Here is a 56796-nt window from a genome sequence, read left to right as displayed (position 1 = left end):
CCACCTTCACCCTGCCGGGGGATCCGTACATGACCGACCGTCCGTTTCCGGCGCGCGCGTCCCGCGACCGGCCGGTCGATGTGCGCCGGAACCTGACACGGGCCATGGCCGAGGGGGTGCGTGCATTGACATGGCTCCGCCATAGTGGCGGGGCGCGGTCCCGGTGAAAAGAGGGACGCCCGGCCATGTCCGCCGGCGCCGGGACGGTGGCCGTTCACCGGCCGACCGCAGGGCAGGGGCAAGCGGTCCCCCATGTGGGACCTGAGCACCTCAGCGGGCGCTGCCGAGCTGCCTCCTGGGACCGCGCGGGGCGGACTGCCGCGCCTTCTCCTGCGCACCCTCTGCCCAGAGCGAACGCACATGTCCGAGGTGGCGGGCCATGCACTTCTCGGCGCCCCTCGCGTCACCCGCCACCATCAGGTCGAGCAGCTCGATGTGCTCCTCGGCGGACGGGATCAGCTGGTCGCGCTGGTCCAGTGCGGTCAGCCCGTACAGCCGCGAACGCTTGCGCAGATCGCCGACGGTCTCGACGAGCCGGTCGTTGCCGGCGAGCGCGAGCAGGGAGAGATGGAACCGGCGGTCGGCCTCGAGGTAGCCGATGAGGTCGTGCTCGCGCGCGGCGCGCACGATCTCCTCGGCCACCGGCCGCAGCGCTTCCAGCTCTTCGCGGGAGGCGCTACGGGTGATCCTGCGGACCATGGGAACCTCGATCAGGAGGCGGATCTCGGTGTACTGGTCGAGATCGCGCTCGTTGACCTCGGTGACGCGGAAGCCCTTGTTGCGGACCGGCTCGACGAGGCCCTCCCGGGCCAGGTCGAGCATCGCCTCGCGCACCGGTGTCGCGGAGATCCCGAAGTCCTCGGCGAGGCCGGGCGCCGAGTAGACCTCGCCGGGACGCAGTTCGCCGGAGATGAGCGCGGCGCGCAGGGCGTGGGCGACCTGGTCACGCAGCCGCTCCCTGGTGGTGATGAGGTTGCGCTGCTTCAGGTGGCCCATGGTGGTGGTGTTCCCTTCGCCCTGTGCCCTCGTGGCCGAGAGAGGATCACCAGCGTACAATGTCACGTTGTTTTCGCAGGTGGCTATGGGTGGGCGGCCCGTGAGCGGGCACCGGTGCGACGCAAAAGGGGGTGTTGACGGACAGGCCGGTGCCGAGACCGTCGAGCAGCCGCACGAGGACGTCGGATGGGGGACCGGGTCGCGTGGGGTCGACCGGGCCGGCGCGGTGGTCACAGGAGGAACCCCGCGGGGAAGGGGTCGTCCGGGTCGAGGAAGTACTGCGCGGTTCCCGTGACCCAGGCGCGTCCGGTGATACGGGGTACGACTGCCGGCACCCCGCCGACCTCGGTCTCCGCCACGAGACGGCCGGTGAACTCGGTACCGATGAAGGACTCGTTGACGAAGTCGGAGTGCAGCCGCAAAGCACCACGAGCGTGCAGCTGCGCCATTCGCGCGGAGGTGCCGGTGCCGCACGGTGAGCGGTCGAACCAGCCGGGGTGGATGGCCATGGCATGGCGTGAGCGGTGCGCGTCCGAGCCGGGGGCGGCGAGATACACGTGCTTGACCCCCGCGATCTCTGGTTGCTCCGGGTGGACGGGGCGGTCCGGGGACGCGTTGATCGCCTCCATCAAGGCGAGTCCGGCCGCGAGCAGTTCGTCCTTGCGGGACCGGTCGAACGGCAGCCCCAGGGAGTCCAGTTCGACAAAGGCGTAGAAGTTCCCGCCGAACGCGAGGTCGTACGTCACCGTCCCGTGGCCCGGCACGTCCACCTTGCGGTCCAGGCCGACGCAGAAGGCGGGGACGTTGGTGAGCGTGACCGCCTTGGCCGCGCCGTCCTCGACCTGCACGTCGACGGAGACGAGCCCGGCGGGGGTGTCGAGGCGGACGGTGGTGACGGGTTCGGTGACCGTGACCATACCGGTCTCGACGAGGACGGTGGCCACGCCGATGGTGCCGTGCCCGCACATCGGCAGCAGGCCGGAGACCTCGATGTACAGCACGCCGTAGTCGGCGTCGGGGCGGGTCGGCGGCTGGAGTATCGCGCCGCTCATCGAGGCGTGACCGCGCGGCTCGTACATCAGGAGCGTGCGCAGATGGTCCAGGTGCTCGATGAAGTGGAGCCTGCGCTCGGCCATCGTGGCGCCGGGGACCACCCCGACGCCTCCGGTGATCACGCGCGTGGGCATGCCCTCGGTGTGTGAGTCGACGGCGTGGAAGACATGACGGGTCCGCACGAACGTCCCTTCCTACGAGGCGGATCGGGTCAGTGGTGGCCGTCGGCGACGGCCTTCTCGGTCGCCGCGCGCACTGCGGCCCCCACCGCGGCCGGCAGCGGCATGCGCGGCGGACGGGTGGGGCCGCCGCGACGGCCGACGACGTCCATGGACACCTTGATGGCCTGGACGAACTCGGTCCTGGAGTCCCAGCGCAGCAGCGGATGCAGAGACTTGTAGAGGGGCACCGCGGTGTCCAGTTGACCGGCGACGGCGGCGTGGTAGAGCTCGGCGCAGGTGGCGGGGAAGGCATTCGGGTAGCCGGCGATCCAGCCGACCGCACCCGCGAGGGCGAGTTCGAGCAGCACGTCGTCCGCGCCGATCAGCAGATCGAGGTCCGGTGCGAGTTCACCGATCTCGTAGGCCCTGCGTACATCGCCGCTGAACTCCTTGACGGCCACGATGCTGCCGTCGCCGTGCAGCCGGGCCAGGAGGTCGGGGGTGAGGTCGACCCTGGTGTCGACGGGATTGTTGTAGCCCACCACGGGCAGCCCCACGCGGGCGACCTCCGCGTAGTGGGCGCGCACCGCCTGCTCGTCGGCGCGATAGGCGTTCGGCGGCAGTAGCAGCACGCTTCCGCAGCCCTCCTCTGCGGCCTGTTCCGCCCAGTGGCGGGACTCCGCGCTGCCGTAGGCGGCGACACCGGGCATCACGCGGGCGCCGTCGCCCGCGGCCTCGACGGCGGTGCGGACCACACGGGCGCGCTCGTCGTCGGTGAGGGTCTGGTACTCGCCGAGCGAGCCGTTGGGCACGACGCCGTCGCAGCCATCGTCGATGAGCCGGCGAACGTGCTCGGCGTAGGCGTCGAGGTCGACGGAGAGGTCGTCGCGCAGGGGGAGAGCGGTGGCGACCATGATGCCGCGCCATGGGCGGTCGGTGGTCCAGGTGGGGGTGGCTCGGGTGGCGGTCATGCGGGGACCTCATTTTGTAGGGGTGTCATGTCGTGGAGCCGTGCCGGGACGCACGAGGGGCGGGTCCCTCAGTCGCGGGGTCCGGCGTTGCCGTCCGGACGGTCGGTGTCGGGCTGTTCGGCCGGGCCGGCGGGTGCGGCGGACGGCTCGCTGGGGTCGAGGGCTCCGAGCACGCCCAGCGGCACGGGCCCCGCGAGCGGCCGGCGCTCGGGAGAAGGCGGCGGGGACATGTGGCCTTCTCCCGCCGCGAGGCAGGCCACGGCCGCCCCGCACGTCCGGCCCTGGCACCAGCCCATGCCCGCGCGGGTGAGGAGCTTGACCGTGCGGGCGTCACGGGCGCCGTAGGCGTCGACCGCCTCGCGGACGGCGCCCGCCGTCACCTCCTCGCAGCGGCACACTTCCGTCGCGTCGTCCAGCCAGTCGGCCCAGCCTCTCCCGGGCGCGTGCACGGCGGCCATGGCACCGGCGAAGGCACGTAGACGCTCACGCCTCCGTCGAAGCTCCCGCACCCGCCCGTCACGCGCCGGTCCGGGCTCGCCGCGCACCTGGGCGGCCACCGCGATGCCCGCGATCTCGCCTTCCACCCGGGCGAGTTGGGCGCCGCCGATCCCACCGGTCTCGCCCGCCGCCCACAGGCCCGGCACCGAGGTCCGCTGAAATGCGTCCAGTGCCAGGGCATGCGTCCCGTCCTCCGTCCGCCGCGTGGCGCACCCGAGGCTGGTGGCGAGTTCGATCTGCGGGACGAGACCGTGCCCCACCGCCAGGGCGTCGCAGGCGATCCGGCGGCCCGTCCCCCGTACGGGCCGCCAGTCCCGGTCCACCCGGGAGACGGTGACCGCCTCCACCCGGTCCGTGCCGTGGACCTGGGTCACCGCGCTGCGGGCACGCAGCCGCACGCCGTGCCCCAGCAGGGCCGCACCGTGGACCACGGCCTCGGCGAGCTTCTGCGGGTCGGCGGCGAGGACGGCCGGCCGGCGCGCGTATCCGAGGTAGCCGGCTGCCTCCACCACCGCGGGCACGCGCGCCCCGGCGGTGGCGAGCGAGGCGGCGACGGCGAGCAGCAGCGGGCCGCTGCCCGCGACGACGACGCGTCTGCCGGGCAGGACGAGTCCGGCCTTCAGCATCGCCTGCGCCCCTGCCGCGCCCACGACGCCCGGCAGCGTCCAGCCGGGGAAGGGCAGTTGGCGTTCGTACGCGCCGGTCGCGAGCAGGACGGCGCGGGCCTGTACGCGCACAGGGTGCTCGCCGTCGCCGTCCGCTCCGGTGACCGCGTGCACCGTCCACCGCGTGTCCGCCCCGTCCTGCCGCTCCACGGTCCAGACGTGGTGACCGGCGAGATGGACGACGTCACCGGCCTCGAGGCGGCGGCGCAGACCGGCGAAGGCGGACCAGTCGTGGTGCAAGGCCTCCGGGCGCACCGCGCCGACGGCCGGGTCGGGGTGGCGGTAGAACTGGCCGCCGATCCGGCCCGCCGTGTCCAGCAGGGCGACCGAGAGCCCCCGTTCGGACGCGGTGACGGCGCCCGCGAGGCCCGCGCAGCCCGCTCCGATCACCGCGAGGTCGTACACCCTGCCGTACGGGTCGCCGGCCGCCCGGTCAGACGGCGATTTCGGCATGGCCGTGTCCTTCCTGAGTGGTGATCGTGTCCCCGGGACGGGCGGGCACCAGACAGGCCCGCCTGTTGGGTCGCCCGTTGATGGTGGCGAGGCAGTCGTAGCAGTGACCGATGCCGCAGAAGGCTCCGCGCGGGCGGCCGCCCTGGCGCGTGGTGCGCCAGGCGAGGACGCCGGCCGACCAGAGGGCGGCGGCGACGGACTGTCCGGGGAGGGTGGTGATCGGGCGCCCGTCGAAGGTGATCTCGATCGAGGGCTGTTCGGGTGCCGCGCCGACGAGTTCGGCGGGGGTGCGGTCACGCGCCATGGTGCGTCTCCTTCCTGGGTGTCCCGGGGGTGTCAAGGTGTCCGGGGCGTTCCGGGCGAGGCCTGCTTGAAGCGGTCCGGTCTGAACGGCGCGATGTCCATGGGGAGTTCGCCGCCGGACAGGATCCGGGCGACGATCATGCCGGTGGCCGGGGCGAGTCCTATCCCCGCGCCTTCGTGCCCGCAGGCGTGCAGCAGGCCGGGGACACGCGCGTCGGGTCCGATCGCGGGCAGATGGTCCGGCAGGTAGGGGCGGAATCCCGCGTACGTCCGTATCACCCGTACCCGGGAGAGCACCGGGAAAAGGCGGGTCGCCTGGGCCGCGAGGCGGCGCAGTGCCTCCACCGACAGGGTGCGGTCGAAGCCGACCCGTTCCCGGCTCGCGCCGATCAGGACGGGGCCTGCCGGGGTGCCCTCGACGACGGCGGAGGTCTGGAGCGCCGCCGAGCCGCTGGCGACATCGGCGACGTAGTCCGCCGTGTAGACCTTGTGCCGCACCACGCGCGGCAGCGGCTCGGTGACGAGGACGAATCCCCGGCGGGGAAGCACCGGCAGGTCCACTCCCGCGAGCCCGGCGAGCCGCCCGCCCCAGGTGCCGGCGGCGTTCACCACAAAGGGGGCGTGCAGATCACCGCTCGCCGTCCGTACGCCCCGTACCTCGCCGCTCCGGCTCTTGAGCACGCCGGTGACCTCCTCCCCCAGCCGCAGGAGGACCCGGCCGGAGTCCTGCCCGGCGCGCAGCAGGTGCGCCGCGGCGAGTGCGGGCTGCACCTGGGCGTCCTGCGGATAGTGGAAGCCGCCCGCCAGGTCCGGGGACAGGTGGGGCTCCAGGTCGCGGAGCCCGTCGCCGGCGACCTCCTGGTTCTTCACGCCCGCCCGCTCCTGCCGGGCGGCGAGGTCACGCAGGACCGTCAGGGACGCCTCGCCGGAGGCGACGACCAGGCCGCCCTTCGCCTCGTACTCGACACGGGGTGGCAGCACGCCGGCCAGCTCGTGCCACAACCGTGTGGACAGCAGGGCCAGTTCGAGTTCAGGGCCGGGCTCCTTGTCGGAGACCAGGAGGTTGCCCTCTCCGGCTCCCGTGGTGCCGCCCGCGACGGGGCCGCTGTCGATCACGGTGACGGAGAGGCCGGAGCGGGCCGCGTAGTAGGCACAGGCGGCACCGACCACACCCGCTCCGACGACGATGAGATCCGGTGAGTTCCTCGGGGGCACGGCTGTAATATTTCACATTGCACTGCGGGTGGGAAGAGGTCCGTCGTCGCCGGACCTCGGACCCTGACGATTGATCAGCGCCCCTCCATCAGCGCCCCCATCCACGCCTCGACGGCGTCCGGGGTGCGCGGCAGCGCATCGGACATCAGCCGCGCCCCCTCGGCAGTGATGACGAGGTCGTCCTCGATGCGCACGCCGATCCCCCGCAGTTCGGCCGGGAGCGTCCCGTCGTCGGGCTGGAGGTAGAGGCCGGGCTCGACCGTGAGCACCTGCCCCTGTTCCAGGACCCCGTCGAGATAGACGTCCGCCCGCGCCTGCGCGCAGTCGTGCACGTCGAGCCCGAGCATGTGGCCGCTGCTGCACAGGGTGTACCGCCGGTGGAAGTCGCCCTCCGGGCTCGAAAGGACACCCCACTCCGTGAGCCCCTCCGCAATCACCCGCATCGCGGCGCGGTGGAAGTCACGGAATCGCGCCCCGGGCCTGAGCGCGGCGATGCCCGCGTCCTGGGCGGCGAGTACGAGTTCGTAGACCTGCCGCTGCACGGGCGAGAACCGCCCGGAGAGCGGGACGGTGCGTGTGATGTCCGCGGTGTACAGGCTGTCCGTCTCCACGCCCGCGTCCAGGAGCAGCAGTTGTCGCGCGTCAAGGGGGCCGTCGTTGCGTGTCCAGTGCAGGACGCAGGCGTGGGCGCCGGCCGCGGCGATGGTCTCGTAGCCGGTGCCGTTGCCCTCGGCGCGGGCACGCAGACCGAAGACGCCCTCGATCCAGCGCTCGCCGCGCGGATGGGCGAGGGCTCGCGGCAGGGAGCGCATGACGTCCTCGAAGCCCGCCGTGGTGTGGTCCACGGCGAGTTGGAGCTGCTGCACCTCCCAGGCGTCCTTCACGAGTCGCAACTCGCTGAGAACCGAGGCGAGTTCTGTGTCCGTCGAGGCCTCCCGGCCCGGCGGCAGTGCCCGCTGCGCCTCCAGATCGACACAGCGGATTCCGGTCATGCGCTCGGCCTCCGCGAGGTCGGGGCGCCGGCCGACCCAGAACTCGCCGTAGCGGCGGTCCCGGTAGAAGCCGGCGTCGGTGCGCGGTGAGCGCGGCCGCACGTACAGCACCGGCTCGTGCCCGTGCGGCCCGTCCGGCTCCATGACCAGCACATGCCCGGCCTGCTCCTCGCCGGTCAGGCCGGTGAGCCAGGCGTACCCACTGTGCGGCCGGAAGCGGTGGTCGCAGTCGTTCGAGCGGACCCTGAGCTCCCCGGCGGGGACGATCAGCCGCTCACCGCGGAAGCGGGCCGACAACCGGCCGCGGCGGGCGGGTGTGAGACGGGCGACGGGAAGCCGCATGGGGCCGGAGGGCCGGGACGCCACCCAGTCCCCCGTCATGAACTGCTCCAACTCCACGGACATCGGCAGGTCGTGACTGACCGTCCGGTGGGCGTCGACCACGGATTCCTTCATGCTTCCTCCCTGATTCGCGCACGCCTCTTGTGCAGTACAATTTCACATTACTATGTTACCGGTCACATCCCAGCCGCTCGGGCTGTCCGACTGTTCACGGAGTGACCACTGATGAACAAGCGCACCTGTACCGCCCTCGCCTCCTCGCTGGTGGCGACCCTGGCCCTCGGCGCAGCGGGCTGCTCCGGCGGCACGTACTCCACGGACGGCAGGGGCCGCGGCAAGAACCCCGTCCTCGCCAACCAGGGCGCCGTCATCGGCGGCACCCCCGTGAAGGGCGGCACCCTCACCGTCCTGTCCAACCAGGACTTCACCCACCTCGACCCCGCCCGCAACTGGGTCATGGGCGACATGGACTTCGGCACCCGGTTGCTCTACCGCACCCTCGTGACGTACCGGGCCGAGCCGGGCGCCGTCGGCGGGAGGCTGGCACCCGACCTGGCGGAGGACCTCGGCATCTCCTCCAACGGAGCCAGGACCTGGACGTTCAGGCTCAAGAAGGGGCTGAAGTACGAGGACGGGTCTCCCATCACCGCCCACGACATCAAGTACAACGTGGAGCGGTCCTTCTCACCCGACCTGCCCGGCGGTCCCGACTACGCGGCCCGCTACCTCGCCGGCGCCGAGGGCTACCAGGGCCCGGCCCAGGGCAAGCACCTCGACTCCGTCAAGGTGCCCGACGACCACACGATCACGTTCGAACTGCGCAAGCCCTTCGCCGAGTTCCCCTACGCCACCGTGCTGCCGACCTTCGCCCCGGTCCCGAAGGCACGGGACAAGGGCCCCCGGTACGACAACCGCCCCTTCTCCTCGGGCCCGTACAGGATCGAGACGTACGCCAGGGACAAGCAGCTGGTGCTGGTCCGCAATCCTCACTGGGACCCGGAATCCGACACCGTGCGCAAGGCGTACCCGGACAGGATCGTCGTGACGATGGGTCTGAAGGGCAACCAGATCGACGACCGCCTCATCGCCTCCTCCGGCGCCGACGCCTCCGCCGTTCCCTGGGAGAAGCTGCGCCCGGAGAGCATCGCCAAGGTGCTCACCGAGACCGACGTCAGAGAACGGCTGCTCGCCGAGTCGACCAACTGCACCGAGATGCTCCAGATGCACACGGGCCGTGCGCCCTTCGATCAGGTGAAGGTGCGTCAGGCCGTGCAGTACGCCCTCGACCGCGAGGCCGTCCTGACCGCGTCGGGCGGTCCGGCGGTGGGCGACCCGGCCACGGCCCTCATGCCGGGCTCCCTCTTCGGCGGCAAGCAGCCCGACACCCTGAAGATCCCCCTCACCGGTGACGTCGCGAGGGCGAAGCAGCTTCTGGAGGAGGCAGGCCACCCGGACGGCTTCGCCACCGCCATCACCGTCTCAGCCGGCGACAAGGGCGTGGGCGAGGCCATCCAGCAGTCGCTCGGCCGGGCCGGGATCAAGGTCACCATCGAGACCGTCGACCCGTCCGCGTTCTACGACAGCATCGGCGACACCGGGAACCGCACCGACCTCGTCTACACGGGCTGGTGCCCGGACTACCCGTCCGGCTCCACCTTCCTGCCCTTCGTCTTCGACGGCCGCTACATCAAGGAGAAGGGCAACTCCGGCAACCACTCGCTCTTCCGCGACCGGGCGACCATGAACCGGATGGACGAGATCGCCGCCATGACCGACGCCCGACAGGCCGCCAAGGCCTGGCAGGACCTGGACGGCCGGATCCTCGCCAAGGCCCCCACCGCACCCGCCGTCATCGAGCGCATGCCGCTGCTGCTCGGCACCAACATCGCCGGCGCCTTCGGCCACACCTCCTTCGGAGGCCAGATCGACTACGCCACCGTCGGCCTCAAGGATCCCTCCCGAAGCGGCCGCTGAGGACCGGCCGCCATGGAAGCCACCGACGCCCGGACCGTGCCCCTGGGCAGCGGCCCCTGGCAGCTCGCCCGTGCGGAACTGCGCCGCCGGACCTCCGTGAAAATCTCCCTCGCCGTGGTGGTCCTCTTCGTCTTCATGGCGGTGGCCGCCCCCCTGCTCAGCGCACTGGGCGGCTGGGGCCCCGAGGAGTTCGACAGGAGCGCCGTCGACCCCTATCTCGGCGGGCAACCCCTCGGACCGCTCGGCGGCGTCTCGGCCGAGCACTGGCTCGGTGTCGAACCCGTCACCGGCCGGGACCTGTTCGCCCGGGTCGTGCACGGTGCGCGGGTCTCGCTGCTCATCGCCTTCGCCGCCACCGCCGCCGTCGTCGTCACGGGTGTCGCGGCCGGCACCGCGGCCGGCTACTTCGGCGGTACCACCGACGCCCTGCTCTCCCGGCTGATGGACCTGACCATGTCCTTCCCGTCCCTCATCTTCATGATCGCGATGATGTCCGTGGCCCGCGACGTCGACCGGATCGTGCTGCTGACCGCGGTCATCGGCCTCTTCGGCTGGCCCGGACTCGCCCGCGTCGTGCGCGGGCAGACGCTCTCGCTCAAGCACCGCGAGTACGTCGACGCCGCCCGCGTCGGCGGCGCCGGACCCTGGCGCATTCTCACCGGCGAGATCCTGCCGGGCGTGGCGGGACCCGTCATCGCGTACACCACCCTGATCATCCCCGGGATGATCGCCACCGAGGCGGCCCTGAGCTATCTGGGCGTCGGCGTCCGCCCGCCCACTCCGTCCTGGGGCCAGATGATCGCCGAAAGTGTCTCCTTCTACGACACGGACCCCATGTACTTCATCGTCCCGAGCACCTGCCTGTTCCTGACCGTGCTGGCGTTCACCCTGCTCGGCGACGCCCTGAGGGACGTCCTCGACCCGAGGAGCGGCCGCGCATGATCCGCTACACGCTGCGGCGGCTGGCCGCCGTCATCGGCGTACTGACCGCCGTGGCCGCCGTCACCTTCACCATCTTCTACGTCCTGCCCTCCGACCCCGCGGCCGCGGCCTGCGGAAAGGCGTGCAGCGCCGAGCGGCTGGCCGCGATCCGCGCCCACATGGGGCTCGATGAACCGTTGTGGCGGCAGTTCTGGGACTTCGTCAGCGGCATCTTCACCGGCCGCACGGTGGGCAGCGGCCAGTACGCCCTGCACTGCCGCTTCCCCTGCCTCGGCTACTCGTACGAGAACAGCGAGGCCGTCTGGGACCTGCTGACGGACCGCCTTCCTGTCTCCGCCTCGCTCGCGGTCGGCGCCGCGGTGCTGTGGCTGACGCTCGGTCTGAGCGCCGGCACGGTCGCGGCCCTGCGCAGGGGCACTCTCACGGACCGCGTCCTGATGGTCGGCGCGGTCGGCGCGGCCTCGTTGCCGGTCTACTTCACGGCGATGATGCTGATCTACGGCGTCGTCCGGGTGGCAGGTCTGCTCCCCTACCCCCAGTACGTACCCTTCGGCGACGACCCGGGACGCTGGGCGTCGAACCTGCTGCTGCCCTGGCTGGCCCTCGCCGTTCTGTACGCGGCCATGTACGCGCGCCAGAGCCGGAGTTCGATGATCGAGACGATGGCGGAGCCGTACATCCGCACCGCCCGCGCCAAGGGCCTGCCGCGCCGCACCGTCGTCGTCAAGCACGGCCTGCGCGCCGGCATGACGCCGGTCCTGACCCTCTTCGGCATGGACCTCGGCGGGCTGCTCGCCGGCGCGGTGATCACCGAGTCCATCTTCGGACTCCCGGGCGTCGGGCGGCTGTTCTACGGGGCCCTGTCCGCCGGCGACCAGCCGGTGATCCTGGGTGTGACCCTGCTCGCGGCCGCCTTCATCGTCGTCGCCAATCTGGCCGTCGACCTGCTCTACGCCGTCGTCGACCCGCGAGTGAGGCTGTGATGGCTGTCGAACCCCTGCTGTCCGTCCGGGACCTGACCGTCACCTTTGCGACCGACGGCGGCCCGGTGCGCGCGGTCGATTCTCTCTCCTTCGACGTCGAACGCGGACGGACCCTCGGCATCGTCGGCGAGTCCGGCTCCGGCAAGTCCGTCACCTCGATGGCCGTGATGGGCCTGCACACCGGCGCCGACGTCAGCGGCTCCATCACCCTGGAGGGCCGAGAACTGGTCGGCCTCGCCGAGCGCGACCTGAACCGGCTGCGCGGCCGGAAGATGGCGATGATCTTCCAGGACCCGCTCTCCAGCCTGCACCCGTACTACACGGTGGGCGAGCAGATAGCCGAGCACCACCGGGTCCACTTCGGGTCCCGCCGCGCGGCCTCCCGGCGGCGCGCCGTCGAGATGCTCGCCGAGGTCGGGATTCCGGAACCGCGGCGCCGGGCCGGGGAGTACCCGCACCGGTTCTCCGGTGGCATGCGCCAGCGGGTGATGATCGCCATGGCGCTGGCCTGCGAGCCGGACCTGCTGATCGCGGACGAGCCGACCACCGCTCTGGACGTCACCGTGCAGGCCCAGATCCTGGAACTGATCGACCGGATCCAGCAGGAGCGCGACCTCGCGGTCGTCCTGATCACCCATGACCTCGGCGTCGTGGCACGCGTCGCCCACGATGTCCTGGTCATGTACGGCGGAAGGGCGGCCGAACAGGCGTCGGTGGAGGCGGTGTTCGCCGCTCCCGCCCACCCCTACACACGAGGCCTGCTCGACTCCCTGCCTCGTCTCGACGACGCCGACGACGCCCCGTTGCGGGCGATCCCCGGCAGCCCGCCGTCGCTCCTCACCCCGGCGCCCGGGTGCGCGTTCGCGCCGCGCTGCGGACGGGCCGCCTCGGCCGGCGCCGAGGCGCGGCAGCGATGCGAGGTCGTCGAACCCGGCCCGGTCGCTGTCGCCGGGCACATGGTTGCCTGCCATCTTCCACTCGGACCGGACGCGGCCCCGTACGCCCCGTCCAGTGAGGCCACTCCATGACGAACGACGACACGACACGTCCGGGCCCCGCACGGCCCGTTCACGGACCTCTGCTGTCCGTACGGGATCTGACCATGACGTTCCCCGGCGGGCGGGGCCGCTCGGCCGGGCCCGTGCGGGCCGTCGACAAAGTCGGCTTCGATGTGGCGAGGGGCGAGACCCTCGGCCTGGTGGGGGAATCCGGCTGCGGAAAGTCCACCACGGGCCGGATGATCGTGCGGCTCCTGGAGCCGACCAGCGGCTCGGTCACGTACGACGGTCGCGACATCAGTCATCTCTCCCAGCGCGAGCTGAGGCCGCTGCGGCAGGAGATCCAGATGGTGTTCCAGGACCCGCACTCCTCCCTCAACCCGCGCCGGACCGTGGCCCGGATCATCGCCGAACCCCTACTCGTGCAGGGCCGTACGGCCGCCGAAGCGCGCCGCAGGGCCGCCGAGCTGATGGAACTCGTCGGGCTCATTCCCGAGCACATCGACCGCTGTCCGCACGAGTTCTCCGGCGGGCAGGCGCAGCGCATCGGCATCGCTCGCGCGCTGGCCACGGGCCCGCGCCTGATCGTCGCGGACGAGCCGGTCTCGGCCCTCGACGTCTCCGTACAGGCGCAGATCGTCAATCTGATGGGCCGTCTGCAGCGGGAGCTCTCTTTCGCCCACCTCTTCATCGCCCACGACCTCTCGGTGGTCAAGCGGGTGTGCGACCGGGTCGCCGTGATGTATCTGGGCCGCATCGTCGAGATCGGCCCCAAGGCGCGGGTGTACGACGCCCCGGCCCACCCCTATACGCGGTCCCTGCTGTCCGCCGTACCGCTGCCCGACCCGGTGCGTGAGCGGGCCCGCGAGCGGATCACGCTGCTCGGCGATCCGCCGAGTCCGGCCTCTCCCCCGCCGGGCTGCGCCTTCCACCCCCGCTGCCCGAAGGCGCGGCAGATCTGCCGGACCGAGACACCGGAGCTCGGGCCTCCGGCCCCCGGCGAGGTCCGTCAGGTGGCCTGCCACTTCCCCGAGACCCCCTGACCGGGGCACGAACCGCGATCCGCGGTGCACAGCTCTTTACAGTGCCATTTCACATTACTACGTTACGCATCACATAGCGCCGCACCTTCAACTGGCGCCCGCGCCACGGCAGTTGACGCCCGAGGCGCCTTCCGCCGCACAGCGCATCTCTTGCCACCTCCCACACAGGAGCCGATGTGTTCCAGCCCAGAAACCCACGCCCACGTCCGCGCCCCGTCGCGCGCAGATCCCTGCGCGCAGGCCTGCTCACCGCCGCGACAGCACTCACGCTCTGCGTGACGGCTGTGCAACCCGCCCCCGCGGCCGAACCCGCCCCCACGACTCCCGTCACGCCCTCTGCGACACGGGCGGCATCCCAGGCGAACCCCACCGACAAGGTGGACCGCCTGGCCGAGGCCCCGGACCCCCGAGCCGCCCGTCCGCTGCCGGCCCCGGGCGGCATCACCGGCGGCCGCGTCCCCGGACCTCGTACCCCGGAACAGAAGGGCAAGGCCGACGTCGGCGCGGCGCATGTGCCCTGCACGCTCGACGGCGTCACGGGCCTCACCCCTGGGCAGTTCGCGGACTTCCTCGCCGACCCCGCCGTCACCGCCGACGGCTGCCTTCGCTCCATCCTGTGGACCTGGGACCAGCGCCTCGTCCCGGTCATGTCGGACGCACACGTCCAGGCCGTCTCCCGCCGCATCACCGGCCTCGCCGACGCCCACGACGGCAGGAACGGCAGCCACCTGCTGGAGATGTTCACGTATCTCCACGCCGTCGCCTACCACGACTTCTCGCGCGACGAGATCGACGTCACGGACACGCCGACCCTGACCACCATGCGCCGTGCCGTCGCCCGCTTCGGCTCGGCGTCCCGCACCTTCGACGCCACCCGAACCAACGCGGAGACCTTGCGCGAAGCTCTCTACGCGGCCTCGGCACCCGGCCTGCGTCAGTACCAACTCGCGCTGGTCAAGCGGGTGCTGGCCACCATGGACTCCCGGCACCCCGACACCGCCCAGGACACCTCGTGGGCCGGGGCCGCCCTCGCCGCGCTCAGCCTGAACTACCTCGGCGTCTACCCCGGCAACCAGGACACCGCCTTCCACGCCGCGGCGAAGGCCTCCCCGTCCTACCGTGCCGCCTTCCGGGCCTTCGCCCGGCACACGCACCTCAAGGACCGGCCCAACGCCTGGGTCGTACGTGACGCGCTGAACGAGTACGGCCGCTTCGGCCAGATCGACGGGCTGCGCACCGGGATCGTCTCGGACCTCGGCACGCTCCTGGGCGTCACGGCACGCACCTTCGGTGACAGCAGTGCCCCCTGGGCGAAGGTCGCCACCTGGCTGGGGGTGTACGAGGCCTGCGCCCGGTACCACGTGTGCGCGTCCGACATCGAGAAGCGCCTCTTCCCGCACTCGTACGTCTACGGCGTCGACGGCACCGACCGCATCAGGGTCCGCACCGGTCTCGCCCGGGCCACCGTCGACCAGTTGTACTACGCGAGCAAGCAGGTCAAGGCACAGTTCCACCGCGTGGTCGGCAGTGAGACGCCCCTCGCGGGCGACCCCAACTCCGCCCTGAACGTCGTGCTGTACTCCTCCCGCAAGGAGTACGAGATCTTCCACCCGCTCCTGACCGGTATGGGCACCGACAACGGCGGCATCTACATCGAGAAGGGGGCGACCTTCTACACGTACCAGCGCCGAGTGCCGCAGGACTCCTCGCTGACCCTGGAGGAGTTGTTCCGCCACGAGTACGGGCACTACCTCAACGGCCGCTGGGCGGTGCCCGGCTTCTTCGGCGAGGGCCCCTGGTACGACGGCGACCGGACCACGGCCATGGACGAGGGAACCGCCGAGTTCTTCGCCGGCGCCAGCCGCAGTGACGGCGTCAAGGTCCGCAAGTCGCTCGTCCAGGGCGTCATCGACGACACGGCGAACGGCGGACCGCGCATGACGGTGGACCAGCTGCTGCACGCCACGTACGACGGCGACGGCTTCCGCTTCTACGACTACGCGGGCACCTTCTTCGAGTTCCTCTGGACCCAGCGCCCCTCCCTGCTGCGGGAGATGTACCGCACCCTCCGCGCCGACGACCCGGCCGCGTTCGACGCCTGGCGCGACCGACTCGGCAGGGACCCGGGGCTGCAGAGCGCGTACGACACCTTCCTCGACGCGCAGATCGCCCATGTCGACGACCTGTTCGTGCCCGACACGGCCTATGTCCCGCTGGACCGGCTGCGCGACGGCTCGGCCGACCAGGTTCGCGCCTCCTTCATCGCGACGACCGGCAGCATCCCCGCATGCCGTGGCAGCGGCACGGCCGAGCGCCCGCGGTTCGTCTGCACCGGCCGCATCACAGCGAACCTGACCGACTCGGGCGACGCCGACCTCGTCTTCAAGGACATGTCGGAGACGGTCGACCACTTCCTCCTCGACCGCGCCGCAGGCGGCGACAACAACCTGATCGACATGAACTGCTCGTTCGACGACGTGGACGTCTGGCCCGGCGGACGCGGGGGCACATCCGACTACAGCTGCGAGGGCCCCCTCCGCGCCTGACGGGCCGAACGGGACCGCCACGACCCCCGCGCGCGCCACCGCCCCGAACGGTGGCGCGCGCGGGCCATTCGGGTTTCCGGACGATCACGATCACGATGGTGATGAGCCGGTCCGGGTCTGTCAGGATCCTCCCGATGAGCGAGAACGAGATCTGTGTCCGGTGCGGCGGAATCGTCGCCCCGGACGGCCACTGCTGGGAATGCGGCCACGCGCAGCCGGCCTTCCGGTCGCACGTCGAGGTCACGGCCGCGGACGGCGCGGCGGGCGTCAGCGACCGCGGCAGGCGGCGCGGCGTCAACGCGGACGCCATGGCCCTGACCCGGTGCGGTGACTGGACGATCGGCGTCGTCTGCGACGGCGTCTCCATGTCGCCCCGTTCGGAGCGCGCCGCACAGGTCGCGGCCGAGGTGGGGGCACGTGTGCTGGGGGCGCGACTGCCGGTGGGCGTGCTGCCGGAGACAGCGCTCCGCGAGGCCGTGGCCCGCGCGGCACAGGCGGTCGCCGCCCTGGCCGGCCCTGGCGACACGGACGTGGCACCGGCCTGCACGTTCGTCGCCGGCGTGGCCGGACCGGCGGGAATCTGGAGTGCGTCGGTCGGCGACAGCCGGGCCTACTGGCTGCCGGACGAGGGCACCGGCATGACGCTCACCGAGGACGACATCGGGGAACACGACGCCCTCACCGCCTGGCTGGGCGCGGACACGGACGATACGGAAGCACGCGTCCGGAGCTACCGACCCTCCGTCCCCGGTCGCCTGCTGCTCTGCACGGACGGGTTGTGGCGCTACCTGCCCGACGCCGAGGGCCTGCGGGACGTGCTCACCCGCCTGCCCCGGGCTTCGACTGAGGGCATCGATCTACTGCCGTACGTACGGGAGTTGGTCCGCTACGCGCTGGGCGCGGGCGGGCACGACAACATCACCGCCGTGCTCGTCCCCGTCGACGCGACCGCTCTCCCGGCCCCCTCCGCACCGTGAACGCCGACGCCGGGCGGCCCGGCCGCCCGAACCGCGCACGGCGGCCGGCCACGACCGCGGCAGAACGGCGGCAAGGGACCGGGCGCACCGGGCTCGGGGCGCCGGATCGGCAGGACGCACCCGCCCGGCGCCTACACCGCGCAACCGCAGTGCGGACAGGCCTTCCATGAGGCCTGTATCGGTTCCCTGCACGATCCGCAGCTCCGCCGGCGCAGCTGGCCGCAGTGCGGGCAGGCCACCCAACTGCTGTCCTCGATCGTTCTGCCGCACCGGGTACAGCGGAGCAGGAGCCGGGGGAGCTCCTGGTGCAGCCACTCGAGGATCTCCACCGTCAGGCCGTACGCGGTCTCGGCGTACTGGACGGCTTCACGTCCGCGATGTGCGGAGTCGTTGCGCAGGTTCCGCAGCCAGTGGGCGGCAGCGGCCACCCTGGTCGGCATGACTCCGAACTTGCTCAGCTCTTCGATGACGCTGCTGATGGCCTTGGGCGGAAGCCGGTCGAAACACCTCTCGTAGAAGTCGGCCAGCTCCTGCTCGATGACCTTCCCGGCCTTCACCACGGCCAGCTCCGGCTCGACGGCCAGGAGGGAGCGGATGCTCCGCAGAGCCTGCCGGTATTCGTCCCCGAGGGCCGCGACCCGTTCGATGATGCGGCTGTCGCTGTCCGTGTCGTCCAGGCCGTTCGCCATGAACAGCCGTGCATGCCTGCCGAGAAGAATGGGCGCGCACATGATCGAATCGGAGTAGCCGAGGCGGAGTGTGGATCTCTCTTCGGCCGAGGCGTCGTCGACCGTCTCGTCGAGGGGTTCGAGTGCTGCCGAGAGGTCGGGCATGTTGCCGGAATACAGTCCGGTGGACACGAGGAAGTCCCATGAGCCGCGCAGCGACTCGGTGATCTCCTCCCGTGTCTCCGCCGTGGAGGCACCGGTGGATTCGACCCACTCGATACCGCTCCGGAATATCCTGTCGCAGTCGGCGACGGACAGCCCGTCGGCGAACACTCCCTGCAGGAAGTGGAGTTCCCGGGAGGAGACGCCGAGACGCAGCTTCCGTGAGACGTCGTCGTGCGTCTTCACGAGAGCCCGCACAGCGGCAGGCTTCTCCCGAGCCGTATCGCTGCTCACGCACAGCAGATTCAGCTGGCTCCCGGAGTCCTCGCCCGTGAAAACACGCCGGCCGCCGAGGCGGACCGCCATGGTCGTGAAGGGTTCCCAGCAGGAGATGGCGTCGATGAATCCCGCTTCGAACGCCATGACCTGGTCGTTCGGGGGGAGGTCGACGTAGACCGGGTTACGGTCGGTGGCCTTCGCCCAGGCGTAGGCGATCTCGTGGCCCGTGCTGCCGGAGACCGTTCCGATGCGGGGGCGGGAGGACACCGTGCCCCTGGTGACCACCGCGTGCCCGCTGCCCAGTCGCTGCGCTATCCCGATGGCCCGGACCGGGAGCCCGTAGGAGTAGCCCAGAAGGAAGGGCGTGGAGCCGAAGTACGCCGCATCCAGCGTGCCCGTGAAGAATTTGAGCATCGACTGCAGACCCGAGGTGGCGAATATGAAGTTGACCGACGTCGGCACGGTTGTACTCCTAGGATCCCCAGAGGGTGTTGTAGGCAGCAAGCAAGACAGAGAAGGCGACAATCGTGCTGTTGATCGTGGTCAGCATTCCGGGCGACGTGACGCGGGAAAGCTTGGTGCCGATGAGGAGCGCCACCAGTTGCATCGGCAGGCAGACCAGCGCCAGAAGCATGGCGTTCGCGATCTGATCACCGACCACCAGGAACGTGAGCACCCGCACCACGGCCGACACGAGCAGGACCCGCGTCACGACGATTCTGAGGTCATGGGGCGTCAGGATGCGCTGCAGGTAGATGACGAGGGGTGGTCCGTTGATTCCGGTGATGCCGCCGATGAATCCCGCCAGCAGGCCGACGACCGCTCCCCCTCGGGAACTGATTTTCTGTGACTGTTCGACCGGTCCCCTGCGTTGGGCGACGACCACTGACGCCAGGCCGATGACGACCGCGAACATGAGGAGCCCGGCAGCGACGGTGCTCGGGATGTGGCTGAGGGCCACGACTCCGGCCGAAGTACCGACGGCCATGGTGGCGCCGACGAGGAAGCCTTCACGGCCCCGGCGGATCTGACGGTCGCTGACCGTCATGGCGGCCCCGGAGGTCGCGTCCAGAACTCCTGACGCGGCTACGGCGAGGGGCTGGTTGAACAGAACGGAAGCCACCGGCACGAACAACAGCGCGGGGCCGAACCCGGTGAGCCCTTTGAGGCCGTAGGCGAGGAGGGAAAGGACGGAAATGATCGCCAGGAGCTCCACACTGAGGGTCATTGGGTCCTTTCAGATCCGGCAGGGGGGCGTACGACCGTGGGGATCAGCGTCCTGGGATCAGGGAGCGGCTGGCAGCGCCGGCCTGTGACCGTCCGGACGGACCACAGCACATACCGATCGAGACACCCGGCAACCCCCCGTTCGTAAGCCTCCCGCGCTCCAAGCCCAGCAGCGCGTGCGACGACTGGTCAAGGCCTTTTCACGGCGAACCGTCCTGCGCGAGCGGGCGGTTGCGTGATCACGATAAGCCATCGCCCAGCCGCGGCCCCGGCGTTCGGCTCTTGCCGGATCAGCGGTCCCGCGACGACAGGAGACGCGGGTCGCACCGCTCGCGGACCGGAGGGGGCGGGTCGCCGCGCGACGGTCAGCCGATCCAGCAGCCGTTGCGCATCAGGGTGCGGCCCCGCAGCTCGTTCGCCTCACGCCAGGCCTGTATGCGCCGCGGCCGGATCAGGAAGTACTGGTACGGCTCGTCGAGCTCGCGCGGATCGAAACCGGTCTTCGTCGCGAACGCGTCCCCCGTGCCCGGTGCGAGGCCGGCGACGTCCACCGGCTCGGCGGCGCCGTCGACGAGGACGACATCGCGGGTCGGCCCGAAGCTGAGACGCACCCGCCCGTCCGCCAGCAGATTGCGGCTCGTGACCGAGGAGCGCGGCGTCGAGATGAGGAACGCGGTCCCGTCCCAGAGGTACGAGAGCGGGATGAGGTGGACGCCGCCCGGGGCGCCCGATGTCGCGACCCAGAGATCGACGTCGCTCTCCAGTCTCGCGCGGGTGTCCCGCAGTCTTTCCTCGAGTCCACGCGGCGGCGCGCCCGTCATGCTTCCTCCGGTCGGTTCGTGGAGAGCCCGCCCGTCAGGGTCGGACTCCGTCGGTCATCACATATCAGGCGGTGGGTGCCGGCGCCGCGGCTTCCCACTCGAATCCGTCGGGGTCGGTGAAGGATTCGCCGTCGCCGCCGATCGCGAGCCGGTGCGATCCCGTGCCGTCGGGCGAGACGCCGGCCACCTTGGCCAGGCCACGGCGCTTGTACAGCGCGAGCTTGACGGGACCGGAACCGGTGGCGAACTCGACGTACTTGCTGCCGAAGCCCTTCGCCACGGCGAGGCCGCGGTCGACGTAGAACTGCTTGGTGGCCTTCACGTCCTCGACGCCCAGCAGCAGCACGACCTCGTCGATCTGCCGGGTGGCCGGGCCGGTGTCCTTCTTCGACGACGACGCGATCTGCCAGATCGTCCCGTCCGGGGCCTGTACGACGCCTCCGTAGCCCCAGAGCGACTTGGTGGCGGGCTTCAGCGTCGCGGCGCCGGCCTCCACGGCGGCGTCGACGAGGGCGTTGACGTCGGCCGGCTGGGACACGACGAGCGACAGCGTGAATCCGCGGAAGCCGGTCGTCGGTGCCTCCGAGGCCCGCAGGCGCAGCTGCGTGCCCAGGCCGAAGGCGGTCGTGTAGAACTTTTCGGCGGACGTGGGGTCGGCCACCTCGAGGGTGACGCATTCGATGTTTTCCATGGTCCTCACGCTAGCTCCGGCTCTGCGACCGGTGCTTCTTCATTCCTGACCGTTCTTGTCGCCTGCTTCGCCACGCGCGGCGGCACGCCCTGAGCGGCGCCCGTCACGCGGCGCCGGTAGGCGCTGGGCGGCATGCCGACGAGCTCGGTGAAGCGGGTGCTGAAGGTCCCCGGCGACGAGCAGCCGACCGCCAGGCAGACCTCGGTGACGCTGAGGTCACCACGACGCAGCAGCACCGTGGCGCGCTCGATGCGGCGTGTCATCAGGTAGGCGTACGGCGACTCGCCGTACGCGATCCGGAACTGGCGGCTGAGGTGGCCGGGGGACATGTCCGCGCCGCGGGCCAGTGCCTCGACGTTCAGCGGCTGCGCGTACTCCCGGTCGATCCGGTCACGGACGCGACGCAGTCGCGCGAACTCGCTCAGGCGGTGCGCCACGGTGAGTGCGCGCGCCCATGCGGGACGACACATGAGACAACCCCTTTGCTTGGAGGAGGGGACGGCGAGGAGCGGACCGCGACGGACGGTCCGCGCCGAGCGACCGCGACGGACGGACCGCGCGGACGACCGCCACGGACGGACCGGTCAGCGGAGCTCCTGGATGCGGATCAGGTTGCCCGCGGGGTCACGGAAGGCACAGTCGCGGATGCCGTACGGCTGCTCGGTCGGCTCCTGGACGACCTCGACGTCGCGTGCCTGCACCTTCTCGAACGTGTCGTCGAGGTCCGGGGTGGCCAGCAGGATCCAGCCGTAGGTGCCCTTGGCCATCATCTCGGTGATGGTGCGGCGCTCGTCCTCGGTGACGCCGGGGTCGGCCGCCGGCGGCGCCAGGAGGATGGACGTGCCGGGCTGACCGACGGGGCCGACGGTGATCCAGCGCATCTTGCCCTGTCCGACGTCGCTGCGGACCTCGAAGCCCAGGGCGTCGCGGTAGAAGGCCAGCGACGCGTCCGGGTCGTTGTGCGGGAGGAAGCTCGTGTGAATGGTGATGTCCATGACGATCATGGTAGGGACGGCTCGGTGACCGTGCTTCTCGATTCCTGACCGATCTGCGACGTGTCCGATCCCGCGCCCGTCCCGCACCCCGCCACCCTCCACCCCGGCCCCCAGCCGGGGCGCGGTGCGCACCGGGCGCGCCGACCGCGAAGGCGACGCTGCGCAGGGGCGGACGACGTCCGGGGCGTACTGGTCATGCTGTGGCGCGTCGTGCCTCGGGGCCGGGTCGGCCACGGGTGACCCCGGACGCTCCCGGCCCGACGACCCCGCGCCGGGCTGTCCGGACGCCGGCCGAGGCGTGGAAGGTGCGGCGGTACGCGGCGGGCGGGACGCCGACGAGTTCTCGCATGTGCTGACGCAGGGAGTTGGCACTCCCGAATCCGGCCCGGTCCGCCACCAGGTCGATGGACAGGTCGCTGGTTTCCAGCAACTGCTTCGCGAACTCGACCCGTTGGGCCGTGAGCCACTGGCCGGGAGTGAGGCCGGCCTCGTCACGGAACCGCCGGGTGAAGGTCCGCACGCTCATCCCGGCGTGTCCCGCCAGCTCCCCCAGGGTCAGCGGGCGGTGCAGCCGTTCGAGCGCCCAGGCGCGGGTGGGCGCGGTCGTGGCGGCCGTGGGGGCCGGCACCGGACGCTCGATGTACTGGGCCTGGCCGCCGTCCCGCCACGGTGGGACGATGCAGCGCCGGGCCACCTGATTGGCGAGCGCGCTGCCGTGGTCACGGCGTACCAGGTGCAGACAGACGTCGACGCCGGCCGCCGCGCCGGCCGAGGTCAGCAGATCGCCGTCGTCGACGAAGAGCACGTCCTCGTCGAACCGGACGCGGGGGAACAGCCGCCGGAAGTGCTCTGCCTCCGCCCAGTGGGTGGTGGCCGGGCGGCCGTCGAGGAGCCCTGCCGCGGCGAGCACGAAGGCGCCGGTGCAGATCGACACGATCCGGGTACCGGGCCGGATCCTGGCCAGGGCTGCCGCCACCGGCTCGGGCAGCACGCCCTGCTCTCCGATGACGCCGAGGCGGTGCGTGGCGGCGACGACCACGGTGTCCGCGCGTTCCAGTGCCTCGGCACCGTGCTGCACGTCGATGGAGAAGCCGGCCTCCGTGCGCACGGAACGGCCGTCGGGAGTGCAGACGTCCACCGCGTACAGCGCCGTGCCGTCCGCACCGCGGGCGGTGCCGAAGATACGGGCGGGAATCCCAAGTTCGAAGGTCATCACGCCGTCGAGGGCGAGCACGGCGACCCGGTGCGGGTCGGATCCGGGTGGCACGACGCAGCCCTCCTCGGGCGTCCATTCCGTGGTCCGGGCGCGCTGCCTTTCGAGGGTCATGGCCAGATTCTGTCACATCATGGCCATCAGGCCAGTTCTGCGGGACTGGCTGAGCGCGGAAGGTGGTCGGGTACATCGGACACGGAAGGACATTGCATGAACGGCACCACGATGCGCGCGATCACCGTCCCCTCCTGGGGAGGCCCCGAGACCCTGACCCTCGCCGACCTTCCCCGGCCCGTGCCGGGCCCGACCGAGATCCTCGTCAGGGTGCACGCCGCCGGGGTGAACCCGGTCGACTGGAAGACCCGGGCCACGGGCGGCTTCGGGATGCACGGCGAGCCGCCGGTGCTGGGACACGACGTGTCGGGTGTCGTCGAACAGGTGGGGCCCGGCGTCACGCTGTACCGGCCGGGCGACGAGGTCTTCGGCATGCCCGAGTTTCCGCGGCAGGCCGGCGGCTACGCCGAGTACGTCACGGGTCCGGCACGGCACTTCGCCCCGAAGCCGGCGGAGCTCACCCACATCGAGGCGGCCGCCCTGCCGCTGGCGGGGCTGACCGCATGGCAGGCACTGGTGGAGACGGCGGGCCTGACCGGCGGGCAGCGGGTCCTGATCCACGCGGCGGCGGGCGGCGTGGGCCACCTCGCCGTGCAGATCGCCTCGGCACGCGGCGCGTACGTCGTCGGCACCGCCCGTGAGCACAAGCACGCGCTGCTCAAGGAACTCGGCGCAGACGAGGTCATCGACTACAGCCGCCAGGATTTCGTGACGGCGCTGGGCAGGACCGTGGACGTGGTGCTGGACTCGGTCGGAGGCGACTACGGGCCGCGGTCGCTCGCGGTGCTGCGGGACGGCGGCACGCTCGTCACTCTGCCGTCGCCCGACGAAGTGCCCGCCGGCGCGGACCGGGGTGTGCGCACCGGCTTCACGCTGGTGGAACCCGACTCCACGGGCATGCGGGCACTGGCCGGACTGGTCGCTGCGGGGCGGCTGCGGCCCGTGGTGGAGACGGTGCTGCCGCTGGAGCGGGCCGCGGACGCCCACCGGCTCGGCGAGGCGGGCCGCACCCGGGGCAAGATCGTCCTCTCGGTCCGCGAGGGCTGACGTTTCCGGCGGTCCGGGGCCTGCCCGGCCCTCTCGGGGTCGGGCGCACCGGGCGTCCGGACCGCCGGGGTCCGGTCACCCGGAACGGTTCGCGCCGGGCGGTCGGCACCACCAGGGTCGCGGCTCGACCCGAGGCGGGCGTCAGCGGTCGTGCCGGACCAGGCTGTGCACGAGGACGGACAGCGCCACCACGATCACCGTCACGTGCAGCCATCCGGAAGCAGCCGCGGCATCCACGGCCGCCGTTGTCATCAGGGCCATCATGTCCTCCGGTTCGATTCACCGAGCGAGCCGAACGGGCCGTGTGCGAGGAACGGCCCGGGGCATCGGTACGGGTCAGGCTCTCAGCGCCGACGGGTCCGGCCGGACCTCCAGGACGTGCCCACGCCTGCGACATGGAGTGCGAGCAGCATCAGGCCCAGGAGCATCACGTTCGTCGACGCGAAGACTTCGTTCGTATCGATCTCGGCGGCGTTGATGAGGAACGCGATGAAGAACATCACCGCGGCGGCAAGACCCAGCATCGGACAACTCCCTCACATCGTGTTCGCTTACGGCTCGTCTGCCCCCGGAGCCCGCGGTCAGACCCTCCCGCCGCCACAACCCGGAGCTGCGGCCGCCGATGCCGCATCCGCGGAAGCCCGGGGGTCGGCCGGAGACCCGAGCGCCCCGGTCGACGGAGGCGCTATTCGCCCCCCGCTGCCCGCGGAAAAGTGCACGCTATTTGGTGTTGTCGTGAAGAAGTATTCACCCGTCAGAAACGGAACCACAGTTGCCGGTTGACCCGTTGGCGTGATCTCATCCTCGGGAACGGGAGTCCTGATCGCGGATGCCCATTCCGGGCGCAAGGCGACGGTTCACGTCGGCCCGTTTCCCTTTGACGCGCGTACGGTCGGCGTCAGTTCAGGAATCCCCCCGTATGGAAAGGGAGAGACAGTGCGTAACGGCTTCACCCCGGTTGAGACCGCCGAAATTTCCGAGAGCGAGCTGGACGGCATTGCCGGCGGTATCGCGAGCGCCCACGTCGGTGTCAACGGCTACGGCGCCGCCGCGAACGTCGGTGACGTCGTCGGCACCGTCCAGTCCGTCGCGGCCGTCGTGCCGGTCGCCGCGGCCACCGGTCTCGTCTCGGTGCAGACCACCGGCATCTGATACCACCGCAGACCGAGAAGGACCGCTTTCGGGCCCTGTCGGTCGTGCGTTGCTCGAGCGGGCCCCGGAACGCTTCCAGTTCCGGGGCCCATTCGCATGCCTTTCGCACTCCGGCACGTTTTCGTGTTCTCTCGCGAATCACCGCGCAGCGGGAATTCCGGTACGGGCGGCGGGCCGTTGAAGCGGGACGATCCTCTCTGCGGGCAGGGCGCCCGAATACGCCGAAGGCGGCGGCCCGGGCAGAGCCCCGGCCACCGCACGGCATTCATCACGGTCCGGCTTTCGGAACGCACGGTGAAGAAACGACCACCGTTCCCTCACAGACGGCCGGACCCGGACACTGTTCGCACCGGCCCGTTCCGCTTCAGAAGAAGACGCCGCAGCGCAGCAGTACGTTCGCGTAGGGCCGCGCCTCCCCCGTCCGCACCACCAGGCCGGCGTCCCGGCTGCGGGCCTTGAGCTCGTCGTGCGTGACGAAGTCCAGCGCCGGGAGCCGTTCCGCCAGCAGGCGGGCCGCGGGCGGATTGGCGTCGTGGACCTCGTGGGCGGCGGTCGCGGACTCGATCACCAGCTCGTCGAGCAGGCCGTCGAGCACGTCGGCGAAGGACGGGATGCCGGCCCGGAAGGCAAGGTCGACCACGCGCGGGCCCGACGGGACCGGCATGCCGACGTCGCAGACCAGGACGGTGTCGCCGTGGCCCAACTCGGCCAGGGCTCCCGCCAGATGGCGGTTGAGGATGCCGTACTTCTTCACCGGGCCCCGGCCTCCTCCACGGACTGCACGGACTCCTCGACGGACGGCACCGACTCCCCCACGGCCGGCAAGGAGTCACCCGCGCTCGGGAACGACTCCTGCGCGCCCCTGCCGGTGACGGCCGCGGCACCGACCCGGACCGCGAAACCGGCCGCCTCCGCCAGGGTCTCGCCGAGTCCGAGCCGCCAGGCGAGGGCCGCCGTGAACGCGTCACCCGCGCCCGTCGTGTCGACCGCGTCGACCTTCGGGCTCGGTACGCGCACGCAGCCGCCCGCCTCCGCGACGAGCGCCCCCTCCGCGCCCAGCGTCACGACGACCGAGCGGGGGCCGAGGGCCAGCAGGTCGCGGGCCCAGTCCTCCGGGCGGTCACCCGTCTCGCCCAGCATGTATCGCGCCTCGTGCTCGTTGACGACCAGCGGGTCGCAAGCGGCGAGCACGTCCGCGGGCAGAGGCGCCGGCGGGGACGGGTTGAGTACGAACCGGGTCCCCGAGGGCAGCGTGCGGGCCACCTCGGCGACCGTGTCGAGGGGGATCTCCAACTGGAGGGAGACCACCCCGGCGCGGGCGATCAGTTCGCCCGCGGCCCGGACGTCACCGGGGGTGAGCCGGCCGTTGGCGCCCGGTGAGACGACGATGCTGTTGTCGCCCGACGGGTCGACGGTGATCAGCGCGACGCCGGTGGGCGCCCCGCCGACCAGGACTCCGCCGGTGTCGACGCCGGCGGCCCGCTGCGAGTCGAGCAGCAGCCGCCCGTGGGCGTCGTCGCCGACCCGGGCCAGCAGGGCGGTCCGGGCGCCGAGGCGAGCGGCGGCGACGGCCTGGTTGGCGCCCTTGCCGCCGGGGTGGACGGCCAGGTCGGAGCCGAGGACCGTCTCGCCCGCGGCGGGCCGGCGTTCGACACCGATGACCAGGTCGGCGTTGGCCGACCCCACGACCAGCAGGTCGTAGTCGTCCCTTCCCTGCCGGACACTTCCCTGCGGGCGCCTCTCCACGCGCTCGTCCATGCGGGGACCCTCTTCCTGCGGCGTCATGAGAGGCCGCCCCCTTCCTGTGCGGTCGTGCGAGCCCGGCCGCTTTCCTGCACGGTCACAACGGGCCGGCCACTCTCCTGCGGCGTCATGAGAAGTCGGCGACGTTCTCGCGGGTGACGACCTTGACCGGGACCTTCACCATGCTCTCCACGCTCTTGCCCTGTGCCGCCAGGACCGCGTTCTGGACGGCGATCTTCCCCAGTTCCGCGGGCTGCTGGGCGATCGACGCGTACAGCGTGCCCGCCTCGACCGCCTTCAGGCCGTCGGGGGTGCCGTCGAAGCCGACGACGGAGACCGAGCTGCCGGCCTTGCTGCCCAGCGCCTTGACCGCGCCCAGCGCCATCTCGTCGTTCTCGGCGAAGACGCCGTTGATGCCGGAGTTGGCCTGGAGCAGGTTGGTCATGACGTCGAGGCCCTTCGTGCGGTCGAAGTCCGCGGGCTGCTTGGCAAGCACCTTGATGCCCGGGTAGTCCTTGAGGCCCTCCGCGAAGCCCGCGCCGCGCTCGCGGCTGGCGGAGGTGCCGGCCGTGCCCTGAAGGATCACGATGCTGCCCTTGCCGCCGAGCCTCTCGGCCAGTGTCTTCGCGGCGAGCTTGCCGCCGGCGACGTTGTCCGAGGCCACCAGGGCGGCGGTCTCGGCCTTGTTCACGCCGCGGTCGGCGGCGATGACCGGGATGTCGGCCTTGTTGGCGCCGCGCACGGCCGGGCCGACGGCGTCGGAGTCCACCGGGTTGACGATGACCGACTTCACTCCGGAGCTGGTGAAGTTCTGCAGCTGGTTGGCCTGCTGGGAGGCGTCGTTCTGGGCGTCGGTGACGGTGAGGTCGATGCCCGCGGCCTCGGCCTCCGCCTGCGCGCCCTCCTTCATCTGCACGAAGAAGGGGTTGTTGAGCGTGGACAGCGACATGCCGATCTTCGTGTTCGTCGACGACGGTCCGGGGTTGAGGAGCGAAACGGCGCCGACGACGGCGGCGACGATCGCCGCGGCGACGGCGAACTTCGCCGCGCTCTTCTTCTTCCCGCCGGAGCTCCCGGTCCCGGCGGCGGCCGCGCCGCCTCCCGTGGCGCCGGCGCGGCGGCGGAGCGTGTCCAGCAGCACCGCGAGGGCGATGACGACACCGATGACGACCTGCTGCCAGAAGGCGGAGACGGACAGCAGGTTGAGGCCGTTGCGCAGCACGGCGAGGATCAGCGCGCCGATCAGGGTGCCGGACGCCTTGCCCACACCGCCGGCGAGGCTGGCGCCGCCGATGACGACGGCGGCGATGGCGTCGAGTTCGTAACCCTGGGCGGCCTGCGGCTGGGCGGAGGCGAGCCGGGAGGCGAGGACGACACCGGCGACGGCGGCGAAGAGGCCGGACAGCGCGTAGATGACGAGCTTCTGCCGCTTGACGCGCAGGCCGGAGAGGCGGGCGGCCTCCTCGTTGCCGCCGATGGCGTACATGGAGCGGCCGATGTAGGTGCGGCCGAGGATCAGCGCGGTGAGCAGGCCCATCGCGATCATCACGAGGACGGGGACGGGGAGCCAGCCGCCGAGCGTGTCGCCGAGCCCGGACACGGAGTCGGGGAACGCGATGGGGCTGCCCTGTGAGATGACCAGGGACAGTCCGCGGCCGATCGACAGCATCGCGAGCGTGGCGATGAACGGCGGCAGCTTGCCGTACGAGACGAGCGCGCCGTTGACGAGGCCGCAGGCCGCGCCGGTCGCGACGGCGAGGACGACGGCCAGCCACACCGGCACTCCCTCGCTGGTCGCCGTCCAGGCCAGCACGGTGGCGGACAGCGCGGCGACGGAGCCGACGGACAGGTCGATGCCGGCGGAGACGATGACGAAGGTGACACCGAACGCGAGGATCGCGGTGACGGCTGCCTGGACGCCGACGTTGAGCAGGTTCTGCGTCGTCAGGAAGTCGCCGGAGAGCAGCGACATCGCGACGAGCAGGACGACGAGAGCGGTCAGGGCACCGTTGTCGAGGAGTATGCGACGGAGCGCGGAGCCGCCCGCCGGGGCGCCGCTCGCGCCCCTGTCGTTCTTCAGCGTGTCAGTGGCCACGGGGGCTCTCCTCTTCGTTCACTGCGGGGTCGTTCGCAGGAGTGGCGGTGGTGACGGCGAGGGCCATCACCGCGTCCTGGGTGGCTTGTTCTGCGTCGAGTTCGCCGGCGATCCGGCCCTGGGCCATGACCAGCACCCGGTCGCTCATACCGAGCACTTCCGGCAGGTCGCTGGAGATCATCAGGACCGCGTGGCCGGAGGCGGTGAGCTCGTTGACGAGCTGGTAGATCTCGACCTTGGCGCCGACGTCGATGCCTCGGGTGGGTTCGTCGAGGATCAGTACGCGGGTGTCGGCGAGCAGCCACTTGCCGATGACGACCTTCTGCTGGTTGCCGCCCGACAGGGTGCGTACATGCTGGCCGAGGCCCGCCATCCGGACACCGAGCTGCTCGGCGATGCGGGCGGCGGCCGTGCGCTGTGCCTTGAGGTCGACGAGTCCGGCGCGCGTCGCCGAACGCAGGGTGACCAGGCCGAGGTTCTCCTGCACGGAGGCGTCGAGGACCAGGCCCTGCCCCTTGCGGTCCTCAGGGACGAGGCCGATGCCGGCGCCCATCGCGGCGCCCACGTCGTGGGTGGGCAGCGTGCGCCCGAGGACCTGGACGCTGCCCCGGTCGTAGGGGTCGGCGCCGAAGACGGCGCGGGCGACCTCGGTGCGGCCGGCGCCGACGAGTCCTGCGAGGCCGACGACCTCACCGGCCCGTACCTCGAAGCTGACGTCGTGGAAGACACCGTCGCGGGTCAGTCCGCGCACGGACAGCAACGGCTCACCGGCCGCCGGCCTTTCGCGCGGGTACTGCTGCTCGATGGAGCGGCCCACCATGAGCCGTACGAGTTCGTCCTCGGGGGTCGAGGCGGGCACCTGGTCGACGGAGCGGCCGTCGCGCAGGACGGTGACGCGGTCGCCGAGGGCGGCGATCTCCTCGAGGTGGTGGGTGATGAAGACGATGCCGACGCCGTCCTCGCGCAGTTGCCGCACGATACGGAAGAGCTTGTCGACCTCCTCCGTGGTCAGCACGGCGGTCGGCTCGTCCATGATCAGGACGCGGGCGTCGAGGCTGAGGGCCTTGGCGATCTCCACCATCTGGAGGCGGGCGATGCCGAGTTCGCGTACGCGTGCCCGCGGGGACACCCGGACGCCGACGCGGTCGAGGAGCTGCTGCGCCCGGGCCTCCATCGTCCTGCGGTCGATCATGCCGAAGCGCCGTGGCTGGCGGCCGAGGAAGATGTTCTCGGCGACCGTCAGGTCGGGCACCAGGTTGAACTCCTGGTAGATGGTGGCGATGCCGAGGCGTTCCGCGTCCTGGGCGCTGTGGATGCGCACCTCCTGCCCTTCGGCGAGGATGCGCCCGCTGTCGGGCCGGTAGGCGCCGGAGAGCATCTTGATGAGGGTGCTCTTGCCGGCTCCGTTCTCGCCGAGGAGGACGTGGACCTCGCCGCGGCGCAGGTCGAAGTCGACGGAGTCGAGGGCGACCACACCGGGGAAGGTCTTGCGGATGCCTTCGATGCGCAGCAACTCGTCCGGGCTGCTCACAAGTTGCTCCTTTGCTGGGACGTGGTGGGGACGGGGGCCGGCGGCTCGCCGCAGGAACGGCGCACGACGAGGGTGGCGGGGAGGGTGACGGACTGCGGGGGTCTGCCTTCGATCAGGTCGACCAGCGCCCGTACGGCGGCTCTGGCCAGGTCGGCGGTCGGCTGGGCGATCGCCGTGATCGGCGGGTCGGTGTGGACGAACCACGGGATGTCGTCGAAGGCGGCGAGTCCGATGTCGTCGGGGACGCGCAGGCCGCGGGCGCGGATCGCGTCGAGCGCGCCGAGGGCCATCAGGTTGTCGGCGGCGAAGACGACTTCGGGCGGCCGGGGCAGGTCGAGGAAGCGCTCGGTGGCGCGGCGTCCGCTGTCGGCCTGGAAGTCGCCCTGGCCGATGTAGTCGTCGGGCAGCGGCAGTCCGTAGGCGTGCAGCGCTTCCCGGAAGGCGTCGACGCGCTCCTGTCCGGTGGTGGTGGCCGCGGGTCCTGCGATGATCGCGAGCCGCCGGTGGCCGAGACGGTGCAGGTGGGCGACGAGGTCACGGACGGCGGCGCGGCCGTCCGCGCGGACGACGGGGACGTCGACGCCGGGGATCCACCGGTCGACGAAGACCATGGGGGTGCCGCCGCCGGCCGCGTCGAGCATCAGCGGGGAACGCCCGTCGGCGGGTGAGACGAGCAGACCGTCGATCCTGCGCTCGAGCAGTGTGCGGACGTGGTGGTCCTGGAGGTCCGGCTGCTCGTTGGCGTTGCCGATGATGACGCTGTAGCCGCGGGTGCGGGCCTCCTCCTCGACGGAGCGGGCCAGCTCGGTGAAGTACGGGTTGAGGACGTCGCTGATGACGAGACCGATGGTGCGGGTCTGGTCCGTGCGCAGCGAGCGGGCGACCGCGTTGGGCCGGTAGCCGAGCGTCTCGACGGCGGCGAGGACGCGGGCCCTGGCCTCGGGGCTGACGGAGGGATGGTTGTTGAGCGCCCGCGAGACCGTCGCGACGGACAGTCCCGCGGCGGCGGCCACATCCTTGATGCCGGCCATGTCCGGACCACCTCCTTGTGGATCCCGAAAGCCTTCGACCCCATGCGGCGCGCCGCATGGAAACGTTTACACGGAGAGATGGAAACGTTTACACGCCAGGCTTGGCAAGTCTCCGGCGCCGGGCGAGATCAGATCGTGACGAGGGCGCTCAGATGAGCGGAGGCGCTCGGGGCGTTCTCTCGACGCCGGGGTCCGGTCCGTGCGCCGCGGCCGGGGCCCGCGCGTTGCGGGCCCCGGCCGGTGTGGACGTGGTTCCTGAACGGGAGGTTTCCGCTCAGGCGCGCCGGACCCAGCCCTGGTCCAGGCGGTCGGCCAGGCCGGCGGCGGCGAAGGCGGCCTCCAACTCGTCACGGCCCTCGGTGAAGTGGGCCCAGCTGTCGTGGTGGACGGGGACGATGCGACGGGCACCGAGTACGCGCGCGGCCTCGGCGGCCTGGGCACTGTCCAGGACGAGCAGCCCGCCGTCGAAGAGCATGGGGAAGCGGGGCGCTCCCGCGAACAGGATGGCGGTGTCCACCGGGCCGAAGCGCTCGGCGATCTCCCTCACCGCGTCGAGCGAGGCGTTGTCACCGCTGACATAGACGGTCGGCAGGCCCTCCCCCGTCAGGACGAAGCCGACGACCTCGCCGGTGAACGGCTCGACCTCCTCGCGCGGGCCGGGACCGTGGACGGCGGGGACACCGGTGACGGTGATCGTGCCGCCACCCGGAAGCTCCAGCTCGATCGACTCCCAGTCGGCCAGGCCCTTGGCCTTCTCCCCCAGACGCTTCCCGCCGCCGGGGGTGGTCAGCGTGAGCGGGACGTCGGCGAGCAGGGCGCGGCCGGAGGTGTCGAGGTTGTCGGCGTGCTCGTCGTGCGAGAGCAGGACCACGTCGACGGGGCCGAGTTCGGCGGGCATGGCCGTGGAGGGCGCGGTCTTGGTCAGGGTCGGGCCGGCCGAGGGGTAGTCGCCGGGGCCGTCGAAGGTCGGGTCGGTCAGGAAGCGCAGGCCGCCGTATTCGAACAGGGCGGTCGGGCCGCCGAAGACGCGGACCGGGAACTGCTGGGCGTCGTGCTGGGACATGCCGTCTCCTCGTTTCTCACGGATAGCTTGCACTTTTTCCGTGATGCCCAGAGTAAGCAAGCATCACGGAAAAAGGCAATCGCTACCATGAGAGATATGGACGAGACCCTGGCCACCGACATCGCGAAGACCGCCCTGCCCCCGGCCCCCGGCGCCGACCGGTACCGCTCCCTGGACTTCGCCGACACCATCGCGACCCTCCCGGCCGGCCAGAGCTACGACCTGCTCGGCGCACCCAAGTCCGCCATGCGCTGGCTCGCCGCCCACGACCTGACCACTCCTGACGTGCGGCTGTACGAGGTGTGCGCCCAGCGGATGCGCACCCTGCGCGGACATGTACGCGCCCTGTTCGCCGCGCGGGTCGACGGCGCCACCCCGCCGGAGGCATCCCTGCGCGCGGTGAACGAGGCCCTGACCGCCGTACCCACCGCACCCCTGCTCACCTGGGACGACGCCCAGGGGCTGCGCCGCGTCCAGGCCCACCCCACCGACCAGGCCGTCAACCACGCGCTCGCGACCCTGGCCGCCGACGCCGCGGACCTGCTCACCGGACCGGACGCAGGCCTCCTCGCGGCCTGCGGTTCCGCCCCCTGCGACCGGTTCCTCCTGCGCACCCACGGCCGGCGCCACTGGTGCTCCACCCGCTGCGGAGACCGTGTACGTGCCGCCCGCGCCTATGCCCGCCGCAGCGGTGCCGCGGACTGAACCCTGCCGCTCGCGCGGCGGCGCGGTCGCCTCCGCCCGTCGCACCCGACGCTTCACGAAGGTGCCCGGGCTCGCGAAGCCGCTGCGCATGCCGACCCCGGCTCCGGGCCCGGGCGATCAACGATCGTGAGGACCACGGCACATGGCAGCCCGTCTCGCAGGGCTTTGCCGACGAGTGCCCGGACTTCCGGGCTGCCTGGGCGAGTTCACCGGTCTCGATGCTGGATACCGGGGTACCGGCCTTCCCTACTTACATGCGGCGGAGACCGGAGTCGACAGCAGGCCTGAACGGCGTGCGAACGAGGCGTGGGCAAGCCATCCCAGGGCGGCGCCAACGGCGTACCAGAGAAGGTCGGGCGGGTTGAAGGTGGATCCGAGGACGAGCCGGGCGACGACGCTCCGCGCGGCCAACTCGGCCGGCAACGGGGTAAGTTGCAGGAACTCGACCGCCCAGCTGAACACCAGCGCCGCCCCGGCGGCCACGAGGGGTCGCGCCCGAGGCGCCACGAGCACGACGAGCGCAAGGATCAGGACGGTGTACAGCGCGTCCCCCGCGTACTTCGCGGCACTCCCCTGCGCCATGGCCCTGACGCCGAGTCCCGCCACGACCGTCAGGACCGCCGCCGCTGCCGCGGCCATCCGGGTGCGCGAGGGGCCACCGAGCCGCTGAGAGGTCATGACGATCACAGTAAGGGCTCCCCGCCGGGCCCCGTCACGCTCTCACGGAAAGCAAAAGGACCCCAGACGAACTGGGGTCCTGCTGGTGTCCGAGGGGGGACTTGAACCCCCACGCCCGATAAAGGGCACTAGCACCTCAAGCTAGCGCGTCTGCCATTCCGCCACCCGGACTCAGGTGATTCGCCCCGGTCTCCCGCGGCGACATGGACAACAATACCAGGGGTTTGCGGTGCCTCTCACCTGCATATTGCGTGGTCAGTGGGGTGCGAGCGGCACTCCGAGAGCTGCGCTACCGCGTGTATCCGAGCAGATGCGCTGCGTTTGGCTACCGTCGGCCGGGTGAGTCAACGTCGCACCTACCGACCGCCCCGAGCCTTGTCCATGCTGCGCGAGCATCTGCGCGAGACGTTCTGGTTCGCCCCCACCGTGGCGCTGATCCTCGTCTTCGTCCTCTGGGCCCTCGCCGACGCTCTCGACATCCTGATCGTCGACACGCTGCGGGACGAAGAGGACTTCCGGAGTCTTCGCGAGCTCATGGCGATCGCGGAGGACGCCAGGACCATCGTCACCACGGTCGCGTCCGCGATGATGACCTTCATCGGAGTGGTTTTCAGCATCTCGCTCGTCGCGGTGCAGATGGCGGCCGGCAACTACAGCCCCCGCGTCGTGCGCATCTTCATCAGGAGCCGCATCAGCAAGCTCACCTTCTCGGTGTTCCTCTCCACGTTCCTGCTGTCGCTGCTGGTGCTGACGGCGTTCGAGAGCGAACGGGACCCCCGGGATGTCACCTCCGTGCCGGTGGTGCAGAGCATTCTGACGCTGCTCATGGTCGCGTTGAGTCTGGTGCTGTTCATCGCCTATGTGACGCAGACGCTCCAGCTGATGAAGGTGGGCCCCGTGGTCGACCGGGTCACGCGGGAGGCGTTCGGGGCGCTGGCGCGTATGCCGAGGTCCGACGCCCCCGGGGAGCCGCCCGGGGACGAGACCGCCCGCATCAGTCACCAGGGACGGTCGGGAGCGCTGCGGGACGTCGAGATCGCCCGGCTGGTACGGGTGGCCCGGCGCCATGACGTGGTGCTGCGGCTCATCCCCCGGGTCGGGGACTTCGTCGTGCCCGGAACGCCCGTCCTCACGGTCCACGGCGGCACGGAACGGCCTCTGCCGTTCACGGCCCGGCGGGCGCTGCAGTCGGCCGTGTCGGTCGGCGTGGAGCGTACGTTCCGACGTGACCTGACCTTCGGGCTGCGGCAGTTGACCGATATCGGGCTGCGGGCCTTGTCGTCGTCCGTGAACGACCCGACCACTGCCGTGCAGTGCCTGGACCGGATCGTGCAGTATCTCGCCGTGGTCGCCCACCGGCCGCTCGACACGGTGTACCACCAGGACGGGAAGGGCCGGGTGCGGCTGATCCAGCCGGTGTCCGGGTGGGAGGACCTGGTGGATCTCGGCTTCGCCGAGCTGCGGGGGTGCGCGGTGGGTAGCCCGCAGGTCACGCGGCGGATGATGGCCGGGTTCGAGGACCTGCTTCAGCTCGTGCCTCCTGAGCGGCGTGCTCCGCTCGAGCGGCACCGGGACATGCTGGTCCGCGCGGTGCGGCAGTCGGTACGGGAGCCGGCCGAAGGCGACTTCGCCCTCGAACCGGACCGCCAGGGCATCGGCTGACCGGCAGTCGCGCTCCGGCCTGGTCGGCCGGCCTTCGGGGGCGGACAGCCGGGCCCGGCCGGCGTTCGGGAGCGGACCCGGTGGACCTTCGGGCGCGGCCCGCCCGGCATCGGCTGACCGCCTGGCGCGGCCCGGCGTGGTCCCTCTGGCCCTCCGGCGCGCCCGGCCTCGTGCGGCTGGCCGTCCGGCGCGGATCGCCGGGGCCCGGTCGACCGGCCTACGCGGAGCGTCGGGGCATCCGGCAGCGCACGGACCGGCTCGCGGGCGGTGCGCGGGTGGCTACTTCACGGCGCTGAGTGTCGCGTAGACGACGACGTTGCCCTCGTAGCCGCCTTTCGAGGACCGGTCGCCGCCGCACGTGATCACCCGCAGCTCGGGCCGGCCGGAATCGCCGTAGACCTTCTCGTCCGGGAAGTCGTTCTTGTCGTGGACCTCCACGGCGTCGACGGTGAAGACGGCTGTGCGCCGGTCCTTGCGCACGACGTCGATGGTGTCGCCCTTGCCGAGCGCCCCGAGCCGGTAGAAGACTCCCCGTCCGGCGGGGGTGTCCACATGTCCGGCGGTCACGGCCGTGCCGTTCTCGCCCGGGGTCGCACCGTCGCCGTACCAGCCGGCGAGGGTGGGCGCGGCGGCCGGCGGCGGCTGCAGCGCGCCCTTTTCGTTCAACTCCAGGCGGGTCAGCGGGGCGTTCACACCGATGGCCGGGATCAGCAGGCGGACGGGATCCGCAGGGGCGAGAGGCCCGACGGCCGGGGGCTGCGGCGCGCGCTCCGGGGCCGGTCGCGCGGCCGGGGACTGCGGCGCACGCTCCGGGGCCGGTCGCGCGGCCGGGGACTGCGGCGCACGCTCCGGGGCCGGTCGCGCGGCCGGGGCCCGCTGTTGCGCCGGCGCCGGCTGCGGTGGGCGGTCCTCGTGCAGCGCGCCGCCCACCAGCACGGCCCCGGTGATCGCGGCGCAGAAGAGCAGCTTGTAAGAGGGGAGACGGGTCGCTTCGGTGGTCCGTGTCGTCGGGGCGTCGTCCATCGGGGCGGGCCTTTGCTCGGCAATGGGCGGGCGTGTGCGTGGGACCCGGCCGGCCCCCGGTCACCGTGGCGGTGACCGGGGGCCGGTGGGCAGAAACGGTGGCGTCAGGTCCGGACGCCGCCGGAGGCGCGGCGCGTCCTTGCCGCTCCGCCGACGACCGCGCCGGCGAGGAGCAGCCCGCCGAGTGCGAGCTGTGCGCTCTTGCCGGTGGCGTCACCGAAGCCCGCCTCGACGCCTCCGCTGGGGCGGTCGCCGATCCGGTGGGTACCGGTGACCTTGGTACGGGGCGGGCACTTCAGGGTCACCGTGTCGGTGCCCGGAGCGGCGTTGTCGGGCACTTGGAACTCGCCGACCAGGACGCCCTTCCGGTCGCCCTCGAAGAGGTGGAACTGCCCGCCCGCCTCCGACTCCCCCTTGCCGTAGGTCTCCTCGCCGCAGGCGGTGGTGGTGACCGTGACCGTGGACCCCGGGGCGTTCCGCGGGCTGATCTCGATGTCGCTGTCCTCGGCCGCGGCGACCGGCGCGGCGAGTGCGAGGGTGCCGACGATCACGGCGACCTTGAGACCGGTACGGGCGATGCGCATGTCTTCCTCCATCGGAGCAGTGTCCGGCCCTCTGCGCGGCTCCTCTGCTGTGCTCCGTGTACGAGGCAACCCACAGTCGGTGATCATCGCAACGCGAGGTCCCGGCACGGGGGTCACCCGGTAGGGCGCAGGATCCGGCCTCCTTCCGGCACTGCCGCAGGTCGCCGCGGGTCGCCGCTTCGGACACGCCGAGGCGAAAACTGACGACGTGACAGGTGCGAACGGGCTAAGGCCCGCACCGTCCCGGGCGCCTCGGGGGGACCGGGACGTGCGGGCGTCCGGCCAGAGGGTCCAGACGACCCGTCAGGCGTTGAGCTGGTAGTCGGGGAAGTTGCCCGGCAGCCGCTCCCCCGCCGGGCCTTCCGTCACGGCCCGCACCAGCAGCTCGCCGCCGACGAACGCGCCGCGCCACGAGGCGCCGAAGCCGCCGAACAGCTCGTCGCGGTCGCCGCGCGAACGGGGCTTGTTGTGGCCGGTCTTGAAGGCGCGGATCTGTGGGGCGAGGCGGCGGAAGGTCGCCGGGTCGTCCGTGGAGAGGGTCGCCACGAGCGCGCCGCCGGAGGCGTTCATCGCGGCGAGCAGTTCCGCCTCCGTGTCGACGAGGACGATGGTGTCGACCGGGCCGAAGGGTTCGGCGTGGTGCAGCGGGGAGGACGGCGGCGGGCCCAGGAGGGTGACGGGCGGGAGGTACGCGGAGGTGTCCTGGCCGGGGAGGAAGCGGCCGTCGGCGAGCGTCCCACGGTGGAGGGGGACGGCTCCGCGGTCGACGGCCTCTGCGACCTGGTCGGCCAGCTCCTTGGCCTTGGCCGCGTTGATGAGCGGCCCGAAGTCGAGGGCGGGCAGCGGGTCGTCGGGGTGTTCGACGGCGAGGGGGTGGCCGGTGCGGACGGAGCGTACGGCGGGCAGGTAGGCGGCGAGGAAGTCGGCGAAGGACTCGCGCTGGACGACGAACCGGGGGTAGGCGGTGCAGCGCTGCTTGCCGTAGTCGAAGAGTTTCGGGATGGCGGCGGTGAGGGCGGAGAAGTCGGTGTAGTTCCAGACGCCCCAGGTGTTGAGCCCCTCCTGCTCCAGGATGTGGCGCTTGCCGAGGTCGGCCACGGCGGTGGCGATGCGGGCGCCGGTGTCGCGTCCTCCGACGAAGGAGACGCAGCCGATCTCCGGGGAGCGGACCAGGGCCTCCGAGAGCTCCCCGCCGCTGCCGCTGACCAGGGTCAGGGGCACGCCTTCGCGAACGGCGAGCGCGCAGGCGAGGGTCAGGCATGCGACGCCGCCGTCGGTCGGGGCCTTGGCGATCACCGCGTTCCCGGCGAGCGCCTGGACGAGCATGGCGTGGACGAGGACGGACATGGGGTAGTTCCAGCTGGCGATGTTGGAGACCGGGCCGGCGAGGGGCGAGCGGCCGTCCAGCATGGTTTCGACGCCGTCGACATACCAGCGGACCCCGTCGATGGCGCGGTCGACGTCGGCCTGGGCGAGCCGCCAGGGCTTGCCGATCTCCCAGACGAGGAGGAGGGCGAGCAGTTCGCGGTGCTCGGCGAGGGCGTCGAGGGTGGCGGCGACGCGGGCGCGGCGTTCCGGCAGGGGGATGTGGCGCCAGGCGCGGTGCTGGTCGAGGGAGGCGCGTACGGCCTGTCGGGCGGCGGCCGTGTCCAGCCGGGGCGGGCCGGCTATGGGGCTCTGGTCGACGGGGCTGGTGGCGGGGAGGGCGCGGCCGTCCGCATGCCAGCGCGCGGCCCAGAGGTTGAGGACACGGTCGTCCCGGAACGCTTCGGGGGCTACGGCTGCGCAGCGCTGCCAGGCGTCTGTCCAGGCCGTGCCCGGCTTGAGGGTGAGGGTGGGTGCCATGAAGGTGAACTCCGCTCGTGACGTGTCGTACGGGGCGGGAGGACGTTCGGCGACGGGGACGGGCGGCCGGCTCGCACACGCCGGCCGCCCGGAGGTCCCGGTCGGTGATCGGGTCGGGCGCAAGCAGCCCGGTTGCCGACGACGGGGCGTGAAGGGTGAGCTCTCAGCCGTCGGACATCGCGAGCCGCTCGCGCACCAGGCGTGATGTCTCGGTCGGTGTGGAGCCGACCCGTACGCCGGCCGCTTCGAGGGCCCGCTTCTTGGCCTCGGCGGTCCCGCTGGAGCCCGACACGATCGCTCCGGCGTGCCCCATGGTCCTGCCCTCGGGGGCGGTGAAGCCGGCGATGTAGCCGACGACGGGTTTGGTGACGTGCTCGGTGATGTAGGCGGCGGCGCGTTCCTCCGCGTCACCGCCGATCTCGCCGATCAGCACGATGAGTTCGGTGTCGGGGTCCTTCTCGAAGGCGGCGAGGCAGTCGATGTGGGTGGTGCCGACCACCGGGTCGCCGCCGATGCCGACGGCCGAGGAGAAGCCGATGTCGCGGAGCTCGTACATGAGTTGGTAGGTGAGTGTGCCGGACTTGGAGACGAGTCCGATGCGGCCGGGCTCGGCGGCGATGTCCGCGGGGATGATGCCGGCGTTCGACTGGCCGGGGCTGATGAGGCCGGGGCAGTTGGGCCCGATGATCCGGGTGCCCCGTTCGGCGGCGTACGCGTGGAAGGCGACGGCGTCATGGACGGGGATGCCTTCGGTGATGACGACCGCGAGCCCGATGCCGGCGTCGGCGGCCTCCATGACGGCGGCCTTGGCGAACGGGGGCGGTACGAAGACCACGGCGACGTCCGCGCCGGTGGCCGCCATCGCCTCGCGGACGCCCCCGAAGACGGGGACGGCACGCTCGTCGAAGTCGACGACCTGGCCCGCCTTGCGCGGGTTGACCCCCGCGACCACGTCGGTGCCGGACGCAAGCATCCGGCGGGTGTGCTTCATGCCCTCGGCGCCGGTCATGCCCTGGACGAGGACCTTGCTCTCCTTGGTGAGGAAGACTGCCATGGTTCCCGGGCCTTTCTGTTGAAGGTCGGTCGGCCTCCGGGGCGCCCTGGTCGGCGTCGACGGTCGGTCGTGCTCGGCTGCTCTCCCCCAGCTGCCGCTGGGAGGTGCCCCCACTCGCAGCCTCCGCGCTCTCCCTGCCTTTCGGCGGGAGGGGACCGCTCCCTACCGACGCCGCCGCGCCCCTTCGGAGCGATCAGATGGCGAGGTCGGCGGCCCGGCGGGCGGCGCCGTCCATGGTGGTGGACTGCTGGACGAGGGGATGGGCGCGTTCCTCGAGGATGGCGCGGCCCCGGGCGGCGTTGTTGCCGTCGAGCCGTACGACGAGGGGTTTGGTCAGGCGTACGGAGTCGAGGGCCTGCACGATGCCTTCGGCGACGGCGTCGCAGGCCGTGATGCCGCCGAAGACGTTGACGAGCACGCTGTTGACGTCCCGGTCGGAGAGGATGACGGAGAGCCCGTCGGCCATCACCGCGGCGGAGGCTCCGCCGCCGATGTCGAGGAAGTTGGCGGGCCTGGCGCCGCAGCCGGCGACGACGTCGAGGGTGGACATGACCAGGCCGGCGCCGTTGCCGATGACGCCGACGGTTCCGTCGAGTTTGACGTAGTTGAGGCCCTTGGCGGCGGCCACCGCCTCCAGCGGGTCCTCGTGCAGGGTGGCGTCGTCGTTGCCCCAGCGGGCCTGCCGGAAGCGGGCGTTGTCGTCGAGGGTGACCTTGCCGTCGAGGGCGAGGATGTCGCCTGCGGTGGTGCGCACGAGCGGGTTGACCTCGACCAGGAGGGCGTCCTCGCGGACCAGGACCTGCCACAGGGACTCGAGGACGGGCGCGGTCTCCCGCGGCAGTCCGGCCGCCGCGGCGATCTCGGCGGCCTTGGCGGCGGTGACGCCCTCCGCGGGGGCGACGGGGATGCGGGCGACCGCTTCCGGCCGGGTGGCGGCGACCTCCTCGATGTCCATGCCGCCCTCGGCGGACGCGATGGCGAGGAAGGCGCCGGCGGCGCGGTCGAGGACGTAGGAGACGTAGAACTCGGCCTCGATGTCGACCGGCTGGGCGAGCATCACCGTGCGCACGGTGTGGCCCTTGATGTCCATGCCGAGGATCTGGCGGGCGGTCACCTCCGCGGCCGCGGCGTCGGCGGCGAGCTTCACCCCGCCGGCCTTGCCCCTGCCTCCGGTCTTCACCTGGGCCTTGACCACGACGCGGCCGCCGAGCCGTTCCGCGGCCGCGCGGGCCTGCGCGGCGGTCTGCGCGGTCTCTGCTTCCGGAACGGGGATGCCGTACTCCCCGAAGAGTTCCCTTGCTTGGTGCTCGTACAGATCCATGCCGGGCTCCCAGTGCTTCGTCCGAAACGAATGAAAGTGCCGCACGCCCCCTGGACACCACCCACCGGATGCGGGATAACAAGCTTCATACAGTATTCGTCGACTGTATGCAATCTACCGCGAAGCACACCGGGGCGGCGCACCGGCGCCCCCTGACCAGCACACCGACTCCCCTACGAAGGGACAGGACTTCGCCATGCCCGACGACAACAGCCAGCAACTCATCTCGGGTGGACACCTGGTGGCCAAGGCGCTCAAAGCCGAGGGCGTGGAGGTCATCTACACCCTCTGCGGCGGCCACATCATCGACATCTACGACGGCTGCGTGGACGAAGGCATCGAAGTCGTCGACGTACGCCACGAACAGGTCGCCGCCCACGCCGCCGACGGCTACGCCCGCATCACCGGCAAGCCGGGATGCGCGGTGGTCACCGCCGGGCCCGGCACCACGGACGCCGTCACCGGCGTCGCCAACGCCTTCCGCGCCGAGTCGCCCATGCTGCTGATCGGCGGTCAGGGAGCGCACACCCAGCACAAGATGGGCTCGCTCCAGGACCTCCCGCACGTCGACATGATGACGCCGATCACCAAGTTCGCCGCCACCGTGCCGGACACGGCGCGGGCCGCCGACATGGTCTCGATGGCGTTCCGCGAGTGCTACCACGGCGCACCCGGCCCCTCCTTCCTGGAGATCCCGCGCGACGTACTCGACGCCAAGGTGCCGGTCGACAAGGCGCGCGTCCCCAAGGCCGGCCACTACCGGGCCTCGACACGCAGCCCCGGCGACCCGGAGGCCGTGGAGAAGCTCGCCGACCTGCTGGTCCACGCCGAGAAGCCGGCGATCCTGCTCGGCAGCCAGGTGTGGACCACCCGCGGCACCGACTCCGCCGTCGAGCTGCTGCGCACCCTGAACATGCCCGCGTACATGAACGGCGCCGGGCGCGGCACGCTGCCGCCGGGCGACCCGCACCACTTCCAGCTCTCGCGCCGCTACGCCTTCTCGAACGCCGACGTCATCGTCATCGTCGGCACCCCGTTCGACTTCCGGATGGGGTACGGCAAGCGGCTGTCGCCGGACGCCACGGTGGTGCAGATCGACCTGGACTACCGGACGGTGGGCAAGAACCGGGACATCGACCTCGGGATCGTCGGTGACGCCGGCCTGATCCTCAGGTCCGTCACGGAAGCGGTCTCCGGACGCCTCAACGGCGGCGCCGTCAAGCGCAAGGCGTGGCTCGAGGAACTGCGCGCCGCCGAGCAGACCGCGCTCGACAAGCGGCTGCCGCAGCTGCGCTCCGACGCCTCGCCCATCCACCCGTACCGGCTGGTCAGCGAGATCAACGACTTCCTCACCGAGGACTCCGTCTACATCGGCGACGGCGGCGACATCGTCACCTTCTCCGGCCAGGTCGTGCAGCCCAAGTCCCCCGGCCACTGGATGGACCCGGGACCGCTCGGCACCCTCGGCGTCGGCGTCCCGTTCGTCCTGGCCGCCAAGCAGGCCCGCCCCGACAAGGAAGTGGTGGCCCTGTTCGGTGACGGCGCGTTCTCGCTGACCGGCTGGGACTTCGAGACGCTCGTCCGCTACAACCTCCCGTTCGTCGGGATCGTCGGCAACAACTCCTCCATGAACCAGATCCGTTACGGCCAGGCGCAGAAGTACGGCCTGGAGCGCGAGCGGGTCGGCAACACCCTCGGCGACGTCCGCTACGACGAGTTCGCCCGGATGCTGGGCGGCTACGGCGAGGAGGTCCGCGACCCCGCCGACATCGCGCCCGCGCTGCGCCGCGCCCGCGAGTCCGGGCTGCCGTCGCTGATCAACGTGTGGGTGGACCCCGACGCGTACGCCCCCGGAACCATGAACCAGACCATGTACAAGTGAGGAGCGCCGGCCATGACCCAGAACACGACCAGGACCATGACCAAGGCTCTTGAGGGCGTCCGCGTCCTCGACATGACGCATGTCCAGTCCGGGCCCTCGGCGACGCAGCTGCTGGGCTGGCTCGGCGCCGACGTGGTGAAGCTGGAGGCCCCGAGCGGCGACATCACGCGCAAGCAGCTGCGCGACATACCGGACGTCGACTCGCTCTACTTCACGATGCTCAACTGCAACAAGCGCAGCATCACCCTCAACACCAAGTCGGAGCGCGGCAAGGAGATCCTCACCGAGCTGATCCGCCGCAGCGACGTCATGGTGGAGAACTTCGGCCCCGGCGCCGTCGACCGGATGGGCTTCACCTGGGAACGGATCCAGGAGATCAACCCCCGGATCGTGTACGCCTCCATCAAGGGGTTCGGGGAGGGCCCGTACACCAACTTCAAGGCGTACGAAGTGGTGGCCCAGGCGATGGGCGGGTCCATGTCGACCACGGGCTTCGAGGACGGGCCGCCGCTGGCGACGGGCGCCCAGATCGGTGACTCGGGCACGGGCATCCACGCCGTCGCCGGGATACTCGCGGCGCTGTTCCAGCGCGAGAGCACCGGGCGCGGCCAGCGGGTCAACGTGGCGATGCAGCACGCCGTGCTCAACCTCTGCCGGGTGAAGCTGCGCGACCAGCAGCGGCTCGCGCACGGCCCCCTGGCCGAGTACCCGAACGAGGACTTCGGCGACGAGGTGCCCCGCTCCGGGAACGCGTCCGGCGGCGGCCAGCCCGGGTGGGCGGTCAAGTGCTCGCCCGGCGGCCCCAACGACTACGTGTACGTCATCGTGCAGCCGGTCGGCTGGCAGCCGCTCTCGGAGCTCATCGGGAGGCCGGAGCTGGCGGAGGACCCCGAGTGGGCGACGCCGGAGGCGCGGCTGCCGAAGCTGAACAAGATGTTCCAGCTGATCGAGGAGTGGACGGCGACGCTCCCCAAGTGGGAGGTGCTGGAGAAGCTCAACGCCCGCAACATCCCCTGCGGGCCGATCCTCTCGACCAAGGAGATCATCGAGGACCCGTCGCTGGCGGCGAACGAGATGGTCGTCGAGGTCGAGCACCCCGAGCGTGGCACCTTCACCACCGTGGGCAGCCCGCTGAAGCTGTCCGACTCGCCCGTGGACGTGGTCACCTCGCCGCTGCTCGGCCAGCACAACGAAGAGGTGTACGTCGGCGAACTGGGCCTCGGCGACGAGGAGCTCAGCCTGCTCAAGTCGAACGGAGTCATCTAGTGGCGGAGCACGCAGAGCGGCAGGCGGCGGTACGGGCGATCCTGGCGGGCGCGCTCGCCGAGGGCCGCACGGCGCTGACGGCCCCCGAGGGCAAGGCGGTCACCGACGCGTACGGGATCCCGACCCCGGCCGAGGGGCTCGCGGAGACGGCGGACGAGGCGGTGGCGCTGGCGGACCGGATCGGTTTCCCGGTCGCCATGAAGATCGTCTCGCCCGGCATCCTGCACAAGACGGACGCGGGCGGCGTGCAGGTCGGGCTGAAGTCCTGCGCGGAGGTGCGCGGGGCGTTCACCGCCATCGTGTCCAACGCGAAGGCGTACGACCCCGAGGCACGCATCCTCGGCGTGCAGGTGCAGCAGATGGTGCCGGCCGGGACCGAGGTACTGGTCGGCACGGTCACCGACCCGACGTTCGGGAAGGTGGTGGCGTTCGGCCTCGGCGGTGTCCTCGTCGAGGTGCTGAAGGACGTCACCTTCCGGCTGGCGCCCGCGTCGAGGGACGACGCGCTGTCGATGATGGACGGCATCCGCGCCGCGGAGATCCTGCGCGGGGTGCGCGGCGGTGCGGCCGTGGACCGGGAGGCGCTCGCCGACGTGGTGGTCCGCGTCTCCGAACTGGCAGCCGACTTCCCGGAGATCGCGGAGGTCGACCTCAACCCGGTGTTCGCCTCCGCGGACGGGGCGATGGCCGCCGACGTACGGATCCTGCTCAGCACCGAGGTCCCGGCCGAGCGCCGCAAGTACTCCCGCGAGGAGATGCTCACCTCGATGCGGCGGCTGATGCAGCCCCGGTCCGTGACCGTGATCGGCGCCTCCAACGAGCAGGGCAAGATCGGCAATTCGGTCATGCGGAACCTGATCGACGGAGGTTTCCCGGGCGAGATCCACCCGGTGAACCCCAAGGCCGATGACATACTCGGCCGTAAGGCGTACAAGAGCGTGATGGATGTTCCGGGCGAGCCCGATGTGGCGGTCTTCGCGATCCCCGCGAAGTTCGTGGCGTCCGCCCTCGAGGAGGTCGGCCGCAAGGGCATCCCCAACGCGGTGCTGATCCCGTCCGGTTTCGCGGAGACCGGCGAGCACGAACTCCAGGCGGAGATCGTGGCGATCGCCGAACGGTACGGCGTGCGGCTGCTGGGGCCGAACATCTACGGCTACTACTCCACCTGGCAGGACCTGTGCGCCACGTTCTGCACGCCCTACGACGTCAAGGGCGGTGTGGCGCTCACCTCGCAGTCGGGCGGCATCGGCATGGCGATCCTCGGCTTCGCGCGGACCACACGCACGGGCGTCTCGGCGATCGTCGGTCTCGGCAACAAGTCGGACCTGGACGAGGACGACCTGCTCACCTGGTTCGGCGAGGACCCCAACACCCAGTGCATCGCGATGCATCTGGAGGACCTCAAGGACGGGCGGGCGTTCGTCGAGGCCGCACGCGAGACGGTGCGGAAGAAGCCGGTGGTGGTCCTCAAGGCGGGCCGTACGGCGGCGGGCGCGAAGGCGGCCGGCTCGCACACGGGCGCGCTGGCCGGCGACGACGCGGTCTACGACGACGTGCTGCGGCAGGCGGGGGTGATCCGCGCGCCGGGGCTCAACGAGATGCTGGAGTACGCGCGGGCGCTGCCCGTCCTCCCCGTACCGCAGGGCGACAACATCGTGATCATCACGGGGGCCGGCGGCTCGGGGGTGCTGCTGTCCGACGCGATCGTCGACAACGGGCTGTCCCTGATGGAGATCCCGCCGGACCTGGACGCCTCCTTCAAGGCCTTCATCCCGCCGTTCGGCGCGGCCGGGAACCCGATCGACATCACCGGCGGCGAACCGCCCTCGACGTACGAGGCGACGATCCGTCTGGGGCTGGAGGATCCCCGGATCCACGCGCTGGTGCTGGGTTACTGGCACACGATCGTCACCCCGCCGATGGTGTTCGCGGAGCTCACCGCGCGCGTGGTGGAGGAGTTCAGGGAGCGCGGGATCGAGAAGCCGGTGGTGGCCTCGCTCGCCGGGGACGTCGAGGTCGAGGAGGCGTGCCAGTACCTCTTCGAGCGCGGTGTCGTCGCCTACCCGTACACGACGGAGAAGCCGGTCGCGGCGCTCGGCGCGAAGTACGCCTGGGCCCGGGCCGCGGGCCTGTTGGGGGGCGGTCGATGACCTGAGCGACGGCTCGAACCACGGGGTCTGCGGTGACCGCTCGCCGCGGACCCCGGTGCGAAGAGAAACGGACAGGGGGCGCTGGCCAGACTTCTTCCACGCGAGGGGTTCGATCACCATGACGACAACCGACATCTCCACATCCGTCCCCTTCAGGGAGGTGACGGACGCCAACGGGCGCATGTACCGGATCGGCGAGACCGATATCGACATCATGGGCCGCAAGCGCAAGTGGATGGTCATCCTGCCGTGGGTGGGCATGATGGGCATCAGCTCGGCCGAGTACGCGTTCGCGTCCGCCGAGGACACCCTCCACACCGCGCACAGCTGGAGCAGTGCGCACATCTTCTGGATGCTCGGCGTGTGGGTCTTCTTCCAGGCCGCGGTGGCCTTCCCGGCCGGCAAGCTGCGCGAGAGCGGCAAGCTGCCGGCCCGGTGGGCGATGATGCTGGGCGCGGTGGGTACCCTGCTGGGCTATGTCTCGCTGGCGTTCGCACCCCATGTCGTGGTCGCCTACATCGGATTCGGCATGTTCAGCGGCATGGGCGCGGGCATGGTCTACGCGACCTGCGTCAACATGGTCGGCAAGTGGTATCCGGAGCGAAAGGGCGGCAAGACCGGCTTCGTCAACGGCGGTTTCGCCTACGGTTCGGTGCCGTTCGTCTTCATCTTCACCGGCTACATGGACCTGACGAACTTCCGCTGGGTGCTTGTCTCCGTCGGTCTGTTCCTGGCCGCGACGGTCGCCGTCGCGGGCTACTTCTTCCAGGACCCGCCGAAGAACTGGTGGCCGGCGGAGGTCGACCCGCTGCGCAAGCCCGACGACCCGCGGGCGCGCCGGGCGCTGGAGAAGAACCCGCCGGCGGTGAAGCAGTACACACCGAGGGAGGCGTGGCAGACCGGCCGGGTGGCGCTGATGTGGTTCTGTCTGCTGTGCACGTCCGGTGTGAACATCTTCGGTATCGCCTTCCAGGTGCCGTTCGGTGACGAGGCCGGATTCGCGGGCGGCATCGTCGCGACGGCGATGTCCCTCAAGGCGATCGTGAACGGCACCGGGCGCGGCGTGATCGGCTGGCTCTCGGACCGTTACGGCCGCAAGCAGTGCCTGATCTTCGTCTGCATCGTGCTCGGTCTGTCGCAGTACGGCATCCTGTGGTCGGGCAACATCCACAACCTGCCGCTGTTCCTGCTGTTCTCCAGCATCTCGGGGTTCGGCGGCGGCGCCATCTTCCCGATGTTCGCGGCGATGACGGCGGACTACTTCGGCGAGAACAACAACGCCTCCAACTACGGCCTCGTCTACAGCTCGAAGCTGGTGTCGGGCCTGCTTGGTTCCGGCATGGGCGCCGTGGTCGTGGGCGCCTGGGACTACGCGGGAGCGTTCCTCCTGGCCGGTTCCATCTCACTGTTCGCCGGCTTCGTGGCGATATTCCTGCATCCGCCGGGGCGGCCGCGCAAGGGCCGGATCGCGGCCAATCCGCAGCCGATCAGCCGGGACATGGGCTGAGCGGACCACGGTGGGAAGTGCGGCCCGGGCGGCCGCGGCGGCCGGGAGACCGGTCACCGCGGCCGTCCGGCCGTCGTACGAGGTGTCTGTCCGAGGATCTACGACAACTGGCCGTCGTAGTCGGGGAGCTTGAAGGTCCGCTCCGCGTGCCCGCCGACGAGGTCGGTGGTGTTGTTGCCGATGTTGGCGATGATCGTGTAGCCCTTGGCCTCGATCTCCGCGCGCTTCTCCGTCTTGTAGGCGCTGACCTCGCCGAAGAGGTCCGGCAGGTCGCGGACGTAGAGTCCGTCGACCGGGTAGCCGGTCTGCTTCAGGTTCCAGTCGGTGAGCGAGTGGATGATGCCGGGGCGGGCGGTCACGAAGAAGACGGCGACGCCACGGGAGTCGGCGTAGCGGGCGAGCTCACGCATCTCCTGGATGGCGGGGGTGGGCAGCTTCCAGAACGGGTGGAAGTGCGTCTCCAGCGAGGTGTTGTCGATGTCGAGGACGATGGCCTGCTTCTCGCCGGCCGCGTCGGCGGTGCGCTCCTCGATGTAGGGGCGGGCCTGGGCGACGACCGCGGCGACGTCGCGCCGCCAGGTGTCGTAGTCGACGCTCTGTGCCTGTACGGCCGTTGCGGCTTGGGTGGTCTCGGCGTGGGCGGAGGCGACGGGCAGTGCCGCGAAGAAGGTGAGGGCGGCACCGGTCGCCGTGGCGCGGACCGTCCATGTGCGTGCGTGCATGGGGGGTTCTCCTGGGTGTGGAGGCAGCTCAGGGAGCCCGTCCGGCCGTGATCGACCGAACGGGTTGACATGCTCGCGCTTAATGATGGACGGAAGGCGACGTTCTTACTACCGGCCGGTAGCGCCTTTGTTCTCCGAGTGCGGCGGACGGCATCCGCCAATGTCCACTGTCGGCCGAACGCTCCGGCGCCACCGGCGATCCGTCACCGACGGCACCCGACAGGGTTGCTGTTCGCCCGCGCTGCCAGAGCGGCCTGACTGCCCGATCCTGCCCGCTGCGGGCGTGAAGCACCGTCCAGAGCTTCATGGAGCCGCCGTTGCACGACCGGGCCACCCCCCGGGGGGAGGGTGGCCCGGTTCAACGTGTCGTTGTCAGTTGGCGGTCTGCAGGAACGTCTGGCTGGTGGAGTTGCCGGCTCCGGGGCTGTTGATGTTGTTGCTGGTGCTGATGTTGTTGAACATGGTGAAGAGGCCATTGACGTTGACGGGCAGAATCGATCCCCCGCCGCCGTTCCCGCCGTTCCCGCCGTTACAGGTGCCGCCGGTGACTGTCGTCGGATCGTTGGCGGTGGCCGATTCGCTGCCGCCGCCGGAGACGGTGGCCGTGTTGGTAAAGGTGCAGGGTGCGCCGGCGCTGACTGCGACCGTGACGGTGATCGGGCTGTAGCCGGCTCCCGCCGCCAGCGGGTCGGAGCGCGTACAGGTAACCGTCTGCCCCGAAATTCCGCACTCCCAACCGGCGCCGGACGCCGCCGTCGGTGTCACCCCTGCCGGCAGGATGTCCGTCACGGTGACGGTCCCCTCGGTCGCCCCGGCACCCGCGGCGTTGGACACGGTCATCGTGTACGTGCCCGTCCCGCCCTGCGTGAAGTTGCCCGCGTGGGTCTTGGTGATGCTCAGGTCGGGCTCGGCCACTTCTCCGGTGATGACGGTCGGATCCTGGTCCGCGTCCGGAGGGGAGCCCCCGCCTGAGACGGTTGCCTCGTTGATCACGTTGTCCGGGGCGTCCGGGAGAACGTTGACGATGACGGAGATGACAGGCAGTGGTTCACCAGGGCCGTACACGACTTGGCTGACACAGGAATTGCCACCGCACATCCAGCCGCTGCCGGGCCCGCCGGTCATCTGCACGAGTTCGAGACCGGCAGGCACATTCTCCGTGACGGTGATGAGCCCCCCGTTGGTGGCTCCCTCGCCGGTGTTCGTCACGGTGATGGTGTATTCCCCCTCCTGCCCGCGTACGAAGTCCCCTGTGTGGGTCTTCTCGATGTCCAGTACGGGACCCTGTTGTGCCGCATGCGCCGGAACGGAAGCTGCCGCGAACGGCAGGGCGATGCTTACAAGCACGCCCAGCGTCAGACGCGCCGTCCATCGCGTCAACCGGTGAATACTCATGAGGACTCTGCCCCTTCTGTGGAGGGTCCGGTGTTCGGATGCCGAATTCCTGGACGGGTAACGGAATTCGACTGCGTCGATCACGGGGCGGAGAACTCTTTCACTCAAACGCCCAGGCAACATCGGCTGAAGGGGTGCAAGCCGATGGCTTCGGAACAGGAGGAGATCCGCCGGCCGGGTGCTTCGTCATGAATGGCAGCCGTGCCGGCTGCGGGAACGTCCTCGATGCTCGTGCCGCCGGCCATGTGCTCGGTGAGGCTGTCGTCCGATCGCGACCACGTGGGCACCATCGGCGGAGCGAAGGCGCGGGCGGAAGCGGCCCGCCCGGTGGACCCCGGGCCACCGGGCGAGCCGCCCGCCGGATCAGTGCCGGGCGCGCAGGGCCGCGAGGTTGTCGTAGCTCTTGCGGGCCACCTCGAGGGACTGCCCCGGAACCGTGGCGCTGGGCGCGCCGTCGTGCTCGATCATCGGGTTGTGGTAGTTCTTCGCCCCCACCCGCCTGAAGAACCTGCGGTAGTCGATGTCGCCCTCTCCGAACGTCACCATGTCGTAGCCCTGTCCGTTCTGGGCGTTGACCGTGCCGTCCTTGGCGTGGAACAGCGGGTAGCGCACGTTGTGGCGGACCACCAGACCGGCCGGGTCGAAGACCTGCTCCACCGTGGAGCCGTCGTGCGCGGTGTACGTGTGGAACTTGTACTGCGCCACGTGCGCCCAGTAGATGTCCATCTCCAGCCAGACGTCGCGGGGGTCGGTCACCTCCAGGAAGTACTCGAGCTTGCGGATGCCGGAACTGCGGGTCGGCCTGCCCTGGGCGTCCAGCGGACCGCCGTCGAGCAGGAACCCGTACGCCGAGTCGTGGTTGTGGGTGTAGAGCTTGATGCCCTCGCGGCGGGCGATGGCGCCCAGCGCGTTCCACTTCTCCGCGGCGACGTCCCAGTCGGCCCGGTAGGAGCTGCCGGTCGGGTCGCCGCCGGTGCCCATGTGGGCCATGCCGAGGATGTTGGCGATCTCCAGATGGCGCTTGAAGGTGTCGAGGTCCGACGGGGTCAGCGGCCAGGAGCCGGGGATGAAGCCGTGGTTGCCCTGCGCCGTCAGCCCGTACTCGTCCAGCCAGGACCGCATGAGCCTGGCGCCCGCGACGGTCTCCAGGTTCGCGCCGCCCGGGGCGTTCGCGTGCTGGCGGTAGCCGGCGAACTCGACCTGCTTGTAGCCGTAGCGGGACAGCTGCTGGAAGACCTCGCGGAAGCCCGAGGGCAGATCCGTGGACAGCGGGTCGCGGCCTGTCGCGTCACGGACGGTGTAGAGGATGATGCCGCGCTTGTGGGGCGGGACCAGAGCGGAACGGCCGTGGTCCTCGGCTCTGTCGTCCGCCGTGTCCACGGCCAGGGCCGGCGAGGCACCGAAGACGGGGGCGGCGATCGCCGCGGCAGCGGCGGCGGTGCAGGTGCTGAGGAAGCGGCGGCGGCTGACGCCGAGCGAGCGGCGCAGGTTGTCGCCGGTGACGGAATCGTCGTTGAACGAGGTCACGGTGATCTCTCTTTCCTTCACGGGGGTGCGGACGCGTGACGGTCGCCGCCTCAGTCGAGGCCGGCGAGCCGCAGCAGCAGGGACTTCACATCGGTGGCCGCGACGCGGCCGGTGACGGCGCGGGGGGTGGAGCACAGGAGGAGCGGACCTTCTTCGTCGCTCGCGGGAAGGCGGCCGTGGCTGCCGCGGATCGGTGACGGGTCGAGCGGCACGACCGCGAGGCGGTAGCGCATGCCGAGCTTCTTGCGGGCCACGGCCTTGGCGGCCTTGAGCCGTACGTACGGGTCGTGCGGGTCCATGAACAGCTCGACGGGGTCGTAGCCCGGCTTGCGGTGGATCTCGACGAGCTGCGCGAAGTCGGGGGCGCGGTCGTCGTCGAGCCAGTAGTAGTACGTGAACCAGGCGTCGGGTTCGGCGACCGCGACCAGCTCGCCGGAGCGGGGATGGTCGAGACCGTGGGCCTTCTTGCCCTCGTCGTCGAGGAGTTCACCGAGGCCGGGCAGTCCGTCGAGCGCCTCTCGGACGGCGTCGAGGTCCTCGGGGCGGCGCACGTAGACGTGGGCGAGCTGGTGGTCGGCGACGGCGAACGCACGGGAGGTCATCGGGTCGAGGTACTCCATGCCGTCCTGGGTGTGGACCTCCAGCAGACCGGCGCGGCGCAGGGCGCGGTTGATGTCGACAGGACGGCTGACCCGGGTGATGCCGTACTCCGAAAGGGCGACCACCGTGCGGCCCTCGCGCTCTGCGTCGTCGAGCAGCGGGCCGACGACGGCGTCGAGGTCGGCGGCGGCACGCAGCGAGCGGGGGTCGTCGGGGCCGTAGCGCTGGAGGTCGTAGTCCAGGTGCGGCAGGTAGCACAGGGTCAGGTCGGGCCGGCGGGTGCGCATGATGTGGCGGGTCGCGTCGGCGATCCACCGGCTGGACACGATGTCGGCGCCCGGTCCCCAGAAGTGGAAGAGGGGGAACGTGCCGAACTTCTCGGTGAGTTCGTCGTGGAGGGCCGGGGGGCGGGTGTAGCAGTCCGGTTCCTTGCGGCCGTCGGCGTAGTAGACGGGCCGGGGGGTGACGGTGATGTCGGTGTCGGCGCCCATCGCGTACCACCAGCAGATGTTGGCGACGGTGTAGCCGGGGTGGGCGCGGCGGGCCGCGTCCCAGATCTTGTCGCCCGCCACCAGACCGTTGTGCTGGCGCCACAGCAGGACGTCGCCGAGCTCGCGGAAGTACCAGCCGTTGGCGACGATGCCGTGCTCGGACGGGAGGACACCGGTCAGGAAGGTCGACTGGGCGGCGCAGGTGACGGCCGGCAGCACGGTGGTCAGGTTGGCCTGCGAGCCGGCGGCGGCGAGCGCCTTGAGGCGGGGCATGTGGTCCAGCAGCCGGGGGGTGAGGCCGACCACGTCGAGGACCAGCAGCGGGGTGGGGCGCGTGTCGCTCATGGCAGTTCCTTGAGGCCGAGGTCGGTCAGCAGGTCGCGGGCCAGGGTGAGTTCGGCGGTGATGCCGTCGGCGAGCTGACCGCGGTTGCGGGGCCGCAGCTCCGGCGGGAGGGCCTGCCAGGTGTATGTCTCGACCTCGAGGTGGCGGGTCCGCGGCTCCGGGCCGCCCACGAGCCGGGTCAGGGTGTCCTGGAGGACGGGCAGCGTCGAGGTGAGCGGCTCGGCGGGCGGCGAGTGCAGGGGGACGTGGAAGTGCGCCCGCCAGGGGCCGCCGTCGGGGAGCGCGCCTCCGGCGACGGCCTCGTCCAGATCGTCCGTCCCGCGCAGGCCGGCGGCGGTGAGGGTACGGGTCTGGTGCAGGAAACGCGGCTCCGCGAAGGCGGCCAGCGCCTGGCGCACCTCCGGCAGGTGCGGGTTCTCCGCGTGCAGCGCGGCGGACAGTTGGGCCTTCGGAACGGTGACGCCGGCCGCGGCGAGGGCGGCGAGGGCGGATTCCGGGTCCTCGAAGGAGGTGGCGAGATGGCAGGTGTCGACGCAGACGCCGATCCGCTCGCCCGGGACGTCGGTGAGCGGTCCGATCGCGTCGGCGGTGGTCTCCACCGTGCAGCCGGGTTCCGGTTCGAGGGCGATCCGGACGGACTTGCCGGTCAGCTCCTCGAGGGCGTCGAGCCGCTCGCCGAGGGTGGTCAGCGCGGTGCGGGCGGTGGCGGCGGCCTCGTCGTCGAAGCCGGTGCGCCAGGCGAGCGGGAGGGTGGAGATGGTGCCCTCCGTGACGTCGTCGGGCAGCAGCGCCGCGAGGAGCCGGGCGAGGTCGGTGGTGTGGGACAGGCGTACAGGATCGGTCCAGTCCGGCGTGTAGACGCGGTACTTGACCTCTTCCGCGCCGAAGCCCTCGTAGGGGAACCCGTTGAGTGTCACGACCTCGAGACCGCGCCGCTCCAGCTCGGCGCGCAGTCCCCGCAGGGCCGCCGGGTCGGTGACCAGGGCGCGGGCGGCGTCCCTCGCGAGCCACAGGCCGATGCCGAGCCGGTCGCGGCCGAGGCGCTTGCGAACCGGTTCGCAGTGGTCACGCAGTTGCGCGAGGACGCCCTCCAGTGTCTCCGCGGGGTGGACGTTGGTGCAGTAGGAGAGGTGGACGGTCGAGCCGTCGGGGTGACGGAAGCGCATCCTCTGCTCCCCTCATTCCCCGCCGCGGAGGATGGAGTTGCCCTCGTGCAGGCCCTCCGGCTCCGGGATGTCGAGCTGGAGCCGGCCGCTGAGGCCGTAGAAGGCGACCGGGTTGCGCCACAGGACCTGGTCGACGTCGTCCTCGGTGAAGCCGGCCGCGAGCATGGCGTCGCCGACCTTGCGGGTCTTCAGCGGGTCGCTCCTGCCCCAGTCGGCGGCGGAGTTCACGAGTACCTTCTCCGTCCCGTGGTTCCGCAGGATCGTGACCATGCGGTCCTCGTCCATCTTGGTGTCCGGGTAGATGGAGAACCCGAGCCAGCAGCCGCTGTCGGCGGCGGGCTTCACGGTCGTCTCGTTGAGGTGGTCGAGGAGGACCCGCTCGGTGGGCAGGTTCGACTCACGGATGACGTCGACGGTGCGGTGCAGGCCGGCGAGCTTGTCGCGGTGCGGGGTGTGGACCAGGGCGGGCAGACCGTGGTCGGCGGCCATCTGGAGCTGCGCGGCGAGCGCCGTGTCCTCCGCGGGGGTCATCGAGTCGTAGCCGATCTCGCCGACCGCGACGACCGAGTCCTTGACGAGATAGCGGGGCAGCGCGTCGAGGACGGGCGTGCAGCGGGGGTCGTTGGCCTCCTTGGGGTTGAGCGCGATGGTGCAGTGGTGGGCTATGCCGTACTGGGCGGCGCGGAACGGCTCCCAGCCGAGAAGGGCGTCGAAGTAGTCGAAGAAGCTGGCCGGTGAGGTGCGGGGCTGGCCGAGCCAGAACGACGGCTCGACGAGGGCGCGCACACCGGCGGCGTACATGGCCTCGTAGTCGTCGGTGGTGCGGGACGTCATGTGGATGTGGGGGTCGAAGATGCGCATCACAGCTCCTGGGGCCGCTGGGGCTTCTCGCCGGTCAGGGTCAGCACGCGGTCGAGATCATGGGGGATGTCGCGGCCGGCCGCGGTGCGCTCGGCGGCGTAGTCGGAAAGCATGCGGGCGAGTTCGCCGTCGCTGCGGGCCCGCCGGTCGAGGTCCGCGACGTGGTCGAGGGGCACCCCGGTGAACAGGCACTTGAGCACGGCGTGCCGCCAGGCGTGCGCGTCGAGATGGGCGGCGGCGTAGGGGCCGACGGCGGCGGAGACGAGCCGCGTGTCGTTGGTGCGCAGGGCGTCGTCGAGCAGGTGCACGGCGTGCGGTCCTTCGACGAGGGACGGCAACGCCCGCAGCACGGCGCGGCGTTCGGCGGCACTGCCCTGCCGGTAGAGCCGGGTCAGGGTGTCGAGGCCGGCCCGCGCCTGTGTCAGCAGCAGGGTACGGACGGCGTCCGCGTTGTCCTGCCCACAGTGGCGGCCCGCGGCGGCGAACCGGAGTTCCCAGGTGTGCGCGGTGTACGGGGAGGACGGCGCCGGCGGTGCCTGTGCGGCGCGGGCCGCCTCGGCCAGAGCTTCGCCGAGCCAGGCGCGGGCCGTGTCGTCGGCCAGCCGGGCCTCGACTTCCTGACGGGTCCAGGGCGCGGTCTGCGTCACGGTGCCGGTGCTCCCTTCGCGACTGCGGTACGGAGGAACTCGATGGACCGGCGGGCCAGTTCGGGGCCCGCGTGGGAGTGGCGGGGCAGCTCCACGACGGTCAGACCCTGGTAGCCGGTGGCGGCGAGGGCCTCGAGCACCGGCGGGAAGTCGATCTCGCCGTCGCCGAAGGGCAGATGCTCGTGCACGCCGCGCCGCATGTCCTCGATCTGGACGTGCCGCAGCCAGGGACCGGCCGCGCGGACGCAGTCCGCGGGCGGGTCTGGCTCCAGGCACTGGCAGTGGCCGATGTCGAGGGTGAGGCCGAGGGGTGTGGGGTTGCCGAGGGCGGTGCGCAGCTGATGGAAGCCGGCGAGGTTCTCCAGCAGGTGGCCGGGCTCGGGTTCGACGGCGACGGGGACGCCGGCGAAGGCGGCGGCGT

At 71.2% G+C, this 56796-nt stretch carries 51 protein-coding genes and 1 tRNA gene (2 of these 52 only partly in view); 15 read left to right on the top strand and 37 right to left on the bottom strand.

Going from position 1 to position 56796, the window contains the following annotated elements:
• From ACTMTU_RS02790 to ACTMTU_RS02755, 8 genes are all read right to left on the bottom strand, one after another.
• Positions 1 to 31, bottom strand: the 5' end (the start) of a protein-coding gene (locus tag ACTMTU_RS02790) for a glycoside hydrolase family 5 protein (RefSeq protein WP_441261786.1). It extends 2048 nt beyond the left edge of the window; only the first 31 of its 2079 coding nucleotides appear in the window; its start codon is at positions 29 to 31; the stop codon falls past the left edge of the window.
• Positions 32 to 270: 239 nt separating this feature from the next.
• Positions 271 to 996: a GntR family transcriptional regulator gene (locus ACTMTU_RS02785; RefSeq protein WP_441261785.1), complete on the bottom strand. Its 726-nt coding sequence runs from the start codon at positions 994 to 996 to the stop codon at positions 271 to 273.
• Between the two features lie 230 nt (positions 997 to 1226).
• Positions 1227 to 2231: a proline racemase family protein gene (locus ACTMTU_RS02780; RefSeq protein WP_441261784.1), complete on the bottom strand. Its 1005-nt coding sequence runs from the start codon at positions 2229 to 2231 to the stop codon at positions 1227 to 1229.
• 29 nt (positions 2232 to 2260) lie between these two features.
• Positions 2261 to 3181, bottom strand: a complete 921-nt coding sequence (locus tag ACTMTU_RS02775; RefSeq protein ID WP_441261783.1) for a dihydrodipicolinate synthase family protein — start codon at positions 3179 to 3181, stop codon at positions 2261 to 2263.
• Between the two features lie 68 nt (positions 3182 to 3249).
• Positions 3250 to 4797, bottom strand: coding sequence for an NAD(P)/FAD-dependent oxidoreductase (locus ACTMTU_RS02770; protein ID WP_441261782.1), 1548 nt, complete (start codon positions 4795 to 4797; stop codon positions 3250 to 3252).
• Complete coding sequence (locus tag ACTMTU_RS02765) at positions 4778 to 5101, bottom strand: (2Fe-2S)-binding protein (RefSeq protein WP_441261781.1); 324 nt, start codon at positions 5099 to 5101, stop codon at positions 4778 to 4780. The genes ACTMTU_RS02770 and ACTMTU_RS02765 overlap by 20 nt, the downstream gene beginning before the upstream one ends.
• A gap of 32 nt (positions 5102 to 5133) precedes the next feature.
• A complete protein-coding gene (locus ACTMTU_RS02760; RefSeq protein WP_441261780.1) occupies positions 5134 to 6315 on the bottom strand; it encodes an NAD(P)/FAD-dependent oxidoreductase in 1182 nt (393 codons plus the stop codon).
• Positions 6316 to 6389: 74 nt separating this feature from the next.
• Positions 6390 to 7763, bottom strand: a complete 1374-nt coding sequence (locus tag ACTMTU_RS02755; protein ID WP_441261779.1) for an aminopeptidase P family protein — start codon at positions 7761 to 7763, stop codon at positions 6390 to 6392.
• 111 nt (positions 7764 to 7874) lie between these two features.
• On the opposite strand from ACTMTU_RS02755, the gene ACTMTU_RS02750 reads away from it, so the two are divergent.
• The 7 genes from ACTMTU_RS02750 to ACTMTU_RS02720 all read left to right on the top strand — a co-directional run bounded on the left by ACTMTU_RS02750 (position 7875) and on the right by ACTMTU_RS02720 (position 17112).
• Positions 7875 to 9623, top strand: a complete 1749-nt coding sequence (locus tag ACTMTU_RS02750; protein ID WP_441261778.1) for an ABC transporter substrate-binding protein — start codon at positions 7875 to 7877, stop codon at positions 9621 to 9623.
• Positions 9624 to 9635: 12 nt separating this feature from the next.
• Positions 9636 to 10565 carry an ABC transporter permease gene (locus tag ACTMTU_RS02745; RefSeq protein WP_441261777.1) on the top strand — a complete coding sequence of 310 codons (930 nt, stop codon included), beginning with the start codon at positions 9636 to 9638 and terminating at the stop codon, positions 10563 to 10565.
• Positions 10562 to 11548, top strand: coding sequence for an ABC transporter permease (locus ACTMTU_RS02740; protein ID WP_307709377.1), 987 nt, complete (start codon positions 10562 to 10564; stop codon positions 11546 to 11548). Before ACTMTU_RS02745 ends, ACTMTU_RS02740 begins: the two co-directional genes overlap by 4 nt.
• Positions 11548 to 12576, top strand: coding sequence for an ABC transporter ATP-binding protein (locus tag ACTMTU_RS02735; protein WP_441261776.1), 1029 nt, complete (start codon positions 11548 to 11550; stop codon positions 12574 to 12576). The genes ACTMTU_RS02740 and ACTMTU_RS02735 overlap by 1 nt, the downstream gene beginning before the upstream one ends.
• Entirely contained in the window at positions 12573 to 13589 is a 1017-nt protein-coding gene (locus ACTMTU_RS02730; protein WP_441261775.1) for an ABC transporter ATP-binding protein, read from the top strand. Before ACTMTU_RS02735 ends, ACTMTU_RS02730 begins: the two co-directional genes overlap by 4 nt.
• Positions 13590 to 13765: 176 nt before the next feature.
• The gene (locus ACTMTU_RS02725; RefSeq protein WP_441261774.1) at positions 13766 to 16135 is read left to right on the top strand and encodes a collagenase; all 2370 of its coding nucleotides are present in this window, start codon (positions 13766 to 13768) and stop codon (positions 16133 to 16135) included.
• Between the two features lie 134 nt (positions 16136 to 16269).
• The gene (locus tag ACTMTU_RS02720) at positions 16270 to 17112 is read left to right on the top strand and encodes a PP2C family protein-serine/threonine phosphatase (RefSeq protein WP_441261773.1); all 843 of its coding nucleotides are present in this window, start codon (positions 16270 to 16272) and stop codon (positions 17110 to 17112) included.
• Positions 17113 to 17243: 131 nt separating this feature from the next.
• Here the strand turns inward: ACTMTU_RS02720 and ACTMTU_RS02715 are convergent, their stop codons facing one another.
• The 7 genes from ACTMTU_RS02715 to ACTMTU_RS02685 all read right to left on the bottom strand — a co-directional run bounded on the left by ACTMTU_RS02715 (position 17244) and on the right by ACTMTU_RS02685 (position 23282).
• Complete coding sequence (locus tag ACTMTU_RS02715) at positions 17244 to 18683, bottom strand: DUF4145 domain-containing protein (RefSeq protein ID WP_441261772.1); 1440 nt, start codon at positions 18681 to 18683, stop codon at positions 17244 to 17246.
• Between the two features lie 10 nt (positions 18684 to 18693).
• On the bottom strand, positions 18694 to 19449 hold the full coding sequence (locus ACTMTU_RS02710) for a TSUP family transporter (protein ID WP_441261771.1): 756 nt from the start codon (positions 19447 to 19449) through the stop codon (positions 18694 to 18696).
• A 364-nt stretch (positions 19450 to 19813) separates the two neighbouring features.
• Positions 19814 to 20269 carry a pyridoxamine 5'-phosphate oxidase family protein gene (locus ACTMTU_RS02705; protein ID WP_441261770.1) on the bottom strand — a complete coding sequence of 152 codons (456 nt, stop codon included), beginning with the start codon at positions 20267 to 20269 and terminating at the stop codon, positions 19814 to 19816.
• A 64-nt stretch (positions 20270 to 20333) separates the two neighbouring features.
• Positions 20334 to 20960, bottom strand: a complete 627-nt coding sequence (locus tag ACTMTU_RS02700) for a glyoxalase (protein WP_441261769.1) — start codon at positions 20958 to 20960, stop codon at positions 20334 to 20336.
• A 5-nt stretch (positions 20961 to 20965) separates the two neighbouring features.
• Positions 20966 to 21430 carry a helix-turn-helix transcriptional regulator gene (locus ACTMTU_RS02695; protein WP_441261768.1) on the bottom strand — a complete coding sequence of 155 codons (465 nt, stop codon included), beginning with the start codon at positions 21428 to 21430 and terminating at the stop codon, positions 20966 to 20968.
• 114 nt (positions 21431 to 21544) lie between these two features.
• Positions 21545 to 21955 (bottom strand): VOC family protein, encoded by a 411-nt coding sequence (locus ACTMTU_RS02690; protein WP_441261767.1) that lies wholly within the window; start codon positions 21953 to 21955, stop codon positions 21545 to 21547.
• A gap of 193 nt (positions 21956 to 22148) precedes the next feature.
• Positions 22149 to 23282 carry a GlxA family transcriptional regulator gene (locus ACTMTU_RS02685; protein ID WP_441261766.1) on the bottom strand — a complete coding sequence of 378 codons (1134 nt, stop codon included), beginning with the start codon at positions 23280 to 23282 and terminating at the stop codon, positions 22149 to 22151.
• A 96-nt stretch (positions 23283 to 23378) separates the two neighbouring features.
• On the opposite strand from ACTMTU_RS02685, the gene ACTMTU_RS02680 reads away from it, so the two are divergent.
• Positions 23379 to 24329, top strand: coding sequence for an NADP-dependent oxidoreductase (locus ACTMTU_RS02680; protein WP_441261765.1), 951 nt, complete (start codon positions 23379 to 23381; stop codon positions 24327 to 24329).
• 344 nt (positions 24330 to 24673) lie between these two features.
• On the opposite strand, the gene ACTMTU_RS02675 is transcribed toward ACTMTU_RS02680, so the two are convergent.
• On the bottom strand, positions 24674 to 24853 hold the full coding sequence (locus ACTMTU_RS02675; RefSeq protein WP_441261764.1) for a hypothetical protein: 180 nt from the start codon (positions 24851 to 24853) through the stop codon (positions 24674 to 24676).
• Positions 24854 to 25265: 412 nt separating this feature from the next.
• Between ACTMTU_RS02675 and ACTMTU_RS02670 the strand changes: the two genes are divergently transcribed.
• Positions 25266 to 25481 (top strand): hypothetical protein, encoded by a 216-nt coding sequence (locus ACTMTU_RS02670; RefSeq protein ID WP_441261763.1) that lies wholly within the window; start codon positions 25266 to 25268, stop codon positions 25479 to 25481.
• Between the two features lie 364 nt (positions 25482 to 25845).
• Here ACTMTU_RS02670 and rbsD read toward each other — a convergent pair whose 3' ends face one another.
• The 6 genes from rbsD to ACTMTU_RS02640 all read right to left on the bottom strand — a co-directional run bounded on the left by rbsD (position 25846) and on the right by ACTMTU_RS02640 (position 32944).
• Positions 25846 to 26235 carry a D-ribose pyranase gene (gene rbsD, locus ACTMTU_RS02665; protein ID WP_441261762.1) on the bottom strand — a complete coding sequence of 130 codons (390 nt, stop codon included), beginning with the start codon at positions 26233 to 26235 and terminating at the stop codon, positions 25846 to 25848.
• Positions 26232 to 27239: a ribokinase gene (locus tag ACTMTU_RS02660; protein ID WP_441261975.1), complete on the bottom strand. Its 1008-nt coding sequence runs from the start codon at positions 27237 to 27239 to the stop codon at positions 26232 to 26234. Before ACTMTU_RS02660 ends, rbsD begins: the two co-directional genes overlap by 4 nt.
• Before the next feature lie 112 nt (positions 27240 to 27351).
• The gene (locus ACTMTU_RS02655) at positions 27352 to 29319 is read right to left on the bottom strand and encodes an ABC transporter permease/substrate-binding protein (protein ID WP_441261761.1); all 1968 of its coding nucleotides are present in this window, start codon (positions 29317 to 29319) and stop codon (positions 27352 to 27354) included.
• Positions 29309 to 30850 carry a sugar ABC transporter ATP-binding protein gene (locus ACTMTU_RS02650; RefSeq protein ID WP_441261760.1) on the bottom strand — a complete coding sequence of 514 codons (1542 nt, stop codon included), beginning with the start codon at positions 30848 to 30850 and terminating at the stop codon, positions 29309 to 29311. Before ACTMTU_RS02650 ends, ACTMTU_RS02655 begins: the two co-directional genes overlap by 11 nt.
• Complete coding sequence (locus ACTMTU_RS02645) at positions 30847 to 31881, bottom strand: LacI family DNA-binding transcriptional regulator (protein ID WP_441261759.1); 1035 nt, start codon at positions 31879 to 31881, stop codon at positions 30847 to 30849. Before ACTMTU_RS02645 ends, ACTMTU_RS02650 begins: the two co-directional genes overlap by 4 nt.
• Positions 31882 to 32155: 274 nt before the next feature.
• Positions 32156 to 32944 (bottom strand): MBL fold metallo-hydrolase, encoded by a 789-nt coding sequence (locus tag ACTMTU_RS02640; protein WP_441261758.1) that lies wholly within the window; start codon positions 32942 to 32944, stop codon positions 32156 to 32158.
• Positions 32945 to 33040: 96 nt separating this feature from the next.
• On the opposite strand from ACTMTU_RS02640, the gene ACTMTU_RS02635 reads away from it, so the two are divergent.
• Entirely contained in the window at positions 33041 to 33649 is a 609-nt protein-coding gene (locus ACTMTU_RS02635; RefSeq protein ID WP_441261757.1) for an ABATE domain-containing protein, read from the top strand.
• 246 nt (positions 33650 to 33895) lie between these two features.
• On the opposite strand, the gene ACTMTU_RS02630 is transcribed toward ACTMTU_RS02635, so the two are convergent.
• Complete coding sequence (locus tag ACTMTU_RS02630; protein WP_441261756.1) at positions 33896 to 34327, bottom strand: DUF2809 domain-containing protein; 432 nt, start codon at positions 34325 to 34327, stop codon at positions 33896 to 33898.
• Between the two features lie 83 nt (positions 34328 to 34410).
• Positions 34411 to 34498: transfer RNA gene (locus ACTMTU_RS02625), tRNA-Leu, on the bottom strand.
• 210 nt (positions 34499 to 34708) lie between these two features.
• Here ACTMTU_RS02625 and ACTMTU_RS02620 point away from each other — a divergent pair.
• Positions 34709 to 35989: a DUF2254 domain-containing protein gene (locus tag ACTMTU_RS02620; RefSeq protein ID WP_441261974.1), complete on the top strand. Its 1281-nt coding sequence runs from the start codon at positions 34709 to 34711 to the stop codon at positions 35987 to 35989.
• Positions 35990 to 36268: 279 nt separating this feature from the next.
• Here the strand turns inward: ACTMTU_RS02620 and ACTMTU_RS02615 are convergent, their stop codons facing one another.
• From ACTMTU_RS02615 to sucC, 5 genes are all read right to left on the bottom strand, one after another.
• Entirely contained in the window at positions 36269 to 37012 is a 744-nt protein-coding gene (locus ACTMTU_RS02615; protein ID WP_441261755.1) for a class F sortase, read from the bottom strand.
• A 104-nt stretch (positions 37013 to 37116) separates the two neighbouring features.
• A complete protein-coding gene (locus tag ACTMTU_RS02610) occupies positions 37117 to 37596 on the bottom strand; it encodes a sortase (protein WP_441261973.1) in 480 nt (159 codons plus the stop codon).
• Positions 37597 to 37899: 303 nt separating this feature from the next.
• Positions 37900 to 39441 carry an aldehyde dehydrogenase family protein gene (locus ACTMTU_RS02605; RefSeq protein WP_441261754.1) on the bottom strand — a complete coding sequence of 514 codons (1542 nt, stop codon included), beginning with the start codon at positions 39439 to 39441 and terminating at the stop codon, positions 37900 to 37902.
• Positions 39442 to 39604: 163 nt separating this feature from the next.
• Complete coding sequence (gene sucD, locus ACTMTU_RS02600) at positions 39605 to 40495, bottom strand: succinate--CoA ligase subunit alpha (RefSeq protein ID WP_441261753.1); 891 nt, start codon at positions 40493 to 40495, stop codon at positions 39605 to 39607.
• Positions 40496 to 40688: 193 nt separating this feature from the next.
• Complete coding sequence (gene sucC / locus ACTMTU_RS02595) at positions 40689 to 41816, bottom strand: ADP-forming succinate--CoA ligase subunit beta (RefSeq protein ID WP_441261752.1); 1128 nt, start codon at positions 41814 to 41816, stop codon at positions 40689 to 40691.
• Between the two features lie 196 nt (positions 41817 to 42012).
• Between sucC and ACTMTU_RS02590 the strand changes: the two genes are divergently transcribed.
• The 4 genes from ACTMTU_RS02590 (at position 42013) to ACTMTU_RS02575 (ending at position 48621) form a co-directional block, all read left to right on the top strand.
• Positions 42013 to 43698 carry a thiamine pyrophosphate-binding protein gene (locus ACTMTU_RS02590; protein ID WP_441261751.1) on the top strand — a complete coding sequence of 562 codons (1686 nt, stop codon included), beginning with the start codon at positions 42013 to 42015 and terminating at the stop codon, positions 43696 to 43698.
• A gap of 36 nt (positions 43699 to 43734) precedes the next feature.
• On the top strand, positions 43735 to 44964 hold the full coding sequence (gene frc / locus ACTMTU_RS02585) for a formyl-CoA transferase (protein ID WP_441261972.1): 1230 nt from the start codon (positions 43735 to 43737) through the stop codon (positions 44962 to 44964).
• Complete coding sequence (locus ACTMTU_RS02580; RefSeq protein WP_441261750.1) at positions 44964 to 47114, top strand: acetate--CoA ligase family protein; 2151 nt, start codon at positions 44964 to 44966, stop codon at positions 47112 to 47114. The genes frc and ACTMTU_RS02580 overlap by 1 nt, the downstream gene beginning before the upstream one ends.
• 118 nt (positions 47115 to 47232) lie before the next feature.
• A complete protein-coding gene (locus ACTMTU_RS02575; protein WP_441261749.1) occupies positions 47233 to 48621 on the top strand; it encodes an OFA family MFS transporter in 1389 nt (462 codons plus the stop codon).
• Positions 48622 to 48719: 98 nt separating this feature from the next.
• Here ACTMTU_RS02575 and ACTMTU_RS02570 read toward each other — a convergent pair whose 3' ends face one another.
• From ACTMTU_RS02570 to ACTMTU_RS02535, 8 genes are all read right to left on the bottom strand, one after another.
• Positions 48720 to 49343 carry an HAD family acid phosphatase gene (locus ACTMTU_RS02570; RefSeq protein ID WP_229834540.1) on the bottom strand — a complete coding sequence of 208 codons (624 nt, stop codon included), beginning with the start codon at positions 49341 to 49343 and terminating at the stop codon, positions 48720 to 48722.
• Positions 49344 to 49715: 372 nt separating this feature from the next.
• Positions 49716 to 50738 (bottom strand): hypothetical protein, encoded by a 1023-nt coding sequence (locus ACTMTU_RS02565; RefSeq protein WP_441261748.1) that lies wholly within the window; start codon positions 50736 to 50738, stop codon positions 49716 to 49718.
• 363 nt (positions 50739 to 51101) lie between these two features.
• Positions 51102 to 52265 (bottom strand): sugar phosphate isomerase/epimerase family protein, encoded by a 1164-nt coding sequence (locus tag ACTMTU_RS02560; protein WP_441261747.1) that lies wholly within the window; start codon positions 52263 to 52265, stop codon positions 51102 to 51104.
• Between the two features lie 50 nt (positions 52266 to 52315).
• On the bottom strand, positions 52316 to 53701 hold the full coding sequence (locus ACTMTU_RS02555) for a nucleotide pyrophosphatase/phosphodiesterase family protein (RefSeq protein ID WP_441261746.1): 1386 nt from the start codon (positions 53699 to 53701) through the stop codon (positions 52316 to 52318).
• Positions 53698 to 54867: a metabolite traffic protein EboE gene (eboE, locus tag ACTMTU_RS02550; RefSeq protein WP_441261745.1), complete on the bottom strand. Its 1170-nt coding sequence runs from the start codon at positions 54865 to 54867 to the stop codon at positions 53698 to 53700. The genes ACTMTU_RS02555 and eboE overlap by 4 nt, the downstream gene beginning before the upstream one ends.
• Before the next feature lie 12 nt (positions 54868 to 54879).
• Positions 54880 to 55728: a TatD family hydrolase gene (locus ACTMTU_RS02545; protein WP_441261744.1), complete on the bottom strand. Its 849-nt coding sequence runs from the start codon at positions 55726 to 55728 to the stop codon at positions 54880 to 54882.
• Positions 55728 to 56375 carry an EboA domain-containing protein gene (locus tag ACTMTU_RS02540; RefSeq protein ID WP_441261743.1) on the bottom strand — a complete coding sequence of 216 codons (648 nt, stop codon included), beginning with the start codon at positions 56373 to 56375 and terminating at the stop codon, positions 55728 to 55730. The genes ACTMTU_RS02545 and ACTMTU_RS02540 overlap by 1 nt, the downstream gene beginning before the upstream one ends.
• On the bottom strand, positions 56372 to 56796 hold the 3' portion of the coding sequence (locus ACTMTU_RS02535) for a sugar phosphate isomerase/epimerase family protein (RefSeq protein ID WP_441261971.1). 400 nt of this gene lie beyond the right edge of the window; only the last 425 of its 825 coding nucleotides appear in the window; the start codon falls outside the window, past its right edge — the gene reads right to left on this strand; its stop codon occupies positions 56372 to 56374. Before ACTMTU_RS02535 ends, ACTMTU_RS02540 begins: the two co-directional genes overlap by 4 nt.

The organism is Streptomyces sp. OZ13 (assembly GCF_052068155.1).
GTDB lineage: Bacteria > Actinomycetota > Actinomycetes > Streptomycetales > Streptomycetaceae > Streptomyces.
This window is presented reverse-complemented; position numbering and strand designations above follow the sequence as displayed.

Coding starts and splice junctions, on each gene's coding strand:
- ACTMTU_RS02700 (WP_441261769.1), bottom strand. CDS start 20,960: ATGGAAAACATCGAATGCGTCACCCTCGAGGTGGCCGACCCCACGTCC.
- ACTMTU_RS02755 (WP_441261779.1), bottom strand. CDS start 7,763: ATGAAGGAATCCGTGGTCGACGCCCACCGGACGGTCAGTCACGACCTG.
- ACTMTU_RS02620 (WP_441261974.1), top strand. CDS start 34,709: ATGCTGCGCGAGCATCTGCGCGAGACGTTCTGGTTCGCCCCCACCGTG.
- ACTMTU_RS02695 (WP_441261768.1), bottom strand. CDS start 21,430: ATGTGTCGTCCCGCATGGGCGCGCGCACTCACCGTGGCGCACCGCCTG.
- ACTMTU_RS02570 (WP_229834540.1), bottom strand. CDS start 49,343: ATGCACGCACGCACATGGACGGTCCGCGCCACGGCGACCGGTGCCGCC.
- ACTMTU_RS02545 (WP_441261744.1), bottom strand. CDS start 55,728: ATGCGCATCTTCGACCCCCACATCCACATGACGTCCCGCACCACCGAC.
- ACTMTU_RS02555 (WP_441261746.1), bottom strand. CDS start 53,701: ATGAGCGACACGCGCCCCACCCCGCTGCTGGTCCTCGACGTGGTCGGC.
- ACTMTU_RS02735 (WP_441261776.1), top strand. CDS start 11,548: ATGGCTGTCGAACCCCTGCTGTCCGTCCGGGACCTGACCGTCACCTTT.
- frc (WP_441261972.1), top strand. CDS start 43,735: ATGACCAAGGCTCTTGAGGGCGTCCGCGTCCTCGACATGACGCATGTC.
- ACTMTU_RS02690 (WP_441261767.1), bottom strand. CDS start 21,955: ATGGACATCACCATTCACACGAGCTTCCTCCCGCACAACGACCCGGAC.
- ACTMTU_RS02640 (WP_441261758.1), bottom strand. CDS start 32,944: ATGTCCCAGCACGACGCCCAGCAGTTCCCGGTCCGCGTCTTCGGCGGC.
- ACTMTU_RS02710 (WP_441261771.1), bottom strand. CDS start 19,449: ATGACCCTCAGTGTGGAGCTCCTGGCGATCATTTCCGTCCTTTCCCTC.
- ACTMTU_RS02575 (WP_441261749.1), top strand. CDS start 47,233: ATGACGACAACCGACATCTCCACATCCGTCCCCTTCAGGGAGGTGACG.
- sucC (WP_441261752.1), bottom strand. CDS start 41,816: ATGGATCTGTACGAGCACCAAGCAAGGGAACTCTTCGGGGAGTACGGC.
- ACTMTU_RS02660 (WP_441261975.1), bottom strand. CDS start 27,239: ATGGACGAGCGCGTGGAGAGGCGCCCGCAGGGAAGTGTCCGGCAGGGA.
- ACTMTU_RS02745 (WP_441261777.1), top strand. CDS start 9,636: ATGGAAGCCACCGACGCCCGGACCGTGCCCCTGGGCAGCGGCCCCTGG.
- ACTMTU_RS02630 (WP_441261756.1), bottom strand. CDS start 34,327: ATGACCTCTCAGCGGCTCGGTGGCCCCTCGCGCACCCGGATGGCCGCG.
- ACTMTU_RS02635 (WP_441261757.1), top strand. CDS start 33,041: ATGGACGAGACCCTGGCCACCGACATCGCGAAGACCGCCCTGCCCCCG.
- ACTMTU_RS02740 (WP_307709377.1), top strand. CDS start 10,562: ATGATCCGCTACACGCTGCGGCGGCTGGCCGCCGTCATCGGCGTACTG.
- ACTMTU_RS02720 (WP_441261773.1), top strand. CDS start 16,270: ATGAGCGAGAACGAGATCTGTGTCCGGTGCGGCGGAATCGTCGCCCCG.
- ACTMTU_RS02610 (WP_441261973.1), bottom strand. CDS start 37,596: ATGCGCATCGCCCGTACCGGTCTCAAGGTCGCCGTGATCGTCGGCACC.
- ACTMTU_RS02730 (WP_441261775.1), top strand. CDS start 12,573: ATGACGAACGACGACACGACACGTCCGGGCCCCGCACGGCCCGTTCAC.
- ACTMTU_RS02685 (WP_441261766.1), bottom strand. CDS start 23,282: ATGACCCTCGAAAGGCAGCGCGCCCGGACCACGGAATGGACGCCCGAG.
- ACTMTU_RS02590 (WP_441261751.1), top strand. CDS start 42,013: ATGCCCGACGACAACAGCCAGCAACTCATCTCGGGTGGACACCTGGTG.
- ACTMTU_RS02765 (WP_441261781.1), bottom strand. CDS start 5,101: ATGGCGCGTGACCGCACCCCCGCCGAACTCGTCGGCGCGGCACCCGAA.
- ACTMTU_RS02565 (WP_441261748.1), bottom strand. CDS start 50,738: ATGAGTATTCACCGGTTGACGCGATGGACGGCGCGTCTGACGCTGGGC.
- ACTMTU_RS02605 (WP_441261754.1), bottom strand. CDS start 39,441: ATGGCACCCACCCTCACCCTCAAGCCGGGCACGGCCTGGACAGACGCC.
- ACTMTU_RS02680 (WP_441261765.1), top strand. CDS start 23,379: ATGAACGGCACCACGATGCGCGCGATCACCGTCCCCTCCTGGGGAGGC.
- ACTMTU_RS02645 (WP_441261759.1), bottom strand. CDS start 31,881: ATGGCCGGCATCAAGGATGTGGCCGCCGCCGCGGGACTGTCCGTCGCG.
- eboE (WP_441261745.1), bottom strand. CDS start 54,867: ATGCGCTTCCGTCACCCCGACGGCTCGACCGTCCACCTCTCCTACTGC.
- ACTMTU_RS02750 (WP_441261778.1), top strand. CDS start 7,875: ATGAACAAGCGCACCTGTACCGCCCTCGCCTCCTCGCTGGTGGCGACC.
- ACTMTU_RS02785 (WP_441261785.1), bottom strand. CDS start 996: ATGGGCCACCTGAAGCAGCGCAACCTCATCACCACCAGGGAGCGGCTG.
- sucD (WP_441261753.1), bottom strand. CDS start 40,495: ATGGCAGTCTTCCTCACCAAGGAGAGCAAGGTCCTCGTCCAGGGCATG.
- ACTMTU_RS02770 (WP_441261782.1), bottom strand. CDS start 4,797: ATGCCGAAATCGCCGTCTGACCGGGCGGCCGGCGACCCGTACGGCAGG.
- ACTMTU_RS02675 (WP_441261764.1), bottom strand. CDS start 24,853: ATGCTGGGTCTTGCCGCCGCGGTGATGTTCTTCATCGCGTTCCTCATC.
- ACTMTU_RS02705 (WP_441261770.1), bottom strand. CDS start 20,269: ATGACGGGCGCGCCGCCGCGTGGACTCGAGGAAAGACTGCGGGACACC.
- ACTMTU_RS02775 (WP_441261783.1), bottom strand. CDS start 3,181: ATGACCGCCACCCGAGCCACCCCCACCTGGACCACCGACCGCCCATGG.
- ACTMTU_RS02615 (WP_441261755.1), bottom strand. CDS start 37,012: ATGGACGACGCCCCGACGACACGGACCACCGAAGCGACCCGTCTCCCC.